This window comes from Atopococcus tabaci DSM 17538 (assembly GCF_000429585.1).
Classification (GTDB): domain Bacteria; phylum Bacillota; class Bacilli; order Lactobacillales; family Carnobacteriaceae_A; genus Atopococcus; species Atopococcus tabaci.
Genome location: NZ_AUCD01000010.1, coordinates 1 through 43,345, shown reverse-complemented (window position 1 = coordinate 43,345; position 43,345 = coordinate 1). Strand labels below are relative to the sequence as shown.

General features: G+C 47.5%; 36 protein-coding genes and 2 pseudogenes. 4 read left to right on the top strand and 34 right to left on the bottom strand.

The window, feature by feature from the left end; translation table 11 throughout:
• The 20 genes and pseudogenes from G470_RS0102950 to G470_RS0102850 all read right to left on the bottom strand — a co-directional run.
• Positions 1–223 (bottom strand): annotated as a pseudogene (locus G470_RS0102950) (IS30 family transposase); the annotation flags it as partial.
• Between the two features lie 16 nt (positions 224–239).
• Positions 240–962: an alpha/beta fold hydrolase gene (locus G470_RS12535; protein WP_205617873.1), complete on the bottom strand. Its 723-nt coding sequence runs from the start codon at positions 960–962 to the stop codon at positions 240–242.
• A 47-nt stretch (positions 963–1,009) separates the two neighbouring features.
• Entirely contained in the window at positions 1,010–2,392 is a 1,383-nt protein-coding gene (rlmD, locus tag G470_RS0102940; protein WP_156907917.1) for a 23S rRNA (uracil(1939)-C(5))-methyltransferase RlmD, read from the bottom strand.
• A gap of 337 nt (positions 2,393–2,729) precedes the next feature.
• Positions 2,730–3,761, bottom strand: coding sequence for a diacylglycerol kinase (locus tag G470_RS0102930; protein WP_028273524.1), 1,032 nt, complete (start codon positions 3,759–3,761; stop codon positions 2,730–2,732).
• Between the two features lie 252 nt (positions 3,762–4,013).
• Positions 4,014–5,444, bottom strand: coding sequence for an Asp-tRNA(Asn)/Glu-tRNA(Gln) amidotransferase subunit GatB (gatB, locus tag G470_RS0102925; protein WP_028273523.1), 1,431 nt, complete (start codon positions 5,442–5,444; stop codon positions 4,014–4,016).
• Positions 5,441–6,916 carry an Asp-tRNA(Asn)/Glu-tRNA(Gln) amidotransferase subunit GatA gene (gatA, locus tag G470_RS0102920; RefSeq protein ID WP_205617875.1) on the bottom strand — a complete coding sequence of 492 codons (1,476 nt, stop codon included), beginning with the start codon at positions 6,914–6,916 and terminating at the stop codon, positions 5,441–5,443. Before gatA ends, gatB begins: the two co-directional genes overlap by 4 nt.
• Positions 6,913–7,224, bottom strand: a complete 312-nt coding sequence (gene gatC, locus G470_RS0102915) for an Asp-tRNA(Asn)/Glu-tRNA(Gln) amidotransferase subunit GatC (protein WP_028273521.1) — start codon at positions 7,222–7,224, stop codon at positions 6,913–6,915. Before gatC ends, gatA begins: the two co-directional genes overlap by 4 nt.
• A gap of 99 nt (positions 7,225–7,323) precedes the next feature.
• Positions 7,324–8,469, bottom strand: a complete 1,146-nt coding sequence (locus G470_RS0102910; protein WP_028273520.1) for a CamS family sex pheromone protein — start codon at positions 8,467–8,469, stop codon at positions 7,324–7,326.
• A complete protein-coding gene (ligA, locus tag G470_RS0102905; protein WP_035444945.1) occupies positions 8,469–10,502 on the bottom strand; it encodes an NAD-dependent DNA ligase LigA in 2,034 nt (677 codons plus the stop codon). Before ligA ends, G470_RS0102910 begins: the two co-directional genes overlap by 1 nt.
• A gap of 78 nt (positions 10,503–10,580) precedes the next feature.
• A complete protein-coding gene (gene pcrA, locus G470_RS0102900) occupies positions 10,581–12,803 on the bottom strand; it encodes a DNA helicase PcrA (RefSeq protein ID WP_028273518.1) in 2,223 nt (740 codons plus the stop codon).
• A gap of 254 nt (positions 12,804–13,057) precedes the next feature.
• Entirely contained in the window at positions 13,058–13,699 is a 642-nt protein-coding gene (locus G470_RS0102890; protein ID WP_035444958.1) for a GntR family transcriptional regulator, read from the bottom strand.
• 100 nt (positions 13,700–13,799) lie between these two features.
• Positions 13,800–14,300 carry a DMT family transporter gene (locus G470_RS12530; protein ID WP_051258386.1) on the bottom strand — a complete coding sequence of 167 codons (501 nt, stop codon included), beginning with the start codon at positions 14,298–14,300 and terminating at the stop codon, positions 13,800–13,802.
• Between the two features lie 46 nt (positions 14,301–14,346).
• Positions 14,347–15,468, bottom strand: coding sequence for an ATP-grasp domain-containing protein (locus G470_RS0102880; protein WP_028273516.1), 1,122 nt, complete (start codon positions 15,466–15,468; stop codon positions 14,347–14,349).
• 16 nt (positions 15,469–15,484) lie between these two features.
• A complete protein-coding gene (locus tag G470_RS0102875; protein ID WP_028273515.1) occupies positions 15,485–16,060 on the bottom strand; it encodes a DUF2179 domain-containing protein in 576 nt (191 codons plus the stop codon).
• 191 nt (positions 16,061–16,251) lie between these two features.
• On the bottom strand, positions 16,252–17,604 hold the full coding sequence (locus G470_RS0102870; protein ID WP_028273514.1) for a hemolysin family protein: 1,353 nt from the start codon (positions 17,602–17,604) through the stop codon (positions 16,252–16,254).
• Between the two features lie 138 nt (positions 17,605–17,742).
• Positions 17,743–19,803 (bottom strand): penicillin-binding protein PBP4(5), encoded by a 2,061-nt coding sequence (gene pbp4, locus G470_RS12525; protein ID WP_051258385.1) that lies wholly within the window; start codon positions 19,801–19,803, stop codon positions 17,743–17,745.
• 38 nt (positions 19,804–19,841) lie between these two features.
• Complete coding sequence (locus G470_RS0102860; RefSeq protein ID WP_051258387.1) at positions 19,842–20,465, bottom strand: glycoside hydrolase family 73 protein; 624 nt, start codon at positions 20,463–20,465, stop codon at positions 19,842–19,844.
• 181 nt (positions 20,466–20,646) lie between these two features.
• Positions 20,647–21,084, bottom strand: a complete 438-nt coding sequence (locus G470_RS12520) for a DUF421 domain-containing protein (RefSeq protein WP_420806581.1) — start codon at positions 21,082–21,084, stop codon at positions 20,647–20,649.
• A 60-nt stretch (positions 21,085–21,144) separates the two neighbouring features.
• Positions 21,145–21,283 (bottom strand): annotated as a pseudogene (locus G470_RS14835) (DUF421 domain-containing protein); the annotation flags it as partial.
• Between the two features lie 92 nt (positions 21,284–21,375).
• A complete protein-coding gene (locus G470_RS0102850) occupies positions 21,376–21,906 on the bottom strand; it encodes a hypothetical protein (protein ID WP_028273512.1) in 531 nt (176 codons plus the stop codon).
• 134 nt (positions 21,907–22,040) lie between these two features.
• On the opposite strand from G470_RS0102850, the gene G470_RS0102845 reads away from it, so the two are divergent.
• Complete coding sequence (locus tag G470_RS0102845) at positions 22,041–23,012, top strand: Gfo/Idh/MocA family protein (RefSeq protein WP_028273511.1); 972 nt, start codon at positions 22,041–22,043, stop codon at positions 23,010–23,012.
• 240 nt (positions 23,013–23,252) lie between these two features.
• Here the strand turns inward: G470_RS0102845 and G470_RS0102840 are convergent, their stop codons facing one another.
• From G470_RS0102840 to G470_RS0102815, 6 genes are all read right to left on the bottom strand, one after another.
• Entirely contained in the window at positions 23,253–23,903 is a 651-nt protein-coding gene (locus G470_RS0102840; protein ID WP_028273510.1) for a CBS domain-containing protein, read from the bottom strand.
• Between the two features lie 106 nt (positions 23,904–24,009).
• Positions 24,010–24,903 (bottom strand): DUF7916 family protein, encoded by an 894-nt coding sequence (locus tag G470_RS0102835; RefSeq protein ID WP_028273509.1) that lies wholly within the window; start codon positions 24,901–24,903, stop codon positions 24,010–24,012.
• A gap of 140 nt (positions 24,904–25,043) precedes the next feature.
• Entirely contained in the window at positions 25,044–28,850 is a 3,807-nt protein-coding gene (locus G470_RS13750) for an FtsX-like permease family protein (RefSeq protein ID WP_051258383.1), read from the bottom strand.
• A gap of 19 nt (positions 28,851–28,869) precedes the next feature.
• Entirely contained in the window at positions 28,870–29,571 is a 702-nt protein-coding gene (locus G470_RS0102825; RefSeq protein WP_028273508.1) for an ABC transporter ATP-binding protein, read from the bottom strand.
• Between the two features lie 169 nt (positions 29,572–29,740).
• Positions 29,741–31,114 carry an APC family permease gene (locus G470_RS0102820; RefSeq protein ID WP_035444942.1) on the bottom strand — a complete coding sequence of 458 codons (1,374 nt, stop codon included), beginning with the start codon at positions 31,112–31,114 and terminating at the stop codon, positions 29,741–29,743.
• Between the two features lie 118 nt (positions 31,115–31,232).
• Positions 31,233–32,411 carry a class I SAM-dependent rRNA methyltransferase gene (locus G470_RS0102815; protein WP_028273506.1) on the bottom strand — a complete coding sequence of 393 codons (1,179 nt, stop codon included), beginning with the start codon at positions 32,409–32,411 and terminating at the stop codon, positions 31,233–31,235.
• Between the two features lie 272 nt (positions 32,412–32,683).
• Between G470_RS0102815 and G470_RS0102810 the strand changes: the two genes are divergently transcribed.
• The 3 genes from G470_RS0102810 (at position 32,684) to G470_RS13745 (ending at position 36,387) form a co-directional block, all read left to right on the top strand.
• Positions 32,684–34,864: an LTA synthase family protein gene (locus G470_RS0102810; protein ID WP_028273505.1), complete on the top strand. Its 2,181-nt coding sequence runs from the start codon at positions 32,684–32,686 to the stop codon at positions 34,862–34,864.
• Between the two features lie 215 nt (positions 34,865–35,079).
• The gene (locus tag G470_RS0102805) at positions 35,080–35,796 is read left to right on the top strand and encodes a hypothetical protein (RefSeq protein ID WP_028273504.1); all 717 of its coding nucleotides are present in this window, start codon (positions 35,080–35,082) and stop codon (positions 35,794–35,796) included.
• A gap of 18 nt (positions 35,797–35,814) precedes the next feature.
• The gene (locus tag G470_RS13745) at positions 35,815–36,387 is read left to right on the top strand and encodes a hypothetical protein (RefSeq protein ID WP_156907915.1); all 573 of its coding nucleotides are present in this window, start codon (positions 35,815–35,817) and stop codon (positions 36,385–36,387) included.
• 35 nt (positions 36,388–36,422) lie between these two features.
• On the opposite strand, the gene G470_RS12505 is transcribed toward G470_RS13745, so the two are convergent.
• The 8 genes from G470_RS12505 to G470_RS0102760 all read right to left on the bottom strand — a co-directional run bounded on the left by G470_RS12505 (position 36,423) and on the right by G470_RS0102760 (position 43,040).
• The gene (locus tag G470_RS12505) at positions 36,423–37,019 is read right to left on the bottom strand and encodes a dienelactone hydrolase family protein (RefSeq protein ID WP_169720318.1); all 597 of its coding nucleotides are present in this window, start codon (positions 37,017–37,019) and stop codon (positions 36,423–36,425) included.
• Between the two features lie 114 nt (positions 37,020–37,133).
• Positions 37,134–38,558: a sensor histidine kinase gene (locus G470_RS0102790; RefSeq protein WP_084172052.1), complete on the bottom strand. Its 1,425-nt coding sequence runs from the start codon at positions 38,556–38,558 to the stop codon at positions 37,134–37,136.
• Entirely contained in the window at positions 38,555–39,268 is a 714-nt protein-coding gene (locus tag G470_RS0102785) for a response regulator transcription factor (RefSeq protein ID WP_028273501.1), read from the bottom strand. The genes G470_RS0102790 and G470_RS0102785 overlap by 4 nt, the downstream gene beginning before the upstream one ends.
• 170 nt (positions 39,269–39,438) lie before the next feature.
• Positions 39,439–39,780: a single-stranded DNA-binding protein gene (locus tag G470_RS0102780; RefSeq protein WP_028273500.1), complete on the bottom strand. Its 342-nt coding sequence runs from the start codon at positions 39,778–39,780 to the stop codon at positions 39,439–39,441.
• Between the two features lie 121 nt (positions 39,781–39,901).
• Positions 39,902–40,093, bottom strand: coding sequence for a DNA-directed RNA polymerase subunit beta (locus G470_RS0102775; protein WP_035444940.1), 192 nt, complete (start codon positions 40,091–40,093; stop codon positions 39,902–39,904).
• 15 nt (positions 40,094–40,108) lie between these two features.
• Positions 40,109–41,101 carry a rod shape-determining protein gene (gene mreB / locus G470_RS0102770; RefSeq protein WP_028273498.1) on the bottom strand — a complete coding sequence of 331 codons (993 nt, stop codon included), beginning with the start codon at positions 41,099–41,101 and terminating at the stop codon, positions 40,109–40,111.
• A 216-nt stretch (positions 41,102–41,317) separates the two neighbouring features.
• Positions 41,318–42,631, bottom strand: coding sequence for a UDP-N-acetylglucosamine 1-carboxyvinyltransferase (murA, locus tag G470_RS0102765; RefSeq protein WP_028273497.1), 1,314 nt, complete (start codon positions 42,629–42,631; stop codon positions 41,318–41,320).
• A 211-nt stretch (positions 42,632–42,842) separates the two neighbouring features.
• Complete coding sequence (locus G470_RS0102760) at positions 42,843–43,040, bottom strand: DUF1146 family protein (RefSeq protein WP_276202773.1); 198 nt, start codon at positions 43,038–43,040, stop codon at positions 42,843–42,845.
• Positions 43,041–43,345 lie beyond the last annotated feature (305 nt).

Here is a 43,345-nt window from a genome sequence, read left to right as displayed (position 1 = left end):
CTTGAGGAAGTTGAATAGGTTTACGTCCACATTTTTGTTTGTTTTCTTTGTATTCTAGATAAATATCGATCGCTGTTTTACCCGTTTTCAACTTCCTGATTACTCTGTAGACTGCTTCATGACCTCGCTTAAGCTTTTTAGCAATCTCGCGACCACTGAGATTAATGGCAAAGTATTCTTCTATGAATATGAGTTCTGTTTTGGTAAGATGGGTGTACGACATGTATGGTGCACTCTCCTTAGCTTTGGTAGGTTAATTTGAGTGTATCATAACATGTCTTTTTTCTGTCTCGCTTAATTATACAATCCACGAATTTAAAAAGATTGATAAATGCATTTGTAGTAAATATAAAACCACAAAGCGGATCTGCATCATATTCCTTGACTGTGTCTGGATTAGCGCAAATCCAATCTAGCTGGCTTTCATATCCCTTGCTATATTGACCGACTGATAAAGAATTTAAAAATTTATTGGGCTTATATTTGCCATAAAAAACACTGCTTATTTTTGCTAAAAATACTGCAAATCCCGCTAATTTATTCTCAGTTGGTGGCCCACATAAAACTATTTTATCAAGCTCGTAATCGTATTTCTTTAAATAATTTCTAGAAACAAGAGTGCCCATGCTATGACTAAATATTGAAATACTTAACGAAGGATATCTTTCTTTTAAGTATTCTGTCACTTGATAAGCATCGTCAACAATAACAGAGCTGTCCTCTGTATAAAAATATCCTAAGTGAGATGAGTCTTTAACGCTAGCTCCGTGACCTCTATGGTCATGAATCGCACAGACATAACCGTTTTGAGCTAAGTAATTCATAAAATCGTAGTATCTTTCTTTATGTTCTGACATTCCATGAACTAACTGAACAATTCCAATAGGATTAGAGCTTGGCTCTATAATAGCAAGTTCGAGCTCCAGTCCATCTCGCTTAGATTTAATTTTTTTAGTAATCATAATTTCACCTACTATCTAATTACAATATAATTATTAATACACTTCGTTTACGCTCGTGACATCAATACTACACTCTCCACATGCGTGGTTTGAGGAAACATGTCGACGGGTTGGGCTTTGTGGACGGTGTAGCCCCCTTCTGACAGCAAGGCCAGGTCGCGGGCCAAGGTGGATGGATTGCAGCTGACATAGACCATCCGTTTCGGCTGCATCATCAATACGGCATCGATGAACTGGCTATCCAACCCTTTGCGCGGCGGGTCCACAACCAGGACATCGGCTGTTTTGCCGTCTTTCGCCCATTGAACCATGATGTCTTCTGCTGCACCGACCTCAAACGATACGTTGTTCACTTGATTGAGTTCGGCATTCCGTTTGGCATTGTCAATAGCCGGCGCCACGATTTCAATTCCGTGGACGTGTTTGGCTTTTTGTGCCAAGGCAAGCGTAATCGTTCCAATACCACAGTACGCGTCGATGACGGTCTCTTCGCCGGTCAACTCCGCATAGTCCAAGGCCGTTTGGTAGAGTTTCTCCGTTTGTGTGGGATTGATCTGGTAGAACGATTGATGGGAAATTTCAAACGTGAATCCCAACAGCTGGTCACGGTATTTGTCTTCCCCATACAGCACGACGGATTGTCTACCGAGGATGACGTTGGTGCGTTTCGAATTGATGTTTTGAACGATACTTACCGTTTCCGGCAAAGCCTCTTTGATTTCCTCCACAATGGCGTCTTTTCCTGGAATCCCTTCTTTCCGTGTGACTAGGACAATCATCAATTCTCCGGTGTAATACCCGCGCCGGACCACAATATGGCGGATCAGTCCGGTGTGTTCGATTTCGTTGTATGCTGGGATATGGTGGCGGCGCAAAATGTCGCGCACAACGACAATCGCTTCGTCGATTTTCGGGTCTTGAATCAAAAAGTCTTCAAGCGGGACAAGGTCATGGCTTCGTTTACGGAAAAAACCGGTCGTGAGTTTGCCATCTACTTCTTGGACCGGCACCTGAGCTTTGTTTCGGTAACCGTATGGGTGATCCATCCCGATCGTGTCAAACACCGGCACATCCGGAAGTTTGGCAATGCGCTGAAGGACATTTTTCACCTGGTTTTGTTTGAAGGCCAGCTGCGCTTCATACGTCATATGCTGAAGCGGCATCGTTCCAGTATGGGTGTAGGCTTTGTCAGTAATTTTCACTCGGTGCGGGCTCGTTTCTTTGACTTCCAACAAGCGACCAAATCCGAAAGACTTTCCGGTTTTGATGACTTTGAATTCAATGGTTTCTCCGGGAAGCGCTCCTTCGATGAACAATGGGTAGTTGTTGACTTTGGCTACACCCAGTCCTTCGTGCGTCAAGTCCTCCACTTCCGCGGTATAGACTTCATTTTTATTTACTGGATAAGTGCGTTTTTGTTTCGCAGACATCTGCATTCCTCAATTCTATTTGGTTTCTCTGTTTATTGTACCCCATCCTGTGCGGTGAGACCAAATTCTCAGCGGTTTTGATGGCAACTCGTTGCTTTTTTCAGTCTCAGTTGGAATCAATTTGCGTTTTGTTGGCAACTGAATGGCTTTTTTCTTTTGAGTTGCCTCCATTCAGCTTTTTGACGCCAACTCAAGGACATTCCTATCCCGAGTTGACCTCAATAAACATTTTGGCCTTAACTCAATTATTTTCCCACCTCGAGTTGCCGCCATTCCCACGTTTCTTCCCTCAAAAAAAGAAGACCGTCCTCTAAAGGTTCGTGTCTTCTTTTTCGTCTTATTCTTCGTTGTTTGTATTTTGCTGATTTTTTTCCAGCTCTTCCACCTGACGGATAAACGCTTCTTCGCGTTCTTCCGCATCGTCATCGCGCGGATCGATATTGGCTGCCATATTATCTGTGTTGGCTATCATGTCGATGTGCTGTTGGAGATTGATGAATTCCGCAGGCGCATCGCCTCCGTATTCGCCGTCGATGTTGATCATCATTTTCGAACCGTCCATCGTCTGCGCTTTGATGGCGCTGGTTTTGGTGTAAATGATATTTGGACTGTTGACGTGCTTTCCATTGTTCATCAACAAGGTAATCAGCCGCAGCAGTTCGGCAAAGTTGGTTGGTTTTACGATAATCAAGGTAAACTTGCCATCGCCCGGCATCTTGTCCGGCGCAATTTTTTCGAATCCTCCCACTGAATTGGTGAGTGCCACAAAGAACATGGACGCTTTGCCTTCGTAAATCCCGGTGTCGTATTCAATCCGGACAGAAACTGGACGGATTCTCGGAAGCATCTCCGCTCCTTTGACGAAATAAGCCAGGTTTCCAAAAATGGCTTTCTGCTGGGCCGGGACTTCGTAGGTCAATTCGGTCAAATAACCGGCTGCCCCGATGTTGACGAAGAACCGTTCCTCTTCTCCCGTACGCAGTTTCCCGATGTCCATTTTGGCAAATTGATTGCGGTGGATGACCTTGGCCGCTTCCACCAAATCGTTGCGCGGAATATGGAGTGCGCGCGCATAATCGTTGGTCGTTCCCGCTGGCAGGATGGCCATTTGGGGGCGTTTTTCCAATCCGGCGATGCCGTTGACCACTTCGTTGATGGTGCCGTCTCCTCCGGCAGCCACAATCAAATCGAAGCCGGCTTTGGCCGCCCTCTCCGCTTCTTTTTGGGCAGAAAATGGCGTGGGGGTGGTGCTGAAAGTACTGGTTTCGTAGCCAGCTTCTTCATAAACTTGTAAAATATCTGGAATCTGGCGTTTGATCATTTCTCTTCCAGAAACTGGATTGTAAATGATACGAGCACGCTTGTTCATAATCAATGCCTCCTAAAACCACAGTTTCACAATAAATAATCAAAAGAGAAAGCCGGGCGCAAACGAATTGGCATCCCGGCAACCTTCCCTTACTCAGTATCACAATGTACTTGCACCTTAAAAGATGTCTAGCACACAATCCCTGACCCCACCCGAAAAAAGATAAATCAGCCCATTGCGCAGGATGCTCATTCAGGGCATGATTTCCTATTTTTCGTTGGGGTCAAAGCGGGCTTGCTTTGCTTTTCTTTTTTAACGTTTTTTGATTTCTTCCATCAACAGTTTGTTGACCACGCCTGGGTTGGCTTGGCCGCGGGTTTGTTTCATGATTTGACCCACGAGGAAGCCGATGGCGCGATCTTTTCCGTTTCTGAAGTCTTCGATGGACTGTTGGTTGTTGTCCAACACTTCCGTGATCAGCGGCAAGAGTTTGGCTGGATCGCTCAACTGTACCCATCCTTTTTCTTCCACGACTTTTTTAGCGTCGCCGCCGTTTTGAATCAGTTCACGGAATAGTTTCTTCGCGATTTTCGAACTGATGGTGCCGTCTTCGATCAAGTTGATCATCGCTGCCAAGTTTTCCGGCGTCAACTGAGTGTCTTCCAACTCGACTTTTTCACTGTTCAAGTAGGCCGAAACCTCACCCATCAACCAGTTGGAAGCTTGTTTGGCGTCTGCTCCGTTTTGGACGGTCGCTTCAAAGAAATCAGACATGGTCTTGGTCAGTGTCAGGACTTCCGCATCGTACTCAGGAATACCGAGCTCTTTGACGTAACGGGCACGTCGTTCTTTCGGCATTTCTGGAATGGATTGACGGACGTTTTCCAGCCATTCATCACTGATGACGAGGGGTGGGATGTCCGGTTCTGGGAAGTAACGGTAATCACTGGATCCTTCTTTTGTACGCATCAAGATGGTTTCACCGGTGGATTCATCGTACCGGCGGGTTTCTTGTTCGATGCGGCCTCCTGCCATCAACACTTTTTCTTGACGAATTTGTTCATGCTGCAGGCCTTTACGGACATAGTTCAACGAGTTCAAGTTTTTCAACTCAGTTTTTGTTCCAAACTCCTCTTGCCCAAATGGACGAAGAGAGATGTTCGCATCACAGCGCATGGACCCTTCTTCCATCTTCACATCGGATACACCGGTGAAGAGGATGACTTGGCGCAACGCGTCCAAATAAGCGTAGGCTTCTTCCGGCGAGCTCATGTCGGCTTCCGAAACGATCTCAATCAACGGCGTGCCTTGACGGTTCAAGTCGACGTAAGAGTACCCGTCTGTTCCATGGATGTTTTTCCCGGCGTCTTCTTCCAAGTGAACCCGTTCGATACGGATTCTCTTCGTTTTGCCGTCCACTTCGATATCAATCCATCCGTTGGTTCCAAGCGGGCGGTCAAATTGGGAGATTTGGTATGCTTTCGGGTTATCCGGGTAGAAATAGTTTTTACGGTCAAATTTTGTCTCTTGTGTGATTTCACAGTTCAAAGCCAATGCCGCGCGCATGCCGAACTCCACTGCGCGTTTGTTCACTACAGGCAAAACGCCCGGGTATCCCCAGTCAATGACGTTTGTGTTCGTGTTCGGTTCTGCTCCGTAATGGGCAGGTGCCGGGGAAAACATTTTGGAGTCGGTTTTTAATTCGACGTGGACTTCTAATCCGATGACTGTCTCAAAGTTCATTTTGCTTCCCCTCCATTCAAGTCTGCTTTTTGTTTGTGGTGATCGGTTGCTTGTTCAAAAGCGTACGCTGCACGGTAAAGTGTCTTTTCATCGAAATGTTTGCCGATTAACTGCATTCCTACAGGCAAGCCGTTCGAGAAGCCACAAGGAACCGATAATGCTGGTACACCCGCCAAGTTGACCGATACCGTCATCAAGTCAGCCAAGTACATCGCTAGAGGGTCTTCGATTCTTCCACCGATGTTGAACGCTGTAGTGGTGGTAACCGGCGCTAAAATCATGTCGTAGTTTTCGAATACTTTTTCGAAGTCTTGACGGATCAAGGTACGAACTTGGGCCGCTTTGACAAAGTGTTCGTCGATGAATCCTGAACTCAAAGAGTACGTTCCAAGCATGATTCGACGCTTGACCTCATCCCCGAATCCTTCCGAACGGGTTTTGACATACAATTCTTCCAGTGTTTTGGCATCTTCTGCACGGTAACCGTAACGGATGCCGTCAAAACGCTGCAAGTTGCTGGCAGCTTCCGCGGACGCCAAGATATAGTAAGACGCAATCGCGTAGTCGGAATGCGGCAGGCTCACTTGTTCGACAATTGCACCCATTTCACGGTATTTAGCAATGGCTGCGCGTACGGCCTTGACGATACCTGGGTCAATCACGTCTTCATTCACGTATTCTTTCGGGAATCCGATGCGCAGGCCTTTGACACTCTCACCGATGCCTTCTGTAAAGTCGGGTGCTTCCCCTGGATGAGTAGTGGAATCTTTTTCGTCTTCTCCGCTGATGGCATTCAATACCAATGCGTTGTCTTTAACGGTGCGGGTGATGGGCCCGATTTGGTCCAAACTGGATCCAAACGCAATCAAGCCATAGCGGGATACACGACCGTATGTAGGCTTCATTCCTACCAAACCGGTATATGCTGCTGGCTGGCGGATGGAGCCTCCTGTGTCGGTTCCCAAAGAAACAGGCACTTGTCCGGCAGCAACGGCTGCAGCGGAACCGCCTGAAGAACCTCCTGGAACTTTGTTCAAGTCCCACGGGTTGCGTGTGATTTTGAAAGCGGAGTTCTCGGTACTTCCTCCCATGGCAAATTCATCCATGTTCAATTTTCCAACCGAAATCATCCCGGCTGCTTCCAATTTGTCCATAACGGTCGCATTGTAAATTGGCACGAAATCTTCCAACATTTTGCTGGCAGCCGTTGTCAGGACGCCTTTGGTGACAATGTTGTCTTTAATCCCGATTGGAAGACCGGACAAGACATTGTTTTCGTCAATGCCTTCTTTATCCATTTGACGGGCTTTTTCCATTGCTTCTTCTTTTGTGACCGTCAAAAAGGCGCCGACTTGTTCGTCGGTTTCTTCAATACGGCGGAACACTTCTTCCATGATTTGCTCAGAAGTGGTTTCTTTGTTCACCAACATCTGATGCAGTTCTTCTAATGTATGATCCAATAGACTCATTATGCTCCTGCCTCCCCGTTGTCTATCATTGCTGGTACTTTAATAAAGCCTTCTTCCGTTTCTTTCACGTTTGAGAACAATTCGTCACGGTCTGTGCCTTCTTCTGCTTTATCTTCCCGCATGACACTGTCCAATACAATGCCGTGGTACGTACCTGGAACGTTTTTGGTGTTGACCTGTTCCAGTTTCTCCACCATCTCCACAATGTTTTCGAGTTCATCTGCAAATACAGGCAGCTCTTTGTCTTCAAATTCCAACTTCGCCAGTCTGGCGATTTCTCTTACTTGTTCTTCCGTAATTCCCGTACTCATCGACTACCGACTCCTTTTCTGTTAATGCCCCGCTTCAATCGATTCGGGGTCATGCGGGCTCGTTCCGCTTTTAGTTGTATCTAGCTTCTCGTTCCGTTTTTAGTTAAATATGTGTCCTCTGAATTCATTGGATCCGGTCTCCCGGAACAAGAAGGCTTCCACCCCATCGATGGAATCAATGGTGATTTCAATCGGAATGTTCATAGGCAGATAAGTTTCTGCCGCATCATTGACGAACTGGGTAAAGGCAATCATTTCCCCTTCGCCATAAAACTGGGTGGTGATGTTGATGCTCATATCGATCAACTGGTCATCGACATACGATGCGATGCCCACCACGCCGCTTAAGTTCGGGAAGAAGCTTTCCACTTCTGATTTGAAGTTGGCGAAACTGTTCCCTTCATTGGATTCTGTTCCGGCAAGCGGGAAGACAGCTTTTCGATGATTCAGCTGGGTCCACCCGTTCACTGAATCAGCCCCGGATGGTGCGCTGCTTTCAGCGATGTACACCCCGCCGGCTAAGTCGTCGCTGGGGGACTGCTCAAAAATTCCAACCACAATCGGCACATCTGGAATTTCTTCCATGCTGCGCATCCTGGAAACAATTTCATCTGCCATCCGCTGGCCTTGTTCCAACAACTCTTTTCTGGAAATTTCCGATTCAGAAATTGATCCGAATTGCTCTTTCCGGTAATAATCAATTTTATTCATTCCGAGTCCGATGCTGATGCCGGCCAATTCCAATCCTTCATCTGTCTGAACGTAGTAGTCCTGTTCCAACAATGTCTGCAGGTAAATCGGATTCCGTTCATCTTCTTCCACTTTGCCGTTGTCTTCAGGGTTCAATCCTTCCGGGTAATTCTCGCTCTCCCGTTGAAGCCAGTGCGTGACTGTACCGGAAGGCAGGAACTGCCCTTCTTGGAAGAAATGATCTTCTGTAGGGAAGTACTTTTGCGACAAGCGCATCAATCCTGTTTCAAAAGATTCCAAATTCACATTGGAATTCAATCGCAACGTGATCCCGCGCGATTGGCTTGGCTGATACGCGCCTTCTGTGATGACCGGACGATAGTACTCGTCGTTGACTTGGCTTTCGACAATATCTTGTTGTTCTCCGTCTGCACTGTTTGTTTCTTCATTTTGCGCGGCGTTTCCCTGAGCCGCCTCTTCTCCCGGGCTTATCCCGCAAGCAGCGGCCAGAAACGTAGACCCCATCAGCAATAGAAGCAACCATCTTTTTTTCATTACTCGATTGTTTCCTCTCTGTTAAGGCTGTTCGTTAATTCGTCTTCGTTCCAAACTGTGACATTGAGTTCCTGTGCTTTTGTCAATTTGCTGCCTGCTTCTTCCCCGGCAATGACCAAATCGGTTTTTTTCGATACACTGCCGGTCACTTTCCCGCCGCGCTGTTCAATCAATTCTTTCAACGCCGGACGGGTGAAGGATTCGAGTTTTCCTGTCAAAACCACTGTTTTTCCATTAAAGATGGAATCCATCTGTTCGGCCTGACTGCGTTTGGGTCCCGTATAGGACATGTTCACGCCTTGAGATGCCAAACGGTCAATCAATTCTTGAGCTTCAGGCAAATCGAAAAACGCAATGACGCTTTCTGCGATAATCTCCCCGATGCCTTCGATGGATTGAATCTCTTCTTGGGTGGCCGCTTTTAATTGGTCCATCGTTTCAAAGCGTTCCGCCAACAAGCGGGCGGCTTTGGCTCCGACATGACGGATCCCGAGGCCAAACAGCAGCCTTTCCAAGGAATTGGTGCGGCTGGCGTCAATCGCACCCAAAAGATTGCGGGCTGATTTGTCCGCAATCTTATCCAATTGAATCATCTGGTCGTAAGTCAAGGCATACAAGTCTGCTGCATTGGATACGAAGCCTTTTTCATACAATTGTTGGATGATTTTTTCGCCCAAGCCGTCGATGTTCATCGCATTGCGTGAAACGAAGTGAATCACTCGTTCCACCGCTTGTGCCGGACACTGCGGGTTCATGCACCGCAGGGCCACTTCTTCTTCCAAGTGGACCAATTCGCTGCCGCACGCCGGGCAGTTTTCCGGAATCGGATAAGGCTCGCTGTCTTCGGAGCGGGCATCGAAATCGACCCGCACCACTTCCGGGATGATGTCTCCCGCTTTGCGCACGATGACGGTATCCAACAGGCGCACATCTTTTTGGCGCAACAAATCTTCGTTGTGCAACGTGGCGCGCTGGACCGTAGTTCCGGCAAGCTGAACCGGATCCATGATGGCCGTCGGTGTCACCACACCGGTTCTCCCCACCGACCACTCAATGTCCCGGACAATCGTACGACCTTCTTCTGCCGGAAACTTGTACGCGATGGCCCAGCGAGGCGCACGGACCGTGTATCCGACTTCTTCTTGGACCGCAAATTCATCCACTTTGATGACAATGCCGTCAATTTCGTACGGCAGGCTGTCCCGTTTTTCTTGATATTCTTCTATGAACGCCCAGACGTCTTCAATGTTGTCGAATGTCCGTCGGTCCGGGTTCACCCGCAGTCCCCACTCGTTCATCGTTTCCAATGCTTCACTTTGACTGGAGACCCCGTAGTTTCCTGCCTGCATCAATGTGTACAAGTAGAAATTCAAGTTCCGTTTGGCTGTGACCGCCGGATCCAAGTTTCTCAGTGTCCCGGCTGCCGCATTCCGCGGATTCGCAAAGACTGCCAAGCCCTCTTCTTCCCTTTCCGCATTCAACGCCAGGAAAGACTCTTTGGGCATGTACACTTCGCCCCGAACTTCCACGGTCAACGGTTCTTTGAGACGCAGCGGAATCGGTTTGATGGTACGGACATTGTTTGTCACGTTTTCTCCCGTCTGCCCGTCTCCGCGTGTAGCTGCTTGGACCAATCGCCCATCTTCATAACGAAGGGACATGGCCAGTCCGTCGATTTTCAGTTCACATGTATACCGGAAAGGAGCGTCCGTCAATCGTTTGATTCGTTGATCAAATGCGTACAACTCTTCTTGATTGAATGCATTGTCAAGGCTCAGCATCGGTGTTTCGTGTGTGACTTTTTCAAAGCCTTCCAAAATTGTACCGCCGACCCGCTGTGTAGGCGAATCGGCGCTGACCAATTCGGGATAGGCTTCTTCCAGCTCGACCAATTCACGGTACAATTGGTCGTATTCGGAATCCGGGATTGTCGGTTGGTCCAGCACGTAGTATTCATGGCTGTACCGGTCCAACAACTCTCTCAACTCTGACACTCTCTGCTTTGCCTCATCGAAGCTCAGTTCAACGCTCATAAAAAAACTCCTTTCCAATCTGGCTATTGAATGGATACAAGAAAACGGTGGTGTGTCCCGTTTTCTCTCTTTCTTTCGTTATTCCGCTTTTTCAATGGGTGCGAATGCAGCCAATAGGCGTTTGATGCCGACGCCAGGAAAGGCAATGTCCAGCTGCATATCCTGCGCTTTGCCTGCAACTTTGACGACTGTGCCGATTCCCCATTTTTTGTGGGACACTTTGTCGCCGGCTTTCCACTCTTCATTCTCCGCCCCGCTTGCGCCGGTTGGTGTATACGGCGTGCTGATCGCTCGTTGCGTTTGGGATTTTTCTTTCTTGTTTGCATAATGACGGAACGGCAAGTTGCGCGCAGACTGACTGTCTTCATACTCCAACACATCATCTGTCATTTCCTCGATGAACCGTGACGGCTGATTGGCTTGCAGACGGCCATACAACGTCCGGGAATACGCATTGGTGATGAACAGTTTGCGTTCTGAACGGGTGATCCCCACATATGCCAGGCGCCGCTCTTCTTCCAGTTCCTCTTCTTCCATCAATGCACGCGACAACGGAAACATGCCTTCTTCCATCCCGATAAGGAATACCACAGGGAATTCCAGTCCTTTGGCAGCATGCAGCGTCATCAGCGTCATTTCACTGGTCGGCTCTTCTTCCACCGAATCCAAATCAGAAATGAGGGCCAAATCTGTCAAGAAGGCCAACAAACTTTGGTCTTCTTGTTCTTCTTTTTCGAATTGAACGGTGACGGACAGGAACTCTTCAATGTTTTCCAAGCGCGTTTCCGCTTCGAGTGTGCGTTCTTTTTTCAAGGCGTCCAAGTACCCCGACCGTTCGAGCATTTCTTCTGTCAATTCGTTCACCGGCAAGTAGTCGGCCATGTGGCGTAAATCGCGAATCATCATCGCAAATTCTTCCAAGGACCGCGCGGCTTTCCCGGAGATATTGATGATGTTGACGTTCAATGCCGCTTCATACAACGACCAGTCCATCTCATCTGCCGCCCGGCTCAACTTCTCAAGTGTCCCCGGGCCGATGCCTCTTTTTGGCGTGTTGACGATCCGGTTGAAACTCAAGTTGTCTGCCGGATTGACAATCAACGTCAAGTACGCCAAGACGTCTTTGATTTCTTTGCGGTCGTAGAACTTGTGTCCGCCGACCATCCGGTAAGGAATGTTCGATTTGACGAGCGTTTCCTCCATCACCCGCGATTGGGCGTTGGTACGGTACAATACCGCAAAATCGCCGTACGTCAAGCTTGGTTCCCGTTGCATCATCTCTTTGAGTTTCGCCACGACATACCGTGCTTCGTCATGCTCGGATTGTGCGCGGTAATAGGAAATGGGTTCTCCTTCGTCGTTGTCGGTCCACAATCTCTTTTCTTTGCGTTTCGAGTTGTTTCTCACCACGTTGTTCGCCGCTTTTAAGATGGTCTTGGTGGACCGGTAGTTTTGTTCCAAGAATATGGTTTCAGCATCCGGGTAATCTTTTTCGAAATTCAAGATATTCTCCATGTCTGCTCCGCGCCAACCGTAAATGCTTTGGTCGGCGTCTCCCACCACACACAAGTTGCGCAAGCGCTGTGCCAAAAGGGTCACCAGTTTGTACTGAGCATGGTTGGTATCTTGGTACTCGTCCACGTGGATATACTGAAATTTTGTTTGGTAGTAGTTCAATGTTTCCGGGTGTTCCTCAAACAAGCGCACCGTCAGCATAATCAAGTCATCAAAGTCGACACTTTCGCTGCGGCGCAGTTCTCGTTGGTATTCATTGTAGCACTGAGACACAATCTTTTGGAAGTACGAACCCGCTTGGCTTTCGTACTCTTTTTCGTCCATCAATTCGTTTTTGGCGTTGCTGATTTCTCCTAAAATAGCCCGAGGGTTGTATTTTTTTGGATCAATATTCAATTTTTTCAAAATGCGTTTCATCAATGTTTGCTGTTCACCAGGATCACTGATTGTGAACGAACGGTTGTATCCGATCTGGTCAATGTCCCGGCGGAGGATGCGTACACACATCGAGTGGAAGGTCGATACCCATACATCTTGGCCGCCATTTTCCACCAAGTTCGTCACCCGGCTTTTCATCTCATTCGCCGCTTTGTTGGTGAATGTGATGGCCAAAATGTTCCATGGGTTGACCCCTTTTTCTTCTATCAGATATGCAATCCGATGCGTCAAGACGCGCGTCTTCCCACTTCCGGCACCTGCCATGATAAGCAGCGGACCTTCTGTGTGGGTGACGGCTTCTTTTTGTTTCGGGTTCATTCCATTTACAATATCGTTTCGCAGTACCACTTTTTTCATCCTTTCCGCCTATCTCACATTGCTTCATTATACCGAAAAACGGTGTCTCTTTCCACATCAGAATCAGACTTCTTCCAAACGAACAAAACTCTGTCACTTTCCATGCGGTTGGACGTATCAACTTCAAGAAACAACTGGTTTTCCCTGCATCCTCCGGTCTCCGAAATCGCAAATGGAGCACCGGCGCCTCAGCACCGGTGCTCCATTTTTCAGCGAGTTTTGTTGTGTCCATGCAAACAGGCGTCTTACGCTCCTTGAATGACGTTCAATACCAATTGGTTTAATAAAATCCGAATTTCCCGGCGTGCGTAAGGGTAATTTTGTTCTTCTATGTAGTCAGTCAATTTCTTGAGGTGGGCAACTTTGTCTTCTCGGCTTTCAGACAAAATCTTTTCGATATAGCCTTTTTGAGTATTGACAAATCGAATCGTTCCCACAATCATGCTTTTGCTGTATGTATTTTTTTCTTCTTGAAGCAAGGCATCCCAATAGTTGAACTCTCCTTCTAAAAAATGTTCATGTTTGCCTTGCGCTTCCTGTTCCATGCGCTCCAATGACTCTTTTAACTCGTCCATTTCCAACGCTTTTTCTTCCACTTGCAGCTTGTGAAGATAATGATTGATCATCAGCTCCAAAAACTCCGTCAAATCTTGGAAAGCTTTTTGAGACAAGTCGGGACGTCTCACGCGGATTCCCCGATGCGGTTCTTTCACCACGAAGCCTTCTTCTTCCAGTCGCAGGAAAGCTTTGCGTACCGGTGTTCGACTGATTTCCAATGCATTGGCGACATCTTGTTCACGGATATGAGCATCCGGAAGCCATTCTTGAGTGACAATCTTTCCTTTAATATACTGATACGCCGTTTCTTCCGACTTTTTCGGTTTCATGTATCGCTCCCCCTTTTCTGACATAAATTTCACTGCCTCCTCCGTAATACCATTATGCAGTGATATTAACCTCCAAGAAATTGACAACAACTCAATTAAATTATTGATTTGAATACATACGTACCAGTTTCGTTACTCTACATGAAAGCAAGCCCGTTAAGGTACCGGTTCCGACAGAGGGTTGCGCGGCACTCTGCATCATGATCATCAGACCAAGCAATGCCACTCCCGCACACACTGTTTTCCGCACTGTCCGTTTCTCTTGCAAGATTATCGGGGCCACAAACATCACCAGCACCGGAGCCATATAATAACTGATTGTGGCGTTTGCCATAGTGGTGTGTTTGTAGGCTTCGAACAAAAACACCCAATTCAGCCCCAAGGCTACTCCCGTAAAAAGCAACGGGCGGAAATTGCGTTTGAGATCTGAGGCTGAAACAGTCGTTTGTTGAAGCAAGCCGGTGATAAGCAAAAACAAGCTGCCCAAAACCGCCCGATAAAAAGCAATTTCGCTGGAAGACAAGGGAATCCAACGGACGAACAATCCGATTGATCCGAAAATCACCATCGCGACAATTGCTTTTGTTTCTGCTTTCCGCATACACATTCCCTTCTTTCATCCAACGATGTAATCTATCTTGGGCGGGTTATCGTTCATCCCATAAATTAATATCAGATAAGACATCCAATGTGGAGGGCAAATTTTCCGTGGGGATTGTCACGTACCCTGCAGGTTCATCCGGTTGGTTGTGCCCATGGAAGGCAAACTTCCACTCGGGTTTCAGTTGAATTTGTTTATTGATTTTAGAGAAATGTTCTGAATAGAACGGCATCATCACTGTTTGGGTGTTGGCTTTGGTGTCAGGCAACGGCCATCCGCAGACAGCACGGATATGGGCTTCGTATTGGGAAAGGTTCAGCGTACTTTCAGTATAATCCGCTGAAGGATGAGGTGAAGGGAGGATTCCATTGACGTACAATGTACCCGTTGATGTGACGAACAGCTCCACCGAAAATACGCCTTGGAAAAGTGTTTGTTCTGCAAATGTGGTCACAATCCGTTCAACTTCCTCTGCAACTTCTGGTTGAATGCGGGCCGGTGTGAAAGACTGATACAATCTGCTTCTTTTGTATACCGTTTCTGAAAGGGCCAACTGAATGACTTTGCCGTTGATGTCTTTTGCCCCTACGGCACACAGTTCCCGCTCAAAAGGAATCCAGGCTTCCAAGACACACGTTCCTCTTTTCAAAAGCGCATCACTTTTCTCAATGTCACTCTCGTCTTGTAAGACGAGGGGCCGGATAGTTTTGTCGTCGGCTTGGTTCGGTTTCAATACACATGGAAAACCGATGCCGGAGATGGCTTCTTTGATATCCTCTTTTGTCACAATCGTCGCAAAGGGCGCAATGTTGATGCTCAAAGATTCCAAGTACGCTTTTTGGAGCGTCCGGTCTTGAGCCACAGACAGCAGTTGTTCTCCTTGAGGAACCACCACTGTCCGTTGAACCCGTTCAATGACATCGGCATAAGCCTCCTCAGATTCGTATACAACTGCATCACATTTAAAGGCAAGCTCCATAACCGCTTTTTCATCCAAATATTCTGCTTGAATCATCCATTCTGCCAGCTCTGCAGCCGGACAGTCTTGCCGTGGATCGAGAATCGCTATGTGGTATCCCAATTTTCTGGCTGCAACCGCCATCTGACGGGCAATCTTCCCACCGCCAATGATGCCGATTGTTTTTCCAGGTGTAATCCATTCAGACATGACGTCCCCTCACTTTTTAGACATTTTCATTCATTTGTTCCATTTGCTTGATTCGTTTGCGCCTTTTTCTGACCTGCTTGGTCCAGAAACCGCCGCTGATATATTTCGGTTCATAGGAAATCACAAACGCTTTTGGTTCAATTTGACGGATTTCCTCATACAGCTGCCGTTCATTCTTGCGCGGTGTCAAGATTTCCAATACTTCGCGGCCGCCTTCCCGGCCGTTCGCCGGGCTGGCTGTGACGCCGTACCCACGTGCCCGCAGCTCTTTCGGAACATTCTTTTCCATACTGGTTGCAGGAACGATGGCTGTCACAAGGATATAGCCCAACGCCAGTTTGTCTTCCATCTTCATCCCGGCAAAAATTCCCACTCCAAATCCAAGTGCGTAAGCCACAATATTCCAAATGTTATCCAAACGGTCCAACACCAGTCCCAATCCTACAACATAAATGGTGATTTCAATCATGGCCAGAAACGGTGCGACAAGTTGATAGCCTTTCATGGTGAGCATCATACGAATGGTGTTGAGCGTGACGTATACAACGTTGATTGAAAAAATAGTAAATAACATCAGCCAGTCTACTTGCACAGACAGCAACTCCTTTTTGGTGTGCGAATGATTCTTATAGTATCGGTTGTTAATGGAAGCCTATGACTATTCAGTTACGATGCACTTGCCTGCAGTGACTCCTCTTCCTTAGTTTAAAGGGGAAGGCCGAGACACTAAACTACTGTCTCAGCCATCCCGTTTGTCGTTGTTGCTTTTTATAAACGTTGGTGTTATCTGCCGGTTTCTGAGTCAGATAGATCCGTTTCTTCCTCTTCAGGTTTCACTTCCACAATCAGGCTCAAAATACGTGTCCCTTCAACAGATTCGACCTGCATCAAGTGGTTTTCCACTTGAATAAATGCATCTTCGTCTTCCGTTGGAATCGTTCCATATTCGGTGATGAAATATCCCGCGATGGTGTCCACATCTTCTGAATGAATCTCTGTTCCGAAGAAATCATTGAAATCATGGATTGGAGTAGAGCCTTCCACACGGTAGCGGTTCTCACCCAACTGTTCAATCAAGCGGCTGATTTCATCATATTCGTCGTCAATTTCCCCGACGATTTCTTCCAGCAAGTCTTCCAATGTGACAATCCCGACTACGCCGCCGTATTCATCGTTTACAACAGCCATTTGTGTGCGCGTGCGTCTCATTTCATACAACAAATCGTCAATATACATCGTTTCTGGCACAAACACCGGATCATTCATGACTTCTTTGATGTCAATCTCATCCAATGGTTTTTCTTTTGCCGCTTTCAACACGTTCTTCACGTGTACAATCCCAATGATGTTGTCTTTATCTTCTTGGTAAATCGGCACCCTTGAATACTGGATATCCAGCAATTTTATGATGTTGACATCGTTGCCGTCGTCATAGTCCAACATGAACGTATCGGTTCTTGGAACCATGACTTCACGGGCGATTTTATTGTCCAAGGACAAGACACCTTTCAGCATAGAAAATTCCTCAATATCGATGACTTCCTGCTGACGGCTGCGCTCTAAGTACGAACGGAACTCATCACGTGTCATCGTCTCTTCTCTTTGTGAGAAGTCGATCGGAACGATGCGTTTGAGAATGTTGGTTGATCCGGACAAAAGCCAGACAAAGGGTTTGGCAATTGTTTGAACTACTTTGATGGTGCCAGCAGTTCCTTTGGCAACTTTTTCTGGCATCTGTAACGCAACAGCTTTTGGAAAGAGTTCGCCAAACACGAGTGTGATATACGAGATAATGATGGTGACGATAACGACTGCCAGCGAACTGGCACCTGGAAAATTCCCTAGCACAGGCGTCAGCCGGTCCGCAATCGTTGTGGCTGCGGAAGCACTGTTCAAGAATCCAGCCAATGTGATGGCCACTTGGATGGTGGACAGGAAATTGTCCGCGTCTCCAAGTAAGTCCAATACCTTGGTGGCTCTATGGTTTCCCTGCAAGGATTCTTCCTTCATTTTCGTCTGGTTCAATGAAACAAATGCCATCTCGGCTGCTGCAAAAAAAGCATTCACAAATGTTAGTAGTACAATGAGAATAATTTGCCCTGTTAAGGGCGACGTACTCCCGGGGTCTGCGTTCATCTATTTATCTTCTCCTTTGATTATTCATGTGAGTTTTTTCTTAATTTTTATTGAAACTATATCATATTTAGTTTGGTTTCACAATATTAGGGAAATCATGTTACCATATACGCTTCCATTTGTCTAACGCCTGTTTTTTTATTCTTGTCCCAATGTCTGTTCCAAGACCGGACGGAATGCCTCCACCACTTCGCTTCCGCCGCGGTCTTCCATCATCACCAATGAGAGGAAGCTGTTTCCTTGCGGGTCAAAGACGAGAAACGATCCGTTGTTTTTCGTGCCGTCTTCCGTTTCCTGCGCCTCAGCGGTCCCGGTTTTGGCCGCTAACATCTGCGGCAAGTCATTCAGTGCGTGGGCGGTGCCGTTCGGGCTTTCCACCACTTGTATCAACATCTCTTTCACTGTTTCGGCTGTTTCCGGTTCAATCGGCTGGGACGTTCCAGCAGGTTCTGCCTGCAGTTCCAGTTTCGGCAGGACCAAGTCTCCTCCATTGGCGAACGGACTGTAAAAGATTGCCTGGTGGAGCGGGCTCATCAAGAGTTCGCCTTGTCCAAAAGCCGTATCCGCCAGCAGCATTTCAGAATCAAATTCGCCGCTGTTCGTGATTTGGGCCGGATTCATGCTGATCGGTAGGTCAAACGTTTCCCCGAACGGGAATTTTTGCAGTCCTTCCATAAAGGTTTCCGGCCCCATTTCCAAGGCTTCCTGGGCAAAAAAGATGTTGTCGGAATACACCAAGGCGTCTTCCAATGTCACCTCTGTCGGAACCGGGCTGACTCTCGTGACTTTATAGTTTCCCCATGAAGCATCTTTCTGCCATGTCAAACCGGTAATTGGATGGCTCTCATCCAATGTGGTTGCGCCGCTCTCCAATCCGATGGCCGCCGTGAGCACTTTGAACGTCGAAGCCGGTGCGAACCGAGCCGTATAGCGCGGTAGAAACGGGGTGTTTTCGTCTTCCGCATACGCCTGGTAGTCTTCCTGGCTGATGCCGCGTGTCATTTGAGTGGGATTATACGACGGCGAACTAGCCAGAACCAATAATTCTCCGGTCGCCGGTTCCGTCACTACCGCCGCCCCGCTTTGACCGTCGAAGCCGTTGAAATACGTTTGCTGCAAGGAGGCATCGATGGTGAGGGTGATGTCTTCCCCATTTTCCACCGGTGCTTCTTGGAGCACCTTTTTCACGTCTCCTTCGCTTGTTTCAATGCTGATTTGACCGCCTTTTCCGCCGCGCAGCCGCTCGTCAAAGGTGGCTTCCAATCCAGATTTCCCGATAATGTCTCCAGGTTGAAGCGTCGGGTCGGCTTCAATGTTTTCCGCAGAAACTTCTCCGACATACCCAATCAACTGGGCAGCCGCTTCCCCGAGCGGATACGTGCGGGCCGTGGTTTGCTGATAGAGAACGCCCGGAACTTCTTCGGTCTCCCCTTCTTCCACAATCGCGAACGGCACAAAGCTCTCTTCGGTGACCCATCCAGCCGACAACAAACTTTCCAGCCTTTCCGTCGTGGTTTCGAATGCCTCCGCAACGGTTTGAAGATTGTCTTCGCGTTCTTCTCCTTCTCCGAGAGCTGCCGGGTACAACCCGGCCTGCCATGCCAATCCTTCTCCAGCCAGTATCTCTCCGTTGCGGTCAAGGATGTCCCCTCTTTCCCCGGATTCCATGCGGATCCGCACAGTGTCACCGGGTTCCATTTCCGGGAAGATCAATTCGGGGGACCAGTCCACACGGAAGCCTTCTTCGGTTTCTTGGAGAACTGCTTCATACGCCTGTGGCTCAAGTTCTCCCAACGAAGTGGTCATATGTAACTCATAAGTCAATGAAAATTGTTCGCTCTCTTCGTCCTCCATCACTTTCACATTTTCTACCGTGATGTCCGCTGCGCCGATTCCTCCGTAAATCGTTTCATATCGTTCAACTACTTCTTCTGCGGTGTAGTCGATTGTTTCCAATGACTCCGGAGAAACAAGAGCGGAAAGCTGGCTGTATTCTTGATTTTCCAACGCGTCCACAAAACTGTGTCCTGTGTCGTTGGCCTGTTCATTCCGTTGTTGCTCATTCCAGTATGTGTAGCCGATGGCGCCGGCACCGATCAGAGCGACGGCCGCCACCGGGAGACCGATTTTCAACCATTTTTTATTGTCTTTCCAGTTTGTAGAACGTGGTCCGTTGTTTTGCACACGCGTATCCTCCATCTGATTGGCTGCTCCAATAAGACAGCACAATATTGTTTTTATCTTTCAACTGATAAGTCATATTCGTACAAGCGGTATTGTTCAATCACTCGGATCAGTTTTTCCGCATAATCCGGGTCGGTCGCATAGCCTGCACGCTGCAATGCACGCGCGGCTTCGGCATAATTATCCGCTGCGATCACTTCTGCATAATGTTGGGCATTCCAAGCCGGCCCATGCGCCAAAAGTTTCGCGTGGTCTTCCATGGATTCTTCCCAACTGTTGTAGCTTCGGAAGGAAGCATCGATTTCCACCCACTCATTGTCATAAAATTCTTTTGTGGCAAACAGCGATTGTCCTGACTCGCCTTTGATGCCGTAGAGGTTGTGATTGGTTTGGGCCAAGCCACTTTTTCCCCAATTGGATTCCACAATGGCTTGAGAGATGCTGATGCTTGGCAGGACGCCATACTCTTTGTGAAGGGTCTGCGCATATCCTGAAATTTGTTCAATAAAAGCTTGTTCGTTCCGCATCATAGGCACCATCCTCTCGGTACGCTCGCCCAAAAAAATCAGGGCTGAAAAAAACACCATCAATGATAGAAACACGCCGCCCACCAACCGGCTCAACCATCCATTCCAACGCCGGGACGCGAACAGCTTCTTTTTGTATGTTAGAGGCACGAGACGACTCCTTTCTCCCAAAAAATAAAGAATGTACACCAAGTGCTTCTCTGGATTTCCTGCACACCAGCACAGCACTCCGCACAACAAAACGCCGACCATTTGTTTCATCCAATTTTACCATACACTTCCTTCAAAAACGAGAAGACCAGCAATAAAACCCGTTGCGGCAACAGCCGACTCAGCCATCCAATTTCTGCTCACTCGTTGTGGTGTCGTCATAGGTGAAGACATGCAATTCTTCTCCGGGTTTCCATTCGCAGTACACAATGTTTTCGACGTCCCAGTAGCCAAGTTTTTCCAATTCACTCCGCAACCACGCTTCGTTTTTATCCAACGAACTCAATGTGTCAAAGTCGATGCGTCCTTCATCCACCAACAACACGGACGGCACTTGTTTTTCTGATTTGGTGATGACGCTCAACCCGCCATCAATCTCCAAGATGGCGTAATAAGCATCCTTCAGTGAGTAACAGCCGTGCTTTCGCAAAAGCGCCCGCAGCTGCTCCAAATCAATGTGGTTTTTGTCCAATTCTTCCATATTCACCTTGCCCTCACTGATCAACACAGCCGGTTCGCCTTGAACCACTTTAGTGACTTTCTGGGTCTTTTTCAACACCACTTCAATGCCGTATACAATCACTGCCCATAAGACCAACGCAAACAACAAGTGAAAAACGGTCACCGGTTCATGGAAGATAGACCCTTCCAACAGGCCGCTGAGAACCAACACATAAATCAAACGGTGTGAGCTCCGAGATGGCCTTTTTCCCAATCAGCCGCACAATGAACAACAAGCCGACAGCTCCTACAATCATTTTCAACGCAATACTCATATACATCATGCATTCCTCCAGTTTTGTACTTACATAGAAAGAAACCGCTGCTCGCGGCTTCTTTGGTGAATGATTTAATTATGTGTCGCCATGTTGGACTGAACTTCTTCTTCCAGCCATTCCAGCAGCTCTTGTTTTTCCATATCCAACTCTTTTCTTTTGACGCCTGGAAAACGAAAGTCGATGCGGTCTTTGTAGCTCCAAAAATCGTAACTTAATTCCACACGCAGGATGGTGGCCGGGATTCTTCTCGGCTCCCCGTCCTCCTGCTCTTTCTCCTGGAACATTTCCACTTGAGCCAAGCCGCTGTTGATCCATTTCCGCGCAACATGCAATTTCATGTTCATGAATTCCGCCACAGGATTCAATTGGACATCTTGAATGATTTCCGCGTTTCGGCTGACTTTCATCACCATCATTGCTTCATAATCTGAAAACAACGTCATCAATTTCAGCCAATTATGGGGTTTAAGCCCTTGTTCCCCTTTTTTCCAACGATCCCAACTTTGCGGGGTGATTCCAAGTTGAGTGGCGTAAAAAGATTTTTCTGAAATGTACTGTTCTTTAACGGCATGAACAACAAGTTGGACCAGCGCATCATTCATGGTGTCTTCCCTCCCTTTGTTTTTTCACCTTTATCTTACACCCACTACGTGTATCAGAGAAAGCAAAATGCTTTTTTTTATGTTTTTTGCTACAATGAAAGTGCAACGAATTCAAGAAAAGAGGCGAAAACAATATGGAAAAAGTCAGATGGGGTATCATCGGATTGGGCAGTATCGCAAACTCGTTCGCGTCCGTTTTTGAAGCGGAAAACGCAGAACTGATTGCTGCCGCTTCCCGCTCTCTGCAAAAAGCGCAAGAGTTTACCAAGAAATACAATATCCCGAAAGCATACGGAAATTATGGCGCGCTGATCCACGATCCGGATGTGGACGCGGTGTACATCGCCACTCCCAACACTCACCACATATCCGTAATTAAACGTGCCTTGGAAGCCGGCAAACACGTCTTCTGTGAAAAAGCCATGTTCGTCAACCAGAAAGAGTTGGACGAGGCCGTCGCTCTGGCGGAGGAGAACAACGTGTTGTTGGCGGAAGCGATGACGATTTACCATATGCCGCTGTACAAAAAGTTGAAGCAGTTGATTGAAGACGGCACTCTGGGGAAAGTGAAGATGGTGCATGCCTTGTTTGGCAGCCTCAAAGATCCCGATCCATCCAACCGTTTCTTCAGCAAAGAGCTGGGCGGTGGTGCACTGTTGGATGTCGGTGTCTATGCTTTGTCTTTTGTCCGATACTTTTTGAGCAGCCAACCGCACAACATCAAGACGGTTGCGAACCTGTACCCTACCGGCGTCGATGAACAGTCCAGCGTACTTTTGAAAAACAAAGACGATGAGATTGGAACGGTTTCGATGGCGTTCCGCAGTAAGATGCCGAAGATGGGCTTGATTGTAGGGGAAGAAGGATACATCACGGTGAATGATTACCCGCGGGCGTCTCAGGCCATTCTCACCCGTCCGGACGGTTCCACCGAAACCATTTCAGAAGGCAGCACCAGCGAGGGGCTGAATTATGAAATCCAAGCCTTTACCCGCACCATTTTAACCGGCAAAGACGAGACCTTCTTCCATTTGACGAAAGATGTGACGCAAATCATGGATACTCTTTCAAAAGAATGGGGAATGGATTTGAGTTTGGACGAGTAAAAAACAGCTGCACCGGAGAGGGACTTCTCCGGGCAGCTGTTTTTTCCTTTTCGATGCAATTATTTCTCTTGAGGAGCTGTTTCAAGGCACTTATTTCCGACCGTTCGGTTTTATTTCACTCGAGAGGCCGTCTCGAGGCACTTACTCCGCCGGTTCACGGATTTATTCGCTTGATGCGTCCTTAGAACAAGAAGAACCGCAAAGGAATCCAGCTGACCGGATTCTTCTGCGGTTCTCTTCTTATTGATTTGGATTGGTCTGTGCTCTCAACACCGTGTACCCTTGGTAGCGTAGCAGCTCGGCTACTTCTTCCACGGACTCTTTGTCTACTTGCAGCGTGATCTCTGAGAATTGTCCTTTGCGGTTGACAAAGATGTGGGTGATGCTGATGTTGGCTTCCGCCAAAATGTTTGTGATGTCTTCCAAGATGCCTGGATGGTCTTCCGGGATTTCCAGCACGAGACGGCTTCCCGGATCATTGTATCCTGTCATATCAATGAACGCTTTGAAAATATCCTTGTAAGTGATGATCCCCACCACATGGTTTTCATCGTCCACGACCGGGAGCACGTGCAAGTTGTCGTCACGCATGATGCGTGCGGCTTCTTCCAGCAACACGTTCTTCTTAATGGTGGGAACGTTCTTCTTCATGATTTGGGATACCCGGGTCTTGGTCAACAAGTAGTTGATTTCGTGAATGTCTCTTCCTGTAGCCAGATTGGATGAATGATCCAATACAACCCGCTCTGTGAGCAGGCCTACAAGTTTCCCGTCACGCACAACCGGCAGGCGATGGAAATCATGCTGCTCCATAAGATTGAGTGCATCCACAACCAACGTGTCTTCCGTCACCGTAATCACATCTGCTGTCATATATTGTTCTACGTCCACAAAAACCCCTCCTAATATAACTCCGCATCAGTGAGTCCACCAGACTCTTTATTCATCTTAAGTATATCATGTACCGTGCAAATAGGCAGAAAAAGGCCTATGTTTTTCATCTCCAATTGGAGCCGGCAATCATATGGATGGTGTGCCGGTCGCCCCGGATGGCACGAGATAATTCCAAAATGTTTGTATAAGGAGCCACACCGCCGTAGCCGGCGTCTCCGATATGTTGAATGTCCACTCCGGCCATCTTGTTCATCAAAGCGATGTCCCGGATGGTCGCAGGGTCTGCACTCTCTTGACTCGTCCCAATGGCGGAAAGTGAAAGAGCGCCGTGTTGTTTGATCAGCTTGACGGCCTCAGCGACTTCTCTTTGCGAAAGTCCCGGAACCGTTCCTGCTGCCGGCAGCAGGATGATGTCCGCCCCTTGATTGAGGAACACTTCGATGGCTTCCAAATCCACCACCGGTTCTTTTACCCCTGCGCCGTGCATCTTCCCGGCGATGATCAACCCGTTGAAGTGCTGCTTGGCCAATCCCACCGCGGTTTGGATTTCTTTGTTGGTGACGCCTGTTCCCGGATTCCCGGTCAAGCAGATGAAATCAAATCCCAGTTCATTCGCCTTTTTCAAGGTATCTTCTGTGCATTTGCGTCCTTCCGCGATTTCCAATACGTCTTCTGCCATCTCCGCATCGGTATCGACCGGCTCCAAGTTTACCCCCACGGGTCTTCCAACCATTTTTTTCAATGTTTTGATGGGTTCTTCTGTTTCGGGCAGTCCCGCGATGAACGGCTGGTACACATCCAACCCGTTCAACAAAATCAAATCCGCTCCGAATGCGCGGGCGACTTCACTGTTGGTGACGTCTCCGGCCACGGTGCCGCCGCAGACATTTTCAGACAGAACGGTTCTTCCTTCACTGGCTGCGATGGAGGCTTTCAATTCTTCCGCAGTCATTTGTTCAAAATCACTTGCAAAACAATTCAACAATCGTTTGACCATTGCCATCTCTCCCTTTCCATGTTAGAAACCGCTAACAATTTCATTTTACTGAAAACACCGCGTTTGTTCAACACATTCAAAAACTTCCTTGCACAAAAAAAGAGACCGGGATTTCTCCAGGCCTCTATTTCTTCATTAAATTAATCCGTTGTTTTCAAGGCTTCGACCATGTCGACTTTCTTCAGTTTGAAGTGCATGACAATCATGACGATGCTAGAAAATGCAAAAGTCAACAATCCTGAATACAAGTGGCTGCTTGGATTGACGATACGGCTGAACATCATCATATCCTGTTCAGCGGTCTGGATGACGAATTGGTGCAGCAACAGCCCCAGCAACAATCCGGCTCCGATACCCATCAATGTCAGCACCAAGTTTTCGCGGTAGATGTACATGGTGACTTCTTTGTCATAGAATCCAAGAACTTTGATGGTGGACAATTCCCGAATCCGTTCGGAAACATTGATGTTAGTCAAATTGTACAACACGATAAAGGCCAGTGCGGCGGCTGATACAATCAGCACAATCATCACCACATCCAGACTCTCCAACGTGTCTTGAAATCCCCGCTCCACATTGGAGACAAATGAGATTCCGGAAACGGCCGGTTCGCTGGTCAACACATTTCCCAGCTCGTCTTCGTCTACCGACTCCGCTCCAAACGTCAGCAACTGTGTGTTGAATTCCGGTGCGGTTCCGGCTGCTTGTTCGTAGACTTCCGGGGTCATATAAAGGGTATGCCCCAAATAGTTTTCTACAATTCCTTCAACCTTGAAGCTCCGTTCCTCATTGTCCGCATCTTTGACGGTGACTTCATCGCCGACAGACAAATCAAACAGCTCCATCAATTTTTGGGTGGCCAATACGCCTTGTTCCGGCAGCTCATATGGCTCTCCGGTTTCAAAATCCCTTAAGTCGACAAAGCGGGACAACTGTTCCGGGTTCTCCGGCACAAATAAAGTGACGTCTTGGGTGTTGGCGCCGCTTTGGTTTCCGGTCGTGCTCTCTTGACGCGCCAACAGTGTTTCTTCAATCTCAGCCTGATCGGCGATTGCTTCTCCATACGCTTCCTTTTCTTCTTCGTCCGCATCGCCATTGAGTGCCACGACGGCATCGTATTGGTTGATTTTCCCGAATTGCAGCCCTGCCACATCACTGATGGAATCCGACAATCCGAATCCGGTCAAAATCAATGCGGTGCAGCCTGCCACTCCAATGACCGTCATCAACATGCGTCCTTTGTAGCGGAACAAGTTCCGTGCCGACACTTTCTGGTTGAAACTGAATCTCTTCCAAATGAATGGCATGCGTTCGAGAAGGATCCGTTTCCCTTTTTTCGGGGCTTTCGGACGGAGAAGGGCGGCGGCGTTGCTTTTCAGCGTGGAGCGCACCGACCACCAAGTTGCTCCGCCTGTCGCCAACACGGCTCCAATCAAGGAAATGATGGTGTAAATCCAATAATGATTGATTTCAATCGACGGCATGTTGTACAGTGTGCCGAACGCATTGAAAATGACAATCGGGAACATGTAATACCCGATCAACAGCCCGATGCCGGATCCCAGCACCGACGCCAACAAGGCATACGTCATGTATTTGACCATGATTTCACTGCTGGTATACCCCAGTGCTTTCATCGTTCCGATATTGGTCCGTCCTTCATCGACCATCCGTGTCATCGTCGTCAACGAGACCAGCACGGCCAACAACAGGAAGAACACCGGAAAAATCCGGGCAATAGCCGAAATGCGGTTCGCATTGTCTTCGTATTCGGAATAGCCGGCGTTGGTTGTCCGGTCAAAGACAAAGTATTCCGGCAGCGGGATGTCATCCAAAGCAGACCGTGCGTCATCCAGTTCTTCTTCCGCCCGGGCCATTTCTTCTTCCGCTTCCGCACGTTGACCTTCGAATTCCGCCAACCCTGTTTCATAATCGGCTTCTCCCTGCTCCAGTTCGGCGCGGGCAGAAGCCAATTCTTCCTCTGCGGCGGCACTTTCTTCTTCCAACCTCTGTTCAGCTTCATTCAATTGCTGCAGGCCGGCATCGATTTCCTCCTGAGCCGTATCCAGCTGTTGCAGACCTATAGCGACTTCTTCTTCAGCGGAAGCCAATTGCGATTCGCCTGCTTCCATTTGAGCCCACGCGTTTTGGAGGCCGGCTTCGTCCAAACCTCCCAACTGTTCCCGTTGGTCATCCAGAAGCGCCTGCTGCTGATTCAATTCTTGTTGAGCAGCATCTAGTTGAACCGCTCCAAATTCAATCTGCGCCAAGCCTGATTCGATATCTTCTTGACTGACGCCCTCAAGCTGGTGACGTTGTCCTTCCAACAGACGGCGCTGTTGGTCCAGTTCTTCTTGGGCAGTGGCCAGCTCAGACTCTGCGGTTTCGAATAATTCCCATCCGTCTTGAGCAGCGGCGAGCTGTTGGAAGGTGCTTTTCAATTCGGCGCGGTTTTCTTCCAACAGTTCCAGCGCGGCATCGACTTGCGCCAGTTCTTGCTGCGCTTCTTCATCCGCGCTTTCTGCCAACTCTGTACGGCGTTGTTCCAATTGCGGTTGTCTTTCGTCCAATTCAGAAAGCCCCTGCTCAATTTGGGCAAGGCCGGCTTCGATATCTTCCCGGGTCATTCCGCCTACTTGGATTCTCTGTTCTTCCAGCTCGGCTCGTCCTTGGTCCAATCTTTCCTGAGCAGCATCCAACTGCGACTCAGCCGCTTGGATTTGTTCCAATCCTTCTTGAGCGGCCAAAAGCTGTCGGCGCTGCTCTTCCAATACGGCACGCCGCTGGTCAATTTCCTGCTGGGCGGCATTCAACTGGGATTGGGCTGCTGTGAGCTGCTCGATTCCTTCTTGGGCGACTTGGAGCTGTTGCTTTTGCACTTCCAGCTTCGCGCGCTGGTCGGCAATTTCCTGTTGTCCTTCTTCCAGCTGGATGCGGTTTTGATCCAGTTCTTCCTGCGCTTCCGCCAGCTGTTGCCTTCCTTGTTCGATTTCTTCGCGCGCCTGTTGTGTCTGGCCTTCAAATTCCGCCCGTCCTTTTTCGTACGCTTGCCAGCCTTCGTCAAGCTGCTGGCGCGCATCTTGCAGCTCTTGTTCTCCCTCGGCTAGTTGTTGGCGGGCGTCTTCCAACTCTTTCTCGCCTTCGTCAATTTGTTCCTGTGCTTCCGCCCGAATGGCCTCTCTGCGTTCTTCCGGGCGATGAGCGACTGCTTCTTCCAATGTTTCTGTTTTTTCTTCCATTGTACCGGCGTACTGGTCGGTGTAAGCGGAATCTGACTGGGCCTCATCGTAGACGATGTACGCTTCGGTTTTGACTTCCATGTCGAAATCTTCTTCCACAATCACGCCAAATCCATCCAATGACCCGCTGCCGATGGTCGTATTGCCGCGGGTCCCGGTTTGGATATACAGCGGCGTACTGACAAAACCGACGACTTCAAATTCCTGAGTCTTCAAGTTCTCGCTTGGATCGTTGGACACGTCTTCTGTTTCCAGTGCAATGGTATCCCCGATTTGGTAGTGGGATTGAAGTGGCTGGACCGCATCGAGGGCGATTTCTCCTGGTTTTTCCGGGAGCCTTCCTTTGATCACTTCATATTGGTTGATTTGTTGGCTTTCGCTTCCGCCATAGCTGACCAGTTTCACCACCAGACCGGTTTCATCCAACATCACATCTTGCGTGTAGTGCGACTGAACCGATGCGCCGGGTATGTTTTCCAACAGATTAATGTCTTCCTCTTCCAGTCCCATCGTGGAGAGAACCTGGCTGTCCATCAACCGATGTTCCGTAAAATACGTATCCGCCGTCTCCAACATATTTGGTCCCGTGGCACTGATACCGGCGAAAAATGCGACTCCCATCAAAATAATGGCGAAGATCGACAAAAAACGGGACTTCGTGTTTTTGATTTCTCTAAATGTATCTTTCCAAAAGGCTGTTTTTCTCACGTTGTCGTCTTCCCTCCTTTTACCATTCGATGTTCGAAACTGGTACAGGATTCTCGTTTACAGTCATTTCCCGCACTTTGGCATCGCTGATGTCGATGACACGGTCCGCCATCGGGGCGATGGCCCGGTTATGGGTGATGACGACGACAGTAGCGCCGTAAGTTTCTTTGGATTGATTGAGCAGCTTCAACACTTGTTTCCCGGTTTCATAATCGAGAGCTCCCGTTGGTTCGTCACACAGCAACAGTTTCGGCTGTTTGGCCAACGCCCGGGCAATCGCCACCCGCTGCTGTTCGCCGCCGGAAAGCTGCGCTGGGAAATTGTCCATCCGGTCGCCCAATCCCACATCCCGTAACACTTCTTCCGCATCCAATGCCTGCGGGGAAATTTCTGCGGACATTTCCACGTTTTCTTTTGCCGTCAAGTTGGGAATCAAATTGTAACTTTGGAACACAAAACCCACATCTTTGCGGCGGTACGTGGTCAGTTGTTTTTCACTGAAATCTGCGATATCCGTCCCGTCTATAATGACCTGTCCTTCATCGGCGGAATCCATCCCGCCTAAAATGTTCAGGACCGTTGTCTTCCCCGCTCCGCTGGGTCCAACAATGACGGTGAATTCGCCTTTTTCAATTTCAAAATTCATGCCGTCATTGGCGACCACACGGGCATCGCCGCTTCCATAATATTTGTATTCATCGATTACGCTGATATACGCCATCTGCTTGTTTCATTCCTTCTCTTCATAAATATTCACCTTGTTATCTTAGCACAAAGAAGCCGCACTCACGATTGCTTCTCACTAAAATCAAAAATTTCCAACTTTCTTCATACTTTTTTGCACCTTTGCATCAAAAAGGCCCGATGCACGAACATCGGGCCTCCATCGTTTAATTTTCTTTGAGCTGGCGGCGGACATAGACAAAGTACACAATCGTTCCAAGAGACAGCCAGCCTAAGAACAACACCCAGACAGGTGCTGATAGCTGGGACATCAAGTACGCACACACCAACATGGAAAGGATTGGAATCATCGGCACAAGCGGCACCCGGAATTCACCTTCCGCCGGTTCGCCTTTTTCCTTGCGCAACTTGATCAATCCTGCTGCCATAATGAAGAAAATCAACAGCGTCACGATATTGGCCAACTCCGCCAGCTGAGCCAACGGAACCGTTCCAGCGAGCAAAGCTGCTCCTGTTCCTGCCACAAGTGTCGCATTGGCCGGCGTTTCTTTCACCGGATGGACTTCACTCAGCTTATCCGGCAGCAGTCCGTTCCGGCTGATGACAAAAATCAACCGCGCGAAGCTGTACAGCATGGAAATCAACACTGTCAACAGCGTCAGAATCGCACCGGTTGAAATCACCGCACCGACCCAATCCAAGCCCGCATACCGCATCGCAAATGATACCGGGTCGCGTACATCCAACTCCAAGTACGGCACCATCCCCGTCAAGACCAACGTCACTAAAATGTAGAGAACAGTGGCGATACCTAAAGAGCCAAGGATTCCTTTTGGCAGATCCTTTTGAGGATGGCGCGCTTCTTCGGCGGCAGTCGCCACAGAGTCAAAACCTAAAAAGGCAAAGAACACAATGGCACTGCCGGCCAACACGCCGTCCATCCCATAGGGAGCAATCGGCTGCCAGTTGGCGGGTTCAACGAAAAACACACCCACCGCAACAAACAAGCCGATAATCAAAAATTTGACAAAGACCATCCGACTGTTCCAGGCAAGAGCGCGTTTGGCTCCCTGCACGACCAGTCTCGTGACAGCAAACGTGATGAGGATGGCGATCAAGTCGACATACGTGCCGTTTTCTGCATTATAAGAAGCCCGGAGCGCTACAGGAAGCCCCAGACCGAGTCCATCCAGAAAGCCGTTGACGTATCCCGACCATCCGGAAGCTACAGACGCATTCGCCAGCAAGTATTGCGCCATCAACAGCCAAGCGACAAACCAGCCGACCGTTCCGCCAAACATCGTTTCCGCATAGGAGTATGCCCCGCCTGCTTTAGGAATGCGCGAAGCAAACTCGGCGTAACACAATGCCGACAGCACACAGGCAATGGCAGCCAGTATAAAGGAAAAAATCAGTGCCGGTCCGGCGGTGGTGGCCGCAGCGGTCCCGGGAATGACAAAAATCCCTGTCCCGACAATGGCTCCCAGTCCGAGCATCACCAAGTCCGGTGCGCCCAGGACACGTTTCAATTGGTTGTTTTGTTGTTCGTTGTGTTGTGTTGCTTTGGATTGATTAGACATCATCCGTCTCCTTACTCGTTTCATACTTGGTGGTTTTCGTTGACTGCTCTTTCAAGCAAGCTGTATGCAGTCAACAAAAAACCGGGGCACTTTTGCAGCTGCCCCTCGCTTCATTTGTTTAGTCTTCTTTTTGGACAAAGAACACTTTCAAATAATCACTTGACGGAACTGCGGGATGAATCGTGAAATCTTCTGGAGCCCGGTGTTCTTCCACGATGGAGTACGATTGGCCTTTGTTGTCAAACGCTTCTTCCACAAAGCCGGCAAACTCTTCCCGCGTCACCTTCCGTGAGTTGGTGGAGACGACCATCAAACCGCCGGGTGCAGTCACATCGATGATGTCTTCCAACAAGCTGACATAATCTTTCTCCACGCTGAATGTCCGCTTTTTCGAACGGGCAAACGTCGGCGGATCCACCACGACCACATCAAACGTCAATTCATGGCGTTTGGCATAGTTGAAATAATTGAAGACATCCATGACGCGGATGGTGTGGTCATCCGGACTCAACTCGTTGACTTCAAACTGTTCACGCGTACGCTCCAGGCTGCGGTTGGCCAAATCCACACTCGTTGTGTGGGTTGCGCCGCCCATTGCAGCAGCCACAGAAAACGCCCCGGTGTAACTGAAGGTGTTCAAAACGGTTTTTCCTGCCGCGTATTCTTCCATCAACCGTCCGCGGACGTTCCGTTGGTCCAGGAAAATCCCTGTCATCAAGCCATCGTCCAAGTAGACCGCAAAGCGGATGCCGTTTTCCATGACAATCAATGGTTCCGGAGCTTGTTTGCCCGAAACGAACCGGCTTCTTTCTTGAGACGTCTTGAAGCGGAGTTTTTCATAAATCCCTGCCGGATTCGTCATTGTTTCTTCAAACGCTTCGTATATCATTTGACGGTGAGCATAGATGCCTGCGCTGTACCAAGAAAACACATAATAGTTTTCATAGCGTTCAATGGTCAAACCACCCAGACCGTCGCCTTCTCCATTGAAGAAACGGTAAGCCGTTGTGGTTGCATCTGCTTCAAAAGACACCCGTTTTTCTCGTGCCTTTTCAAAAAGGCGGGAGAAAAAGGCTTTGTCGATTGCTTCGTCTTCTTTTCTGGTCAACACCCAACCGACTGCTTTGTTTTCTGATCCAATGTACGCCTTAGCCAAAAATTGACTTTTCTCGTCCACAATTTCCACCAAGGCGCCTTCTTTTGCTGAAAGAGGCTTGATGAAATCCAATGGTTCAAGCATCGGGTAACCTTGACGGATGCGTTTGGAAGCTAGTTTTTTTACTCTTAATTGTTCCAATTGTTTTGCTCCTTTTCGCCTCATCGTTCATATAAGGCGTTTCATGTCATTAATAAGAATAAAGACTCATCATTCCATTATCAAGGAAAGAGTTTGAAAAATGCAACTTAATTATGATACTTTTATTGATTTATTAGTTTATTGTAAATACAATAACAATGAATGCGTTTTTCCTTTATAAATCGCATGCGACTATTGAGATTAAATTGACCTTTTTGTAAATACATTGTAAAATGTGGTACGCACTTTTTGAAAACAGGAGGCTATTCGACATGAATAGATTGAAATACTTCCTTGGTACGCGTGTAGGGTTCTTTTCTGCAGCCACGCTGTTGTTTTGGCTGAAATCCTATATTGCCTATCAAATGGAATTTGCATTGGGCGTAACAGGTGGCATGCAAGAACTCATCTTGTTCATCAACCCAATCGCAACGACGGTCATTTTATTTTCCGTCGCGCTATACTTTAAAAAACCCAAAACTGCTTACAGCGTTTTATTTGTTGTTTATTTCTTATTGACTTTGCTCCTTTACGCAAACATTCTCTACTATAGAGAATTCAGTGACTTTTTGACCATGGGAACCGTCTTTGGAGCCGGCAACGTGTCGGGCGGGCTTTTCGCCTCAACCATTGCACTGCTGAGACTGCAGGACGTCCTCTACTGGCTTGATTTTGCCTTGCTCGTCTGGGCAGTAACGACCAAACGGATCCCAATCGATCCGCGTCCGATGAAAAAGCGTGTGGCTATCGCGGCAACCACACTCGGTGCTGCTGTCTTCTCCGCTAACTTGACGTTGGCTGAAAGCGACCGCCCTCAGTTGTTGACAAGGACATTCGACCGAAACTACATCGTCAAATACTTGGGATTAAACTTCTATACAGCGTATGATGCTTATCAAACTTTCCAAAACAATCAGATGAAAGCCAACGCGGAAGAATCTGATATGGTGCAAGTGTTGGATTATGTGAATTCCCACTATGCGGAACCAAATCCAGACATGTTCGGCATTGCGGAAGGACGCAACGTCATTTATATCGAATTGGAAAGTGTCCAGCAATTTTTGATTGATTACAAATTGGAAGACGAAAATGGCGAACTTCATGAAGTGACCCCGTTCTTGAACTCCCTTTTCCACGATGAAGCGTCCCACAGCTTCGAGAACTTCTTCCACCAAACCGGACAAGGTAAAACGTCCGATGCGGAAATGTTGGTGGAAAACTCGCTTTACGGATTGCCGCAAGGAGGAGCATTCACCCAGCTGGGTGGAGAGAACACCTTCCACTCCACTTCTAAAATCTTGGAAAACGAAGGTGGATATACATCTGCGGTATTCCACGGAAACGTCGGCTCTTTCTGGAACCGAACCAACACGTATGAATCATTTGGCATTGATTACTTCTTTGATGCCCAGTACTACGACATGTCTGATGGACGGACGATGGAATATGGCTTGAAAGACAAGTTGTTCTATCAAGAGTCCGCGAAATATTTGGAACAATTGCCACAGCCGTTCTACACAAAATTCATGCCGGTTACCCACCACTTCCCATATCCTTTGGACGAAGCGAATGCGGACATCCCGGCTGCAAACACATCTGACGAAACGATCAACAACTTCTTCGTCACTGCTCACTATATGGACGAAGCAATCGAAGAATTTTTCACTTACTTGAAAGAATCCGGTCTGTATGAGAACTCCATGATCGTCTTGTATGGCGACCACTACGGAATCTCCAACGCCCGCAACAAAACATTGGCGCCGCTCTTGGACAAAGATCCTGAAACGTGGAATGGATACGACAATACCATGTTGCAGCGCGTACCGCTGATCATCCACATTCCAGGCGTGACTGACGGACAAGTGCATGAAACGTACGGCGGACAAACAGACGTCATGCCGACGATTCTTCACTTGTTGGGCGTGGAAACAAAAGACTACATTTTGATGGGGTCGGACCTGTTCTCTTCCAACCATGCAGAAATGGTCCCACTTCGTAACGGGAATGTGATTACACCGAAATACACCATCCTTGGTTCATCGGTGTACGACACAGATTCCGGTGAACTTCTGGAAGACATCAGCCCGGAAGAAGAAGCGGAAATCGAAGCCATCAGAGAAGAAGCCAACAAACAGTTGAGCGCTTCCGACAGTGTCTTGATGAAAGACCTCTTACGCTTCTATACTCCTGAAGGATTAGAAGACGAAAAAGAGATGGATTATCTCTACTCCGAACAGCTGCCGGTCCTTCAAAACGAAGAAAACAAAGAAACCAGTCTCATCGAACAAAACGGCGGTCAATCCACTGCTGATTTGTACGAGACAAATGCACCGGAACTGATGACGGAAGAAGAATTGGCCGAATTAATGGAATCTAAACATTCCGAAGAATCCGAAGAAAATACGGATACAAGCCAAACAACCGAAACCGATACGGATGACGAACAATCCTAAGAACCTCAACGCCCGCTTTCCTTTCGTAACCGCGAAGGAGAGCGGGCTTTTTTGATGCCTTCAGGATTCGTCCTCTTTTTCCGTTTTCTTCACCAATTATTCAAATTCTTCTTATACAATACTTTATACACAGGAAATGGGATTTCATCTAAAGGAAGTGACAGGCAATTTTTTTACTCAAACGAGCATTTAAAGGGTTAAAGGCATATCCTTTTTTGAATGGTTCCCTTTTTTCATTTTATTTCGTCTTAACTGCCATCGGTCTGCTGCTTTCAGTTGCCGCGTTGAAGTTTTCCCTTTCTTTTCTTCAAGTGCATGGATGGTTTACCGATCCGTCCAGCAACAAGCACTTGACTATTTATCTTGAAGCGCCGGCATTTCTCCGTACACTGGAACACTACGAAGCAACCTTTACACAGATTTTCTGCCTCTTTTCCATGATTGGAATCGGCTTGTTTTTCTTCATCCATCTGTTCATTCATTATTTTAGAAGACGCGAATTCCGCAATTATTTGTTGATGGGTGAAAACATCTTTTCTTTGTCCATCCAGTTGGTGATCGAGCAATTGATGTTGTTGACCATCAGCGCCTCCATCTGTTTTGTCTTGGTTGTTCTCTTTTCACGTCCTTTGATGGACTTGTTGACGGAATGGGAGAAAACATTGATTCAACCGACCACCTTTTTTTCAGAGTTAGAGGTGATGCAGGAAATGGATTCGCCCAAGGAAGTGCTGGAGGCGGGCGGCCCGTTTACACCGCGAACCATTCATTCCATGTATATGTATGAAACAGTGAGCCCTAAACTCATTACTGTCATCCAAAAGCGTTTATGGGGACAGATATTGGAAGGACTTTTCGTATTTGGTTCCAGTTCTTTCCTTTTCCATAGTTTGCTTTTGAAGTGGAAATCTGTACGGATGCACCAGGCATAGAAACAAGGAGACGACGTATTGACTATGTTACGCAATTATTCAACCCATCATTCATCCCGGATTCGCCCTCCGCATACCGGAGGCATCTATTTGCTTAAAGATGCAGCGCTGTCCATTGAACAAACGGTTAACTATGTAGCCAGCCTCACGCACCATTTTCCCGGCACTCTTCAGAAAAATGCTGTGGTGGTGCCTTATTTGACTGTCAGAGAAAACTTTTACCTGTTCGCATCAAAAGCACACCCCAAACACCGAAAAATCGATTTGATGGTCGAAGACGCAGTGACGCCCTTGGATCTTTCAGAAGACACATTGGATCAATCTTTCGATTCCCTTCCGCCTGCTCTTTCTTTGCGGCTTCAATGGGTATTAAACCAATTGTGTGACAGAGACTTTCTTGTGATTGACCGCTGGCTTTGGGAACTGCCAAAAGAAGAGCGACAGGATTGGGTACAGTTATTCCGCACCTCCGCCAAAGAAACACCGCTTATCCTGATTGTCTTGGGAGATGAGTCGGCAGCCGCTCCTTTCGCGGACAAAGAACTGGATGCGTTGGAAGAATTGTCCACGGTTTTTAACCAAAAGAATTGAGCGCTCTATAGGAGCCGCTCAATTCTTTTTTAGTTTCACTCGTTTCCGGCAAAGAGGTTAAGAAATTGAGTGACATGCCTGTACAGTTCTTCCGCTGCTTTTTCATTGTACTCATCCGGCAGTGTCGGATCGGTAAATAAGTGTCCTTTCGTGTGGTACTCGTGGAACGCAACCGGTGCCCCAGATGCCGCCACTTGCTCCAAAAACGTCTCAATGTACTCTTCTTCCCGCCAAGGGTCTTTGTCCGCGTAATGGACTTGGACCGGCACCTCTTTCGGCCATTCAGCAGCCCCTATTTCTTCGACCGGAAGCGCGGCATGGAAGAGAAGGCAGCCGACCGTTTGCGGATACTGTAGAGTCATGACCTCCGCCAATGCTCCGCCGTTTGAAAATCCGGAAAAAATGACAGGACCTTCCATTCCTTCCAGCCCTTTTTGAGCTTGAGCCACAAGACCCATGACGCCCATTTCTTCGAACAATGCCAACCCGCTCTCGTAGTCGTCAAACACTTTCCCTTCATACAAATCTTGCACGATGACTTCGAATCCCAATTTTCTCATTCGTTCCGCCAAGTTCTTTTCTCCTTGTCGAATGCCCAACACCGAATGATAAACGATGATTTTAGGAGTCATTTCATCCACCTCACCCTTCTTAAATGCCTCAAATCTTCATCCCCAGTATAAAAAAAATCCATTAAAAAAGCTGTCCTGACGCATAGCAAGTTGCGTTCAGAACAGCTTTTCATTTTATTCTTCTGTATCCAGCGGCTGGTGGGGGAATGTCAAGGTGAAAGACGTGCCTTCATTCGGTTTGCTGTCCACATGGATGGACGCTCCGTGGAGACGAACCAGCTGTTGGACAATCGCCATACCCAGACCTGATTCCCCGTATTTCTTGTTTGTACGGGATAAATCCGCTTTGTAATACCGTTCCCACATGTTTGTCTTCTGTTCTTCTGTCATCCCAATTCCGTTGTCAGATACCGTCACAACCGTGTTTCCTTCTTCGACGTGGGCGTGAACTTGAATCAGGCCGTTTTCAGTGAATTGAACGGCATTTCTGACCAAGTTCACCAAGATTTGTGTGAACCGATCGTAGTCAGCGTAAACCATTACGTCCTCTTCCACGTCCACTTGCAGGCGGTTGTGGGATTCCTCCGCGCTTTCCCGGAGCTGTTCGGTTACTGATTCCACCACTTCTTTTACCTGAAACTCTTGTTTGTTCAACACTATGCGGTTGGACCGGATGTTTTCATAATCCAAGTTTTCATTGACCAGTCGGATGAGCCTTCTCGTTTCTTTTTGCATCAGTTTGATGCTGCGGTGTTTTTGTTCTTCAGGAATCACATCGTACTCCAATCCTTCCAATAAGCCGTTGATGGTGGTCAAAGGGGTCCGCATTTCATGTGCAGCATCTGCCATGAAGTCTTTGCGTCGTTCTTCCTGTCGAGCGACTTCCTGGTTGTAATCTTTCAACGCAGCCACCATTGTGTTGAAGTCTTCTATCAAATCATCCACTTCATCTCGTTCTTTATGATCCAGTCGGATGTCAAAATTTCCGGAAGTGACTTGGTGGGCGGCTTTTCGCAATTGGTTGACACGGTTGACTTGATAAGAAGCAAACACCAAGCTGATGACCAAAGCCCCCAGACTGGAGAAGAGAAATGCATACAGCAAGTTGCTCTGCAGGTCCTGCATTTCTTCATCGATCCAACTGACCGGGGCACTGACAGCGACATATCCTGCGTAGGCACTTGTTTCCTGGCTGAAAAACGGCAGGTACACCAACGCCGTCTCTCGCTCGTTTCCGTGTAAATCCTGTTCTTGGATGGTCAAGCTCAATCGTTGGCCTCTGCGCAATTGCTCTTTGCTTTCTTCGGACAAATAAGGAGCCGGCTGCGTGGATTCCAATGGGTACACCCGTTCCCCTTCGTTATCGAAGATTGCCAGGTCGATGCCTTGGTTGTCCAGGAGATCTTGTGCGTAATTCAACTGTTCCAGTTTCAAGTTCCCTTCCACCAATGCTTCCCCATAAGCGAACAACGTCTCTTCCGTGTCATTCAACGCAGAGGTACGGGAAAACCGAAGCAGGGACAATCCCGTGATCAATAACAGCACCAGGATGACCGATAAGAAACCCAGCACTTGCTGATAAAAATAAGGCAGTCTCATTGTTCAATCTCGGAATCGTCAAATTTGTATCCGACTCCCCAGACGGTATGGATGACTTGCGGTCCGTTGACGTCGATTTTTTGACGGAGTTTTTTGATGTGGGCGTCAACGGTTCGCTCATCTCCAAAGTACTCGTAATCCCAGACAATTTGGAGCAGCTGCTCCCGTGAGAAGACTTGTTTTGGATTGCTGGCCATTGTATACAACAAATCAAACTCTTTCGGAGTCAACCCTTCCAGCGGTTTTTCGTACAAAATGGTCTCCCGGGTCTTGCGGTCTATTTTCAAATGTTTGGTTTCAATTTCGTAATGTGATTGTTCTTCTTCGCTTCTTCCGCCTAATAGTTCCACGCGGCGGTGCAACGCTTTGATGCGGGCAATCAACGTCAAAGGGCTGAAAGGTTTGGTTACATAGTCGTCCGCCCCCATTTCCAATCCGATGACTTGGTCGCTTTCGGTGTCCCGTGCCGTGAGCATGATGATTGGGACAGTTTTTGATTTTTTACGAATTGCCCGACACACTTCCATTCCGTCCATTTTTGGAAGCATCAAATCTAAGATGATCATATCCCATTTGTCCGGTGCATCCATGAAAGCTTGCAGTCCCTCTTCCCCGTCATACTTGAAAGTGGCATCCCATTCTTCTTTCATGAAAAACATTTCAATCATTTCGCAGACAGATTGGTTGTCTTCTATCATCAATAAATTCATTGTTTTCTCCTTCCATCTTTCTTCACTCATTCTTATTATACGTCTTTCTGTGTATTTCCTAAAGATGGAAGCAGAATCTTCACGATTTAAACTAAAAAAATGCCTAGTTCATGAACGTTTAGTGAAGACAAAAAGCGAACCACGCTTTGTACATGGTTCGCTTTTCGTCGTTATCGCATTCTTGCATAGCTCTCTTCTGACTTGGGCTGCAGAAATTGCACTTCATCGGCAATCATTTCGACCACATAGACCGTTTCGTTGTGCTTATCAAGATACGAACGCGATTGAATGCGGCCGGACAACCCAACCAGATGCCCTTTTTGACAGTATTTGGACATCAATTCTGCTGTCTTTCCCCAAACGGTGAAGGGGATAAAGTCTGTTTGCGGGCCGGAATCTGTTTTGAAGCGCCGCTGGACGGCGAGCGTATTGTTCAGCACGTGTCTGCCTTCAGCTGTCCTCCGAACTTCCACATCCCGGACAATTCGTCCAATCAATGCCAATTGATTCATAACATCCCTCCTTAACATGTGCTTACTTATAACATACGCAAAATAGGAGAGTTTTCGTTTTTTAAATACAAATAAAGCACCCGCTCAAATGAAACGGATGCTTCAAAATAAAACTTTTTTATTATGGTCGGACAAAGTACCCCAGCAGGTGTTCCCAAATATCCGGTTCAAAAACGGCCATTGGGTCTCCTCCACCGATGACGCCGTATCCTACCATCGTCCCAATGACAAACATCACAACAATGAGTAAGAGAACAAGAACCACTTTGAACAAAAAACTAAACATGCTGCGGATGATTTCTCTTGCTGTCATCAGGTCGCCTCCAAATTAATAACGTCTTTTTTTCTTCGCGATGGTTTCCAAAAGGATGCCGGTTCCTAAAGCGACAGAATCAAGCGGGTTTTCTGCGATAAAGACTGGAACCTTCAATTCATCAGCAAACAATTGGTCGATGCCGTCCAACAATGCACCGCCGCCGGTAAGAATGATGCCGTGGTCGATGATGTCTGCGGACAATTCAGGTGGGGTTTGCTCCAACACGTCTTTTGCCTGTTGAACGATTTGACTCATTGTTTCTTTTGTTGCTTCGTAGATTTCAGCTGAAGAAATAGTGATGGTGCGTGGAAGACCACTGACCATGTCGCGTCCACGGACGTCCATTGTCTTGTTGTCGTCTCTATTATATGTCGTGCCGATTTCTTTCTTGATTTCTTCAGCTGTGCGTTCCCCGATCATCAAGTTGTGTTTTTTCTTCACGTACTGGATGATATCGTTATCCAATACCACACCCGCAACTTTCAATGACCGGCTGGTAACAACGCCACCCATGGAAAGTACTGCGATATCGGTTGTTCCGCCGCCCATATCGATGACCATGTTTCCGCTTGGTTGGAAGATATCCATGCCGGCTCCGATTGCCGCAACTTTTGGTTCTTCTTCCAAAAACACGTTTTTCCCGCCGCTCTTTTCAGCTGCTTCGATGATCGCTTTTTGTTCGATTGCAGTGATGTTGGTCGGGCAGCAAATCAAAATGTTCGGTTTAGATAAGAAACCTTTAACATTCAATTTGTCGATAAAATGGGTCAACATAGCTTCGGTGATGTCAAAGTCAGCGATGACCCCACCCTCAAGCGGACGAACAGAACGGATGTGTCCCGGTGTACGGCCGACCATTAAGTATGCTTCTTCTCCAACAGCGAGCACGTCATTGTTCTTTGTATCAATCGCGACAACGGAAGGTTCGTTCAAAACGATTCCTTTTCCTTTTACATAGATCAATACGTTAGCAGTTCCTAAGTCAATCCCAATATCTTTTGCCATGTGTTTGTATCCTCCTACTATCATTCTACCTCTATGTTTTCACTATGGAATATGTGTTTGATGGCACTGGGTCATGCTTTAAGTAAATCATTTTTTTATGGTAAATAATGGTTAATTTATAAAACTCACTTGTACTATCTTACTTAATAAAGAAAAAAAGAGCAATACCGAATCGTCCAGTATACGCTCTTTTCTGAAATAAATGATGGCTAGATATTAATTGGAGAAAAGTGCTGCGTAATCTTGGGAAGCCGAAGTTGTTGTGCCGTCTTCGTTGATGCGTTCAATATCTGCTCCTAACGCCTGCAATTTCTCATGGAATTTATAATAGCCGCGATCTAAATGAGATAAGTTCGTTACTCGTGTATAGCCGTCTGCAATCAGACCTGCCAAGATCAATGCTGCGGATGCACGCAAATCGCTGGAAGCTACTTCTGCGCCTTGAAGAGTTTTGTTTCCGTGAATGATGGCTGTTTGTCCATCGATGTCCACATCTGCGTTCATTCTTCTCAGCTCTTCCAAGTGCATGAATCGGTTTTCGAAGACCGTTTCTTTCATCACACTCGTACCGTGTGCCGCCAATTGGGCAATGGTCATTTGCGCTTGCATATCGGTTGGGAAGCCTGGATGAGGCATGGTTTTTACATCTGTCGCTTTCAAGACTTCAGGTCCTTGAACTCTCACTCCGTCGTTCATTTCAGTAAACGTGACGCCCATTTCGGTCAATTTAGAAATCAATGGTTTGTTGTGATCCATCACACAGTCTTTAAGGAAGACATCTCCTTGAGTGATGGCAGCTGCCACCATGAATGTGCCGGTTTCGATTCGGTCTGGAATGATGGAATGAGTGACTCCGACCAATTCTTTCACACCTTCGATACGAATCGTTTCAGTTCCTGCACCAACGATTTTCGCACCCATTCGGTTCAAGTAATTTGCCAAGTCTACGATTTCAGGCTCACGTGCGACGTTTTCCATCACTGTAACGCCTTCTGCCAATGTCGCTGCCATCATAATGTTTTCAGTTGCCCCGACACTTGGGAAGTCCAAGTAAATCCGTGCACCGTGCAGTTTGTCTGCAACAGCTTCAATGTGCCCTTTTTCCATGCGGATTTCTACGCCCATGGCTTCAAAACCTTTCAAGTGCAAGTCAATTGGTCGAGAACCAATTGCACATCCACCCGGCATCGCCACTTTCGCACGTCCCGTTCTAGCCAACAAAGGACCCATGACAACAATTGAGGCTCTCATTTTACTCATGAATTCAAACGGAGTGTCAGACTCCAATTCAGATTCTGCATCCAACACCATTTCTTTTTGTTCCGGTCTGTATGCCACATCCATGTTGAGGTGTCCCAAAACTTTTTCCATTGTAAATACGTCGGCTAAGCTGGGAACATTCTTTAAATGCGTCTTTCCTTTGCTCGCTAAAATGCTGGCTGCTAAGATAGGCAGCGCAGCATTCTTCGCGCCTTCAGCAACGACTGTGCCGGACAATCTCTTTCCGCCACGAACGATTATTTTTTCCATTACATTTCCTCCAAATTTTCCTGTCCAGGCAAGGGGCAACACAGCAATGGCCATTTGCGGCTCGGTATAAGTAAGTCCTTGCATGGGGTCTATGAATTTTTTAGTCGTTTATTGTTTCGATCATTTGTCTATCATAACATTGCGTCATTTTTCTAAATACTTTTTGATGTTTTTTTTAAGCCTTTTTGGATAAGAACCACTGAGTTGTTTCTTATCCAAAAAGGTAGAGAAGATTTTGAGAGGATAAAATCAAATCTATGAAAAAATTGCTTACTGTGTATCCCATGGCAATTGAAATGAACAAATACAGAATACGGCCTTGCGGAATATGGTTCTTCTTCAACCAAACATCCGTCCGCAAACCTTTCATTGCCCAAAACGTCATGAAAATAAAAAAGAAATGGGACATTAGTTCAATAACTGATTGCACACCAATATAAGTCATTTGCTCTTTTTCTCCTCTCCCTTGAATAATATTATCACAAAAGTTGTTTTTGATACATCTATAGAGTTCAGAGCAAGCGATTACATTATAAAATTGTTTTGTTTTCTCATTATTTTGTTAATGATTTCGCTTTCTTTTCTCCGTGCAGAATCGGTTTTGCACAATTTTATCTTACGTGGATTGTATAATTAAGCGAGACAGAAAAAAGACATGTTATGATACACTCAAATTAACCTACCAAAGCTAAGGAGAGTGCACCATACATGTCG

Excerpts from the sequence above, each read along its gene's own strand:
- G470_RS12535 (WP_205617873.1), bottom strand. The coding sequence starts at position 962 with ATGATTACTAAAAAAATTAAATCTAAGCGAGATGGACTGGAGCTCGAA.
- rlmD (WP_156907917.1), bottom strand. The coding sequence starts at position 2,392 with ATGTCTGCGAAACAAAAACGCACTTATCCAGTAAATAAAAATGAAGTC.
- G470_RS0102930 (WP_028273524.1), bottom strand. The coding sequence starts at position 3,761 with ATGAACAAGCGTGCTCGTATCATTTACAATCCAGTTTCTGGAAGAGAA.
- gatB (WP_028273523.1), bottom strand. The coding sequence starts at position 5,444 with ATGAACTTTGAGACAGTCATCGGATTAGAAGTCCACGTCGAATTAAAA.
- gatC (WP_028273521.1), bottom strand. The coding sequence starts at position 7,224 with ATGAGTACGGGAATTACGGAAGAACAAGTAAGAGAAATCGCCAGACTG.
- G470_RS0102910 (WP_028273520.1), bottom strand. The coding sequence starts at position 8,469 with ATGAAAAAAAGATGGTTGCTTCTATTGCTGATGGGGTCTACGTTTCTG.
- ligA (WP_035444945.1), bottom strand. The coding sequence starts at position 10,502 with ATGAGCGTTGAACTGAGCTTCGATGAGGCAAAGCAGAGAGTGTCAGAG.
- G470_RS0102890 (WP_035444958.1), bottom strand. The coding sequence starts at position 13,699 with ATGAAACCGAAAAAGTCGGAAGAAACGGCGTATCAGTATATTAAAGGA.
- G470_RS12530 (WP_051258386.1), bottom strand. The coding sequence starts at position 14,300 with ATGCGGAAAGCAGAAACAAAAGCAATTGTCGCGATGGTGATTTTCGGA.
- G470_RS0102880 (WP_028273516.1), bottom strand. The coding sequence starts at position 15,468 with ATGTCTGAATGGATTACACCTGGAAAAACAATCGGCATCATTGGCGGT.
- G470_RS0102870 (WP_028273514.1), bottom strand. The coding sequence starts at position 17,604 with ATGAACGCAGACCCCGGGAGTACGTCGCCCTTAACAGGGCAAATTATT.
- pbp4 (WP_051258385.1), bottom strand. The coding sequence starts at position 19,803 with ATGGAGGATACGCGTGTGCAAAACAACGGACCACGTTCTACAAACTGG.
- G470_RS0102850 (WP_028273512.1), bottom strand. The coding sequence starts at position 21,906 with ATGAATGATGCGCTGGTCCAACTTGTTGTTCATGCCGTTAAAGAACAG.
- G470_RS0102845 (WP_028273511.1), top strand. The coding sequence starts at position 22,041 with ATGGAAAAAGTCAGATGGGGTATCATCGGATTGGGCAGTATCGCAAAC.
- G470_RS0102835 (WP_028273509.1), bottom strand. The coding sequence starts at position 24,903 with ATGGTCAAACGATTGTTGAATTGTTTTGCAAGTGATTTTGAACAAATG.
- G470_RS0102825 (WP_028273508.1), bottom strand. The coding sequence starts at position 29,571 with ATGGCGTATATCAGCGTAATCGATGAATACAAATATTATGGAAGCGGC.
- G470_RS0102820 (WP_035444942.1), bottom strand. The coding sequence starts at position 31,114 with ATGTCTAATCAATCCAAAGCAACACAACACAACGAACAACAAAACAAC.
- G470_RS0102810 (WP_028273505.1), top strand. The coding sequence starts at position 32,684 with ATGAATAGATTGAAATACTTCCTTGGTACGCGTGTAGGGTTCTTTTCT.
- G470_RS12505 (WP_169720318.1), bottom strand. The coding sequence starts at position 37,019 with ATGACTCCTAAAATCATCGTTTATCATTCGGTGTTGGGCATTCGACAA.
- G470_RS0102790 (WP_084172052.1), bottom strand. The coding sequence starts at position 38,558 with ATGAGACTGCCTTATTTTTATCAGCAAGTGCTGGGTTTCTTATCGGTC.
- G470_RS0102785 (WP_028273501.1), bottom strand. The coding sequence starts at position 39,268 with ATGAATTTATTGATGATAGAAGACAACCAATCTGTCTGCGAAATGATT.
- G470_RS0102780 (WP_028273500.1), bottom strand. The coding sequence starts at position 39,780 with ATGAATCAATTGGCATTGATTGGACGAATTGTCCGGGATGTGGAAGTT.
- G470_RS0102775 (WP_035444940.1), bottom strand. The coding sequence starts at position 40,093 with ATGACAGCAAGAGAAATCATCCGCAGCATGTTTAGTTTTTTGTTCAAA.
- mreB (WP_028273498.1), bottom strand. The coding sequence starts at position 41,101 with ATGGCAAAAGATATTGGGATTGACTTAGGAACTGCTAACGTATTGATC.
- murA (WP_028273497.1), bottom strand. The coding sequence starts at position 42,631 with ATGGAAAAAATAATCGTTCGTGGCGGAAAGAGATTGTCCGGCACAGTC.
- G470_RS0102760 (WP_276202773.1), bottom strand. The coding sequence starts at position 43,040 with ATGTCCCATTTCTTTTTTATTTTCATGACGTTTTGGGCAATGAAAGGT.